A 57,671-nucleotide genomic window follows, 5' to 3' on the forward strand; every position below is an offset into this window, starting at 1 on the left:
CCGCCATCTGGCACAACCGCGCCACCGGCCAACCCATCACCCGATCACTGACCGCCTACGACCACTGACCGAGTTACGCATTACTCGTCTAGCCGTGGTGCCCCCGGAGGAAGGAGTTCACCGATGAAGAGCCGCTGGAGCAGGATGTGGCCGGCCGTGGTGATCGCCGCGGGCGCGGTGGCCGGCACGGCGACGGCGTCACAGGCCGCCACCCAGGGACCGTGTGACATCTACGCGGCGGGCGGAACGCCGTGTGTGGCCGCGCATTCCACCACCCGGGCGTTGTACGGCGCCTACAGCGGAGCGCTGTACCAGGTCCGGCGGGCCTCGGACAACACCACGCGGGACATCGGCGTGCAGAGCGCTGGCGGGGTGGCGGACGCGGCCGCGCAGGACGCGTTCTGCGCGGGGACCACCTGCCTGATCACGGTCATCTACGACCAGTCCGGCCGCAACAACCGGCTCACCCAGGCCCCGCCGGGCGGGTTCTCCGGCCCGGCCGCGGGCGGCTACGACAACCTCGCCAGTGCCACCGCCGCGCCGATCACCATCGGCGGGCAGAAGGCGTACGGCGTGTTCGTGGCGCCGGGTACCGGCTACCGCAACAACAACGCCACCGGGACCGCGACCGGCGACCAGCCCGAGGGTATGTACGCGATCTTCGACGGCACGCACTACAACGGTGGTTGCTGCTTCGACTACGGCAACGCCGAGCGCAACAGCCGGGACAACGGCAACGGCACGATGGAAGCGATCTACTTCGGCAACATCAAGGTGTGGGGCTACGGCGCCGGGAACGGGCCGTGGATCATGGCCGACCTGGAGAACGGCCTGTTCTCCGGCGTCAACCAGCGCTACAACGCCAACGACCCGAGCATCAGCCACCGGTACCTCACGGCGATCGTCAAGGGCGGCCCCAACCACTGGGCGATCCGGGGCGGCAACGCCCAGTCCGGCGGGGTGTCGACCTTCTACGACGGCGTGCGGCCCAACGTCTCCGGCTACAACCCGATGCGCAAGGAAGGCGCGATCATCCTCGGCACCGGCGGTGACAACAGCATCGGCTCCGCCGGCACGTTCTACGAAGGCGTGATGACGTCCGGGTACCCCTCGGACGCGACGGAGAACGCGGTGCAGGCCAACATCGTCGCGGCGGGCTACGGCACCGGCGGCAGCACCACCGGCACCGGCCCGGTGCACGCGGTCGGCGCGGGCAAGTGCCTGTCCGGCGCCGCCCAGGGCACTCAGCTGCAGATCGCCGGGTGCACCGGCCAGCCGAACCAGACCTGGACGCGCACCTCGGACGGCAGGCTGACGGCCACGATCGGCGGAGCGACCCTGTGCCTGGACGCCTCCGGCCAGGGCACCAGCGCGGGCACGAAGGTGGTGACCTGGGCCTGCAACGGGCAGGGCAACCAGCAGTGGACCGTCAACTCCAACGGCACGGTCACCGGTGTCCAATCCGGACTGTGCCTGGACGTCACCGGTGCCTCCACGGCCGAGGGCGCGCCGGTCGAGCTGTGGGCCTGCAACGGCGGCAGCAACCAGCAGTGGACGCTGGGCTGACCCCGTTCCGAGACGAATCGAGGCTTTCGATGACCACCCGTTCACCCCGGCGGCTCCGGGCCGCCGGCACCCTCCTCGCGGCGGCCGCGCTGTCGGCGACCGCACTGGTGCTGTCGCCCGGCGTCGCCGGGGCGGCGGGCACGCTCGGGGCCGCGGCGGCGCAGACCGGCCGGTACTTCGGCGCCGCCATCTCGACTGGCCACTTGGGCGAAGCGACGTACGTGAACACGTGGACCGCGGAGTTCAACGGTGTCACGCCGGAAAACGAGATGAAGTGGGACACGGTCGAGCCCAACCGCAACCAGTTCAATTTCGCGCCCGCGGACCGGATCGTGAGCCAGGCACGCGGCCAGGGGATGAAGATCCGCGGGCACACCCTGGTGTGGTACCAGCAGCTGGCGCCCTGGGTCGGCGGGCTGGACGCGGGCAACCTGCGTTCGGCCATGCTGAACCACATCGCCCAGGTGGCCGGGCACTGGAAGGGCCAGGTCATCGCCTGGGACGTGGTCAACGAGGCGTTCGAGGAGAACGGCACCCGCCGGCAGGCGACCTTCCAGCAGAAGCTCGGCGACGGCTACATCGAGGACGCCTTCCGCGCGGCCCGCACCGCCGACCCGGGCGCCAAGCTCTGCTACAACGACTACAACACCGACGGCATCAACGCGAAGAGCACCGGCATCTACAACATGGTGCGGGACTTCAAGAGCCGCGGCGTGCCGATCGACTGCGTGGGCTTCCAGAGCCACCTAGGCTCGAACGCCAACCTCGGCAGCTACCAGGCGAACCTGCAGCGCTTCGCCGACCTCGGCGTCGACGTGCAGATCACCGAGCTGGACGTCGGCGGCTCGGGATCCGGGCAGGCGAACGTCTACCGGCAGGTCACCCAGGCGTGCCTGGCGGTGTCCCGGTGCACGGGCATCACCGTCTGGGGCGTCACGGACAAGTACTCGTGGCGCTCGGGCGACACCCCGCTGCTGTTCGACGGCAACTACGGCAAGAAGCAGGCGTACACGGCGGTCCTCGACGCGCTCAACGGCGGCAACCCCGGTCCCGGCGGGAGTACCGGTCCGGTGCGCGCGGTGGCCTCGAACCGCTGCCTGGACGTGCCCGGCTCGTCGACCACCGCGGGGACCCAGGTGCAGATCTGGGACTGCAACAACGGGGCGAACCAGCAGTGGACCCGCGGCAGCGCGGGCGAGCTGAGCGTCTACTCCGGCGGGACGAAACGCTGCCTGGACACCGCGGGCGGCGGGACCGCGGCGGGCACGGCGGCGGTCATCGCGAACTGCACCGGCGGAACCGGTCAGAAGTGGACGTTCACCGGGAACGGGACGGTCAGCCACGGCCAGTCGGGGCTGTGCCTGGACGTCACCGGCGCGGCCACCGCCAACGGCACCAAGGTGATCGTCTGGACCTGCAACGGCGGCGGCAACCAGCGGTGGGCGGTGGGCTGACCCCGTACGCTGGGCCGGTGGACGAGCTGCCCGTGGTGACCGGACGCCTGGTCGTGCGCCGGTTCGAGGCCGGGGACGTGCGGGCGTTCGAGGCCTACCGCTCGGACCCCGAGGTGGCTCGCTACCAGTCGTGGGACGTGCCGGTGCCGGACGCCGCGGACCTCGTGGCGGAGTTCGCGGCGGCGCAGGAGGGGGCGCCCGGCTGGTTCCAGTACGCCGTGGCGCTCCGGGACGGCGGCGGCCTGATCGGGGACGTCGGTGTCTGCGTCCACGACAACCGGATGCAGGCCGAGCTGGGGTTCACCCTCGCCGGGGCCCACCAGGGGCGGGGGTATGCGACCGAGGCCGTGCGTGCGGTGCTGGCCCGCGTGCTCCGGAGCGGGATCCGCCGCGTCTCGGCGGAGTGCGACGCCCGGAACACCGCGTCGGCGCGGCTGCTGGAACGGCTCGGGTTCGTCCGGGAGGGGTTCCGCCGCCGGCACACCTGGCTCAAGGGCGAGTGGACCGACGACCTGCTGTTCGGGTTGCTCGCCGAGGACGGCGGGCCGGACCTCTTCGGGTGCCGGCCCGACCTGGTGGTGAGCGACCTGGCGGCGAGTGTCGCGTTCTACGCCGACGTGCTGGGGTTCCGGGTCGGCTGGCGGTGGTCGGAGGGGCAGGGCCGGTTCCTCGCCGACGCCGAGCCGACCGAGCCGGGAACCGCGCTCGTCGGGCGCGACCACGTGCAGCTGATGCTCACCCAGCTCGCGGGACCGCACCCGACCCGGCTGCACCTGGACATCCCGACGGCCGCGGGCGTGGACCGGCTGTTCCGGGAGTGGCGCGAGCGCGGGGCGGAGATCGCGGAGCCGCCGGCCGTCCGCCCGTGGGGGATGTACGAGATGCGGGTCCACGACCCGGACGGCACCGTGCTCCGGGTGAGCTCGCCACCGGCAAGCTGACGGCTACCGCGGCACCTTCCGGCACGCCCGGCCGGCAAACTGCCGCTCACCCGCGGCGGGCGTCGTCCAGGCGGCGGGCCTCCGCGGCCTGCTCGAACGGCGTGTCCCCGGCCGGGTGGCGGTCGCCGAGGGCCGCGAACAGCGCGGCCACCTTGGCCGAGTCGTGGTGGGCGGCCAGGCCGGCCAGCGCCGGGTCCGTGTCGGCCAGTACCTGGCGGAAGCGGAACTCCGCGAGCGGGCCGAGGCGGTCGTAGATCTCCAGGAACACCTTCTGGGCCCGGTCACGCGCCCAGTCCGCGGGCAGCAGCTCGGCCGGCAGGTCCGGGTCCGTCTCCGGGAACCGGCGCCAGTCCACGCGCAGCTCGGTGCGGGTGCGCAACGCCTGCGCCGGGCTGATCAGGCCCGCGTCCAGGCCGGTCAGCACCTCTTCGTAGCGCTCCACGAACTGCTCGTACTCCCGGGCCAGCGGCCCGAGGTCGAAGGCCGTGGCCGCCGCGGCCGGGCCGGGGACCTCGGTGGCGCGGAACACCGTCGCACTGCGCAGGTCCAGCTCGCGCAACGCCGCCAGTGCCGGCTCGGCGAGGTCGTGCGGGCTGATCCAGACTCCGTCGTACAGCGCGGCGAACCGCAGGACGCGCAGCCGTGACCGCAGCGCCGTGCGCAGGCCGCGGTCCTGCTCCGGCACCGAGAACGTGACCACCGTCCACTGCCCGTCCCACTCCGGGGCGGTCGTGCCGAAGGTCAGCATCCGGTGCGTGCGCTCGATGATCACCTCGGACGTCCGGGCGGGGATGCCGTAGGCGGTCGTGCGGCCGCTGCGGGACACCGTCAGCAGGCCGCGCGCGGCGAGCCGGCGGATCGCCGCCCGCGCGCTCGCCGGGCTGATGTCGAACTCGCCGAGCAGCTGGACCAGCGCGGCCGACGGGATGTGCTCGTCGCGCCAGTACCAGAAGTCGCCCAGCAGCGAGGTGAGCAGCAGCTGCGGCTCGGCTCCCTGCTGGGAGCGGGGCAGCGGGCCCGAGGGCGGCACTGTCATCGCGCTCCTGCCTCTCCCGGTGGCGGCCGGTCCGCCGCGGGGGTCCATGGTGGCAGTTCCGGGAGCGCGGCCGGAGCGAGGGGTTGAATCACGCGACACATCATGCGACGATCGGCGCCCAGATAGCAACCAATCGTTCTCCCAGGTTTCCGCGCCGCCCTCCTCAGGCGGCCCCCGCAGGAAGAAAACGACATGGGTTCCTCACTTCGTCAATGGCGTCGAAGCGCGCTCGCGGTGGCCGCCGCGGGCCTCGCGGTGGCCGGGTGCACGGTCGACGACGGCGCGGCGGCCGCCCCCTCCGCCGCGGCCCTCACCGCGGTCCCGGCGCTGCACGACCAGCTGCCCCAGGCGGTCAAGGACGCCGGCGTCCTCCGGTTCGCCGGGGACTCGCACCCGCCGTACCGCACCGTCGGCCCGGACGGGAAGACGGTCACCGGCATCGACCACGACTTCCAGCAGGCGCTCGGCCAGATCCTGGGCGTGCGCACGGAAACCACCATCGTCAGCGGGCTCCCGGCCGCGCTGCAGGGCATGCTCAGCGGCCGGTACGACGCCTTCAACGGCCCGGTCAAGGCCACCGCCGAACGCGAGAAGCAGTTCGACACCGTCACGTGGATGACCACCCGCACCGCCTACGTCGTCCCGTCCGGTTCCGCCGCGGGCATCAAGCAGGCCGCCGACCTGTGCGGCAAGCGCGTCGCGGTGGTCACCGCCAGCGTCGTCGAAGACCAGCTCGGCAAGCTGTCCGCGTTCTGTGAGCGCTCACAGAAGCCGGCCGTGCAGGTGGTCGGGCTCGACGACACGAACGCCACCCTGCTGGCCGCCAAGTCCGGCCGCGCCGAGGCCGCCGGGATGACCCAGGCCGCCGCGATCGACGTGACCACCCAGCAGAAGGGCCAATACGAATACGTGACGCAGACCGAGGAGCAGGGTGCCACGAAGGACAACCTGGCGCTCTACACGCCGAAGCCGGCGAAGCTCGGCCCGGTGCTGCAGAAGGCGTTCGAGGAGCTGTTCCGCAACGGCACCTACGCCCGGATCATGAAGCAGTGGGGCCTCGACGACGTCACGGTCCCGCAGCCGCTGTTCGACGTGGCGTCGGCGAAATGACCGCCGTGTCCACAGTGGAGGAGACGGCACCGGCCCGCGACGACGTCGCCGGCGCGCGCGGACGCTTCCGCCCGCTGCGCTGGCTGTTCGTGCTCGTGCTGGCGGTGGTGGCCGCGCAGCTGGCCGTCTTCCTGGTGGGCAACTCCCGGTTCCAGTGGGACGTCGTGGCGAAGTACCTCTTCGAGAAGAGCGTCCTGGCCGGTCTGGGCACCACGGTGCTGCTCGCCCTCGCCGCGATGGTGCTCGGCTCGCTGGCCGGCGGCGTGGTCGCGGCGATGCAGCTGAGCGGGTTCGCGCCCGCCCGGTGGGTGGCGACGCTGTGGGTCGGCCTGTTCCGCGGGATCCCGCCGCTGGTGCAGCTGATCTTCTGGTTCAACCTCGCCTACCTGCTGCCCAGGCTGTCGATCGGCGTCCCGTTCGGCCCGGTCTTCGGCACGTGGGACGCCAACACCGTAATCACACCGCTGACCGCCGCGGTGATCGGACTGTCGCTGGTCGAATCGGCGTACCTGGCGGAGATCTTCCGCGCCGGAGTCCTGTCCGTGGACCCCGGCCAGCGCGACGCGGCCCGCGCGATGGGCTACCCGCCGGGCCAGACGCTGCTGCGGATCGTGCTGCCGCAGGCGATGCGGGTGATCATCCCGCCCGCCGGCAGCCAGTTCATCAACGTGCTCAAGGGCACCGCGCTCGTGTCGGTCATCGCGATGTCGGACCTGCTGCACTCGGTGCAGGTGATCTACAACCGCACCTACGAGATCGTGCCGATGCTGGTGGTCGCCTGCTTCTGGTACCTCGTGGTGGTCACCGCGCTGACGGCCGGGCAGCGCCGGCTGGAGCGCCGGTTCTCCCGCGGCCACCGGAGTGCCCGGTGAGCGCGCCGGTGCTGCGGATCAGCGACGTCCGCAAGGAGTTCGGCGCGGTGACGGCGCTGGCGGGGGTCAGCCTCGACGTCCGCGAAGGGGAAACGGTCGTGGTGATCGGGCCGTCGGGGTCCGGCAAGTCGACCCTCGTCCGCTGCGCCCACCAGCTGGAGCCGATCGACGGCGGCGCGCTGTACCTCGACGGCGAGCTGCTGGGCCACCGGCGCACGCCGGGCGGGCTGCGGGCGCTCCCCGAGCGGCGGGTCGCCGCCCAGCGGCGGCGGATGAGCATGGTGTTCCAGCAGTTCAACCTGTTCCCGCAGTTCACCGTGCTGCGCAACGTGACCGACGCGGCCATCCGGGTGCACGGCCGCGATCGGTCCACAGTGGAGGCCGAGGCGCGGGAGCTGCTGGCGCGCATCGGCCTGGCCGGGCGCGAGGACCACTACCCGCGGCAGCTCTCGGGCGGCCAGCAGCAGCGGGTGGCGATCGCCCGCGCGGTGCTGGTCCGGCCGCGGATCATGCTGTTCGACGAACCCACCAGCGCGCTCGACCCCGAGCTGGTCGACGAGGTGCTGGCCGTGCTGCGGGACCTCGCCGCGGCGGGGACCACGATGGTCGTCGTCACCCACGAAATGGCGTTCGCCCGCGAAGCGGCCGACCGGTGCGTGTTCATGGAGGCGGGCCGGATCGTCGAAGAGGGCCCGCCGGACGAGCTGTTCACCCGGCCGCGGACCGACCGGCTGCGCGCCTTCCTGTCCCGCCATCTGTCCGAAACGGAAGGTGCTTCGTGATCACTGTCGGCGCGGTCGGCGACCTCATCCTGGACGAGCCCGACCCCGAGTTCTTCCTCGCCCCGGCCGCGCCGGTGCTGCGGGCGATGGACCTGGCGATCGGGCACGTCGAGGTGCCGCACTCGACCACTGCCGTCCAGCAGAGCACCGACGTCCCGGCGCCGCCCGCGGACCCCGAGGCGCTGAAGGCGGTGGCCGGGGCCGGCTTCGCGGTGGTCACCCTGGCGGGCAACCACGTCCTCGACGCCGGGGCAGGCGGGCTGGCCGACACGATCGCCTACTCCCGCGCCGCGGGCATGGTGCCGACGGGTGCCGGGTCGAACCTCGCCGAAGCCCGGCGCCCGGCGGTCGTCGAACGCGGTGGCCTGCGCATCGGCGTGCTGTCCTACAACTGCGTGGGCCCGCGCGAGTCCTGGGCCGGCTCCCGCAAGCCCGGCTGTGCCTACGTCCACGTCCTCACCCACTACGAGCTGGACCACGCCAGCCCGGGCGGGCCGCCGAAGATCTACACCTTCGCCGATCCGGACAGCCAGGAGGCGATGGCCGACGACGTGCGCCGCCTGCGGGCCGAGGCCGACGTCGTGCTGGTGGCGCTGCACAAGGGCGTCGGCCACACCCCGGTCGAGGTGGCGATGTACGAACGCCCGGTCGCCCGCGCGGCCGTCGACGCCGGCGCCGACGCCGTGTTCGCCCACCACGCGCACATCATGCGGGGCATCGAAGTCCACAGAGGACGGCCGATCTTCCACGGTCTCGGCAACTTCGCCACGGTCACCCACGCGCTGACCCCGGGCGCGGGCGTCGGCGCGGACGAGCTGCGCGCGTGGGCCGAGCGGCGGACGAAGCTCTACGGCTTCGCGCCGGACCCGGACATGCCGTTCTTCCCGTTCCACCCCGAAAGCCGCAACACCGTCATCGCCTTCTGCCGCTTCGACGGGACCGGGCTGCGCGAAGCCGGGTTCGTCCCGTGCCGGATCGACGACCGGGGCCGCCCGGTCCCGGTCGGCGGCACACCGGAAGGCGAGGCCGTCACGAAGTACGTCGAGGACATCACCCGCGGCGCCCGGCTGGGCGGCCGGTTCACCACCCGCGGCACCGAAGTGCTCGTCGATCTCACCGAGGGGGTTCCTTCATGACCGACCAGCCACTGGCCGGCCGCACCGTCATCGACCTGACCACCGCGCTCGCCGGGCCGTACGCGACGCTGCTGCTCGCCGGGCTCGGCGCCACCGTGATCAAGGTCGAAAACCCCGCCACCGGCGGGGATTCCTCCCGCAACAACGCACCCTACGTCGGGCGTGACGGGCTGAACCTCGCCCGGCGACACGACGACGACCTGTCGGTGTCGATGCTGCTGCGCGGCCGTAACAAGCTCAGCGTCACCCTCGACCTGAAGAACCCGCGCTCGCACGCGGTCTTCGCCGACCTCGTCCGCGACGCCGACGTGCTGGTGGAGAACTACAGCCCGGGCGTCACCGACCGGCTCGGCATCTCCTACGACCACGTGCGGGAGCTCAACCCGCGGCTGGTCTACACCTCGATCAGCGGGTTCGGCGCCCAGGGCGGCCCGGGTTCCGGCAAGGCGATGGACTCGATCATCCAGGCGCTCAGCGGCGTGATGATGACCGCGGGCGAGCCCGACGAGGGCCCGGTCCGGTTCGGGCTGCCGATCGGCGACCTGCTGGCGCCGCTGTTCGCCGTGGTCGGCACGGTGTCGGCGCTGCTGCAGGCCGAGCACACCGGCGAGGGCCAGCGCGTGGACGTGTCGATGCTCGGCGCGCTGACCTCACTGGTCGCCTGCGAGCCGTTCGACGCCTTCGACGCGGTCGGCCTGCCCCAGCGCACCGGCTCGATGGTGCCGCGGCTGGCGCCGTTCGGGATCCTGCCTGCTCTCGACGGTTACGTGGCCCTGTGCGCCCCGACCGACGCCTTCGCCCACGGCGTGCTGCGCGCGATCGGCCGTCCCGAACTGGCCGAGGACGACCGCTACCGCACGCGGGACCAGCGGGTCCGCGCCGCCGACGAGCTGCACGGCCTGATCCGCGAGTGGTGCCGGGTGCGGCCACTGGAAGAGATCCTCGCCGCGTTCACCGCCGAAGGCGTCCCCGCGGCGGAGGTGCGCGAGCCGCGCGAGGCGGTGCGGGACCCGCTGGTCCTGGCGCGCGAGGAGGTCGTGCCGCTGCGGCACCCGCGCCACGGCGCCGTGGCCGACCTGGCCGGCACCGGCGTGCCCATCCGGTTCTCCGCCGCCCGCGCCGCCCTCGACCGGCCGGCGCCCGGGCTGGGGGAGCACAACGAGCACGTCTACCGCGAGCTGCTCGGCTACACCGAGCAGCAGCTGGCGGACCTGGTCGCGGAGGCGGTCATTTGAGCACCGTGGGGTACGTCGGCGCCGACGTCCCGGTCGAGCTGATCACCGCGGCGGGCCTGCGGCCGCTGCGGCTGACCGGCAAGCCCGGAGAGGACAGCTCGCTCGGGGACCGCTACCTCGGCCGCGGGGTCGACCCGGTGGCCCGGTCGGTACTGACGCGCATCCTCACCGGGGCCTACGGCCCGTTGGAGGCCATCGTCGTCTCCCGTGACTGCGAAGCGTCGTTGCGCCTGTTCTACGCCCTGCGGGAGCTGCACCGGATCGAGCCGTCGCTGGGACTGCCGCCGCTGCGCCTGGTCGACGTGCTGCACCTGCCGCACCACACGACCACCCCGTACGTCCACGCGAAGATCGCGCAGCTGCGCGAGTGGCTGGGGCGCTGGCGGCCGATCGCCGACGACGACCTCGCCGCGGCCATCACCGTCCACGACACGCTGCGACGGTCGCTCGCTCGGGCCGCCGTGCTGCGCCGGGAGAACCGGCTGAGCGGCACCCGGTTCCTCGAACTCGTCGCCGCCACCACGGCGGTGCCGGTCGGCGAGGCCATCACCCTCGTCGAGCGCGTGCTGGCCGAGGACCTGCCCGCGGCCGAAGGGGTGCGGCTGTTCCTCACCGGCAGTTCCCACGACTCTCCGGAGGTGTACGAAACCCTGGAGCGCAACGGTTTCTTCGTCGCGGGGGAGGACCACGACTGGGGCGAGCTGCTCTTCGCCCGCACGTGCGCGGCGCCGACGGAACTGGCACTGGCCGAGCGGTACCAGTACAACGGCCCGTCGGCGCCCCGCGCGTCGATCGGGCAGCGCGCCGCGCACACCGCCGCGGCCGCCCGGGCCTGCGCTGCCGAGGTCCTGTTCTCCTACGCCCGCGTCCACGACGACGCTCCGCCGTGGGACTTCCCCGGGCAGCGGGCCGCGACGGGCCTGCCGGCGGTGCTGGCCGAACGGCAGCCGTACGGCGAGCTGACGGCCGAGGCGCTGGCGGCGCTCGTCCCGGTGCGGGCCGCGGCATGACGGCCCGGCTGGCGTCGGCGACCACCGCGACCACCCACCAGCGCGAGTGGTTCGCCCGCCTGCGTGCCGAAGGCGGCCCGCTGGCGCTGGTCAACGCGGACGCGCCGCAGGAGATCTTCCGCGCGATGGACATCCCGTACGTGGTCAACCAGTGGTGGGCCTCGATCGTCGCGGCGAAGCGCCAGACCCAGCGCTACCTCGGCCTGCTGCGCGAGCGCGGCTACCCGGACTACATCGAGCAGTACAGCGCCACCTCGCTGGCCTCGGCGTTCGAGGACGACCCGGACCAGGCGCCGTGGGGCGGGCTGCCGACCCCGTCGATCGTGCTCGGCGAGACGACCGGCGACGCGGCGCGGAAGATCTTCGACGTCTGGGGCACGCAACCCGGCGTCACCTACTACCCGCTGGAAAGCGCGGCGGAGAACGAGGTCCCGCCGCGGTGGTGGGAGCTGATGCCGCACCGCTGGGAGGAGGCCATCGGCAGCGACCGCCTCGACCTGCTGACCGGCGAGCTGACCGGGCTGATCCGGTTCCTCGAGCAGACCACCGGCCGGGTGTTCTCCGAGACGCGGTTCCGCGAGGTGCTGGACCTGGTCAACGAGCAGCAGGAGTGGAACCGCCGCACCCGCGACCTCATCGCGGCCGCCCGACCGTGCCCGATCGCGGTCACCGACGGCATCCCGAGCGTCATGGTGCCCCAGTGGCACCGCGGCACCGAGTGGGCGCGTGACGCCGCCCGCGCGTTCCACGACGAGGTGCGCGACCGGATCGACGCGGGCGTTGCGGTGTGCGCGGACGAGCGGCTGCGGCTGATGTGGATCGGCCGGGGGCTGTGGTTCGACCTCGGCTTCTACCAGCGGTTCCAGGAATCGCACGGCGCGGTGTTCGTGTGGTCGATGTACCTCGCCATCGCCGCGGACGGCTACCTCCGCTACGGCGACGACCCGCTGCGCGCGCTGGCCGCCCGCTTCGCCGCCTTCGGCGACCAGCTCTACACCCCGCCGTGGTCGGCCGAGTGGTACGTCAAGGAAGCACGCCACCACGGCGTCGACGGCGTCGTGCACCTCGTCTCCGACGACGCGCGCGGCAGCTACTTCACCACCCGTGCCCTGCGCGCGGCGGGCATCCCGGTCCTGGAACTGCCGGCGGACAACGTCGACGCCCGCACCGGCGACGGCCTGACCGCGCGGATGACCGAATGGCTCGACGAACTGACCTGACCATCCGAAAAGGAGTGACGTGCGATCTCCACTTCGCCGACGAAGCCGAAGTGCGATCCTCGCGACCGCGGCCCTCGGGCTGGCCGTCGCCGGGTGCACGGTCGGCACCGGTTCCCCGGGCCTGGCCACCGGGACAAACCTCCCGGTGGTGCCGTCCCTGCACGACGCGCTGCCGCAGGCGATCAAGGACGCCGGCGAGCTGCGGTTCGCCGGTGACTCCCACCCGCCCTACCGCACGATCGCCACGGACGGCACGGTCACCGGGATCGACGCCGACTTCCAGGCCGCGATCGGCCAGGTGCTCGGCGTCCGCACCCGGACCGTCGTCGTCGCCGGGCTCCCGGCCGCGCTGCAGGGCATGCAGGCCGGCCGGTACGACGCGTTCAACGGCCCGGTCAAGGCGACCGCCGAGCGCGAAAAGCAGTTCGACACGATCACCTGGATGACCACCCGCACCGCGTACGTGTTCCCCACCGATTCGACGGCCGGGATCGCGCGCGTCGAAGACCTCTGCGGAAAGCGCATCGCGGTGGTGACCGCGAGCGTCGTCGAAGACCAGCTGAACAAGCTGTCCCGGTTCTGCACGGACACCAAGCGGAAGGCCACGCAGACCGTCGGCCTCGACGACACGAACGCGACCCTGCTGGCCACCCGCTCGGGCCGCGCGGACGCCGCGGGGATGACCGAGGCCGCGGCGATCGACGTCACGCAGCGCCAAGGCGGGAACAAGTACGTCACCCAGACCGAGGCGCAGGGCGCCACCAAGGACGACCTGGCGTTGTACGTCCCCAAGTCGTCCGGACTGGGCCCGGTGCTGCAGAAGGTGTTCGAAGAGCTCTTCGAGAACGGCACGTACGTCGGGATCATGTCCCGCTGGGGGCTCACCCAGGTCTCGGTGCCGAAGCCGGTCTTCAACGCGGCCACCCCACGGTGAAAGGACTTCCGATGGCCTTCGTCAAACCCGCACTCGCCGCCGCCGCGACGGCTCTCGTCGCGGTGACCGCGGCGGTCGTCGTCCCCGGTGCTCCCGAGGCGGAAGTCGCGGCGCCGCCCGCGGCCGGGGTGTTCCACCCGGTCGTCCGCGAAGGCGCGGCCAGGACGGGGGACTACGCGGCCGAGTACACCGTCTACCGGCCCGCCGACCTCGACCGGGTGCGCGGCAGGCTGCCGGTCGTGGTGTTCGGCAACGGCGCCTGCCGGCACACCAGCAACGACGAGCTGCTCACCCTGGAGACGCTGCTGGCCGCGCACGGGTTCGTCGTCGTGGCCGTCGGCGGGTTCGACGAGCCCGCCCTCACCGAGAACGGCTCGCCGGTGCCGAAGGTGATCACCGACGCGATCACCTGGGCCGAGCGGGAGAACGGCCGTCCGGGCAGCGAGCTGCGGGCCCGGCTCGACCCGCGGCGGATCGGCGTCGCCGGGCACTCGTGCGGCGGCCTCGAAGCCCTCGTCGCCGGGGCGGACCCGCGGGTGAAGTCGGTGCTGTCGCTCGACAGCGGGTTCTTCGCCGACGGCACCCTCGGCTACGGCCGGGAGAACCTGCGGAACCTGCACACGCCGGTGCTGTTCGCCGACGGCGGCCCGAGCGACGTCGCCTACGCCAACAGCGGCGAGAACTACGACCTCGTCACCGTCCCGGCGGTCCGGGCGACCAACGCGGCCGCGGGCCACACCGGTTTCGTCTACGGCCAGCGTGACGGCAGCCCCGACCCGAGCGTCCGCGAGGAGGCCGTGCGGGTCCTGGTCGCCTGGTTCGACTTCACCCTCAACGGCAACCGCACCGCGCGGGGCTACTTCCTCGGCGCGGGCTGCGGCCTGTGCGCCACCCCGGGCTGGACCGTCACGAGCAAGAACTTCTGAGGAGCTGGTCATGAGCAGGAGAACCTGGGCCGGTCTGGCCGCGGCCACGGTGCTGGCGGCGGTCCCGGCGACCGCCGACGCGGCCTCGTCGTGCCCGGCGGCCGCGTGCACCGAAGGGCAGCTGGCCGACGGGACGCCGTACGCGTTCGCCAAGCCGGCCCGGTGGAACGGCGCGGTGCTGGTGGACCTCGACTTCGCCGCGGGCGGCCTGACGAGCCCGCTCACCGCGAGCCTGGTGGACCGCGGCTACGCCGTGGGCGGCACCACGCGCACGGTCAGCAGCTGGAACATCGCGCGGGCGATCGACAACCAGGCGGAGGCGCTCGGGAAGTTCGAAGCCGCGTTCGGGCCGGCGCGGTACGCGATCGCCGAAGGCCGGTCGATGGGCGGGATGGTCGCCGCCGGGGTCGCGCAGGTGTACCCCGGCCGGTTCGCCGCGGCGATCCCGATGTGCGGCGGCCTCGGCGGCGCCGTCGGGCAGTGGAACCAGAAGCTCGACACGGTGTTCACGCTGAAGACGCTGCTGTTCCGGGACTCGGCCCTGCCGGTGACCGGCATGCCGGCCGACGTCCCGGGAACGCAGCAGCAGTGGCTCTCGGCGATGGCCTCGGCCCAGGGGACGGCGGCCGGGAAGGCGCGCATCGCGCTCGCGGCGGCGATCGGCCAGCTGCCCGGCTGGGGCCTCGCTCCGGACGGCTCGCCGACGCCGGTGCCGGCCGCCCGCGACACCGACGGCGTCGAGCAGGGCATGTACCTCGCGCTGGCGGGCGGTCCGCTGCCGTACCTCGGGCAGGCGGTCAGCAGCCGCCGGACGATCGAGCAGCTGGCGGGCGGGAACCCGTCGTGGAACACGGGCGTGGACTACACGCGCCAGTTCGCGCTGGCGGCCCCGGAGCAGCGCGACGCCGTGCGGCGGCTGTACGCCCGCGCGGGCCTCGACCTGCGGGCCGACTTCGCCAGCCTCGCTGCGGCTCCGCGCGTCGCGGCCGACCCGGCGGCGGTCGCGTATCTGCGGCGGGGCATCGTGTTCACCGGCGAGCTGCGGATCCCGGTGCTGACGGTCAACGGCACCGGCGACCAGATCTCGACGGTGGCGCAGCAGTCGTCGTACGAGTCGCTGGCCCGCCGCACGGGCACCGCGTCCCTGCTCCGCCAGACGTACGTGCAGACGGCGGGCCACTGCACGTACACGACGGGCGAACAGCAGGCGGCGATCGACCGCATGCTGACCCGGCTGCGCACCGGCCACTGGCCGGACACCTCGCCCCGCACGATGAACGCCCTGTCCGCCGCCGCGGACGGCACACCGGGCCGCTACCTCGCCTACGTCCCGCCCCGCTTCAACCGCCCCTACCCGTGATCCCAAAGGCATCACCTGTGGTTGGAGGGGCATCACCCGTGATCGAGCGGGCATCACGTGTGATGGGAGGGGCATCAGCGTGATGCCCCTCCCGTCACGCGTGATGCCTTTCTGATCACGCGTGATGCCTCCCGGCGCTCGGGAGCGTGTGGAGGTGATCACCACCGGAAGGGGTGGACGAGTGGGCGGTTCGCACCTCTCGTCCGGGCCGGGACCGCTTTTAAAGTCACTCGCGACCCGAAGATCCCCCGACCGGAAGAGGCGCCATGGACGGGCTGATGCAGCCACGGCCGCTCACCATCGCCCACATCCTGGAGCGTGCCGAGCGGCTCTACGCGCACAAGGAAGTCGTCACGGCCGGCGGTGAGCGGCTGACCTACGCCGACGTGGCCCTCGGGACCCGGCGCCTGGCCACCGCGCTGGCCGCGCTCGGCGTCCCCGTCGGGGCGCGGGTCGCGACCTTCGCGAGCAACCACCGGCGTCACCTCGAGCTCTACCTGGCCGCTCCGGTGACCAAGCGGGTGCTGCACCCGATCAACATCCGGCTGCCGGCGGAGCACCTCGAGTACATCGTCGAGCACGCCGAGGACGACGTCGTGTTCGTCGACCGCGCGCTGCTGCCGCGGATCTGGCCGAGCGCCGCCCGGCTGCCGAAGGTGCGGTACTGGGTGGTGCTGCCCGACGACAGCGGCGAGCCCGTCCCGGACGATCCGCGCATCCGGCACTACGACGACCTGGTCGCCGCGGCGGAGCCCTTCGCGGGTTCGTTCGAGGACGGCTTCACCCTCGCCGACGAGCAGCTGGCGTCCGGGCTCTGCTACACCTCGGGCACGACCGGGCCGCCCAAGGGCGTGCTCTACAGCCACCGCTCGACGGTCCTGCACGGCCTGGGCACGCTGGCCGCGGGCCTCGTCGGCCTCTGCGAAAGCGACGTCGTGCTGCCGATCGTGCCGATGTTCCACGCCAACGCCTGGGGCCTGCCCTACGGCGCGATGCTGACCGGCGCGTCCCTGGTGCTGCCCGGCCCGTCGGCGGACCCGGACCACCTGCTGCGGCTGATGGCCGCCGAGCGCGTCACCGTCGCCGGGGCCGTGCCCACCGTGTGGACGACGATGGCGCCCCGCCTGCGCGAGCACGACCTGAGCGCCACCCGGTTCCTGCTCGGCGGCGGGTCGGCCGTGCCGCCGGCGCTGTCGGAGACCTTCCGCGCCGCGATCGGCGTGCCCATCACGCATTCGTGGGGGATGACGGAGGTCAGCCCGGTCGGCGCGATCGGCGGCACGCGCACCCAGCACCGGGACGCGTCCGCGGCGGACCAGGTGGCCGTGCGTGCCGCCCAGGGCCAGCCGCTGCCCCTGGTGAACGTGCGGATCGTCGACGTCGAAACCGGCGTGGAGCTGCCCCGCGACGGCGACGCGGTCGGTGAGCTGCAGGTCGCGGGCCCGTGGGTGGCGGGCGGCTACTACCGGGTCGACGCGGTCGAGAGCTTCACCGCCGACGGCTGGCTGCGCACGGGCGACCTGGCCACCATCGACCCCGACGGCTACCTGCGCCTGGTGGACCGCATGAAGGACCTGATCAAGTCCGGCGGCGAGTGGATTTCCTCGGTCGAGCTCGAAAGCGCCATCACCTCGCACCCGGACGTCACCGAGGCGGCGGTGATCGCCCGGCCGGACCCGCGCTGGATGGAACGCCCGGTGGCGTACGTGGTGCTGCGCGAGGGTGCGGAGGTCACGGCGGACGAGCTCGAGGCGCACATCACGCCGATGGTCGCGAAGTGGTGGCTGCCCGACGAGTTCGTGTTCGTGCCCGCGCTGCCGAAGACAGGCACGGGCAAGATCTCGAAGACGGCACTGAGGGACTCGGCCCGGGTGGGCTGACCTCTCAGGGCGTGGCGGCGCGGAGCTGGTGTAACCGCAGTCCGAGCTGCAGTTCCAGGTCGTTCTCGTGCCGCCAGTCCGAGCCGAGCACCGTCCCGGCCCGGTCCAAGCGCTTCAGCAGCGTGTTCACGTGCAAGTGCAGCGCGCGGGCCGTCGCGGCGACGTTGGCACGGTGGACGTAGTACGCGCCGAGCGTGCCGACCAGGTCGGTGCCGCGCCGCCGGTCGTACTCCAGGAGCGCGCCGATCGAGCCGGCCAGGAAGCGGTCGAGCTCGCCGGCCCGTTCCGGGTCGAACACCATGGCGTACAGGGCGTACTGCCGGGTGGTGGCGCCGCCGTCGGTGTGCCCGAGCGCGCGCATCACCGCGCCGCAGCGGCCCGCCAGTGCGTACGCCCGGGCCCAGTCGTGGCCGGCCGCCCGCTCGGCGACGACGATGACCGGACCGCCCAGCGTCCGGCGCAGTCGCGTGTGGACGTCCGCGACGGTCGCCTCGTCGTCGGCGGCGGGCAGGATCATCGTGGCCCGGCCGAGGTGCTCGCCGGCCAGCCCGGCGCGCTCCCGGGCGATGTCGTGCAGGTGCCGCGCGAGGTCGCCCGGCGCCACGGCGGCGGACTCCGCGACCAGGACCAGGTCCAGGCGGTCGACGTCGATGTTGCGCGCCCGGGCCCGCGCGCGCTGGGCCGGGCCGATGCCGGGACTGCCGACCATCAGCTCGGTCAGCAGCTCGCCGCTCAGCCGTTCGCCGGCCTCGGCGACGGCCTGCTCCTTGAGGATGAGCAGCCCGAGGATGTGCGTGGCGCGTTCGAGGGTCCGCAGGTCCGTGTCGTCGCCGGTGCCCGACGGCCTGCTCCACACCAGCGCGCCGAGGTAGCTGTCGCCCGCCTGGACGGCCGCCACGCTCCGGTCGGTCCCGTCGGTCCCGGCCGACGTCGCGCAGCGGCCGGTGCGGCGGGCGTCCTCGACGGCACCGGCCAGGTCCGTCCTCAGTGGACCGGCGGCGCGGTCGAGGAGCGTGACGCTGCCGCCGAGCTGGTCGGCGAGGTGCTGGGCGACGTCGCGGGGGGTGCCGCCGTCCAGCACGACACCGGTCAGGGCTTCGTGGATCGCCTGCGCGCGCTCGATTTTCCCGTACGCCACCCGCAGGTCCCGCAACGCCGTCTGGCTCGCTTCGTAGAGCCGGGCGTTGTCGAGGGCGACCGCGGCGTGGTCGGCGAAGGCGTTCAGCAGCGCGATCTCCTCGGCCTGGAACGACCGCTCGGACCGGTCCGCGGCGAACAGCGCGCCCACCGCTTCGCCGCGGATCACCAGCGGCACCCCGAGCAGCGCGACCAGTTCTTCGGTGACGACCAGGCGGTCGAAGTTCGGGTCGTGCTGGATGAGCGTCGAGGTGGCGTAGTCGCGCACCCAGTGCGGGCTCTTGGAGGCCAGCACCTTGCCGCCGAGGCCGACCGTGGCCGGGATGGCCGCGGCGAGGAACTCCGCGGAGATGGTGCCGTCCGACGCGCGCGCCGACAGCCTGCCGTCCGCGCCGACCAGCGACAGGTAGGTGAAGTCGGTGCCGATCAGGTCGTGCGCGTGGTGCACGATCGACTGCAGCACCTCGTCCAGCTCGCCGAGCGCGGTGAGCGACTTGACGGTCGCGTAGAGGGACGCCAGTTCGCGCTGCCGTCGCGGTTCCGCCGTACCGGTCACGGGGCGCCCTCCTCGGCATCGAGGGTGGGCGAAAGACCCACCGGTGCGGCGGGAGGAGTGGGTGGTCCACACCTCAGGTCGCAGGGTAGCGCCGCCCTACCATCACCGCCAGCACCTGCTGACCTCATCGACGAAGGCGGCACCCATGGCCATTCCGCTCACCCAACCCGAGGGGCAGTCCGGCACCGGCGTGCCCGCCACCCCGCGCCGGGCCTTCCGCAAACTGCTCGCGGCCGGGCTCATCGGCAGCTCGATCGAGTGGTACGACTTCTTCCTCTACGGCACCGCGGCGGCGCTGGTGTTCCCGAAGGTGTTCTTCCCGCACGCGTCGGCGCTGACCGGGACGCTGCTGGCCTTCAGCACGTTCTGGGCCGGGTTCGTGGCGCGGCCGGTCGGCGGCGTGCTGGCCGGGCACCTCGGGGACAAGTACGGCCGCAAGCCGGTGGTGGTCGCCTGCCTGGCGCTGATGGGGGCCGCGACCTTCCTGATCGGCTGCCTGCCGAGCGCGGCGAGCGTCGGCGCGCTGGCCCCGACGCTGCTGGTGATCCTGCGGTTCGTCCAGGGCCTCGCGGCCGGCGGCCAGTGGGGCGGCATCGTGCTGCTGCTGACCGAATCCGCCAGTCCCAAGCGGCGCGGTTTCGCCGGGACGTTCGGGCAGACGAGCGTGCCGGTCGCGGTGGTCCTGTCCAACCTGATCTTCGTCGCGGCCAGCGGCCTGATGCCGGACGCGGCCTTCCTGTCGTGGGGCTGGCGGATCCCGTTCCTGCTCAGCGTCGTGATGTTCGGCGTGGTGCTCTACATCCAGGCCAAGGTGGAGGACACGCCGGAGTTCCGCCGGCTGCAGGACGCGGTGGCGGGCCGGGAAGGCCCGGTGGTCCGGGCGCCGCTCGCGCAGGTGCTGCGCAGCAAGTGGGGGACCATCCTGCTCGGCTGCGGGCTGCTGTCGGCCACCAACAGCCTGTTCTACGTCAGCATTTCCGGGCTGCTGAGCTACGGCACCGGCACGCTCAAGCTGCAGCGCGACTCCCTGCTCGCGGTGGTGCTGCTCAGTTCCGCGGCGATGCTCGTGACGATTCCCTGGTCCGGCTACTTCTCGGACAAGGTGGGCCGGCGCCCGCTGATCCTGATCGGCGGGCTGGGCGTGGCGCTGTGGGCGTTCCCGTACTTCGGGCTCGTCGGCACCGCGTCGCTGCCGCTGATCTTCGTCGCGGTGGCGGTCGGGTTCGTGTTCCAGTGCCTCACCTACGGCCCGATCGCGAGCTTCCTCGGCGAGCTCTTCGCGCCCAACGTCCGCTACTCGGGCGCGTCGCTGTCCTACCAGCTGTCCGCGATCATCGTCAGCGGGGGGACGCCGTTCCTGATGACCGCACTGATCGCGGCGGCCGGGAGCACGTGGCCGGTCGCGCTCTACATCACGCTGATGGGGTTGATCACCTTCGCCAGCGCGTGGTTCCTGCCCGAGACGAACCCCGCGGAGGTCCGGGCGGATCCGGACGCCGTCCCCGGCGCGCACCTGCACGAGGTGGCCGGACGATGAAGAAGACACTCGCGGTCTCGGCCGCCTTGCTGCTGGTGTTTCCCGCGCCTGCCGACGCGTCCCCTGCCGCGGTGGACTGCGCCGGGCTGGCCGGGCTGCGGATTCCCGCGTCGGTGATGAGCCTGCCGACGTCGGGCGGGCTGGTCACGGCGGCGTCCGTCGTGGAGCCCGGGGACTACTGCCGGGTGGACGCGGACCTCCACCCGGTCGACCCGGCGGCGCCGTCGATCAAGCTGCGCGTGGCGCTGCCCCGCGCGTGGAACCACAAGGCGCTGATGTTCGGCGGCGGCGGGTTCAACGGCACGATCCCGGACGTGACGGCGAACGTGCCGTTCGGCCCCGCCGACCGGCCGGCCCCGCTGGCCAGGGGGTACGCGACCTTCGCGAGCGACTCCGGTCACCAGCAGAACCCGGCGTCCCCGCCTTCGCTGGACGGGTCGTTCGGCGTGAACGACGAAGCACTGCACAACTTCGCCGCGGGCGACGCGCTGAAGAAGACCCGCGACGCGAGCCTGTTCCTGATCCGGCGCGCGTACGCGGCGGCGCCGGCCGAAGTGTTCTTCGCCGGCGGGTCGACCGGCGGCCGCGAGGCGCTCGTGGTCGCCCAGCGCTGGCCGACGGCGTTCGACGGGGTGATTTCCGCGTTCCCGGCGTGGAACAACCTCGCGGAGATCCTGGACCTGGGCTACCTGACGCAGGTGCTGGCACGCCCGGGCGCGTTCCCGCCGCCGGTCAAGCAAGGGCTCCTCTACGACAGCGTGATCAAGGCGTGCGACGGCCGGGACGGCGTGACCGACGGAGTGGTCTCGGACCCGGGCTGCCGCTTCGACCCGCGCGCGCTGCGCTGCCCGGGCGGCGCCGACACCGGGCCGGCGTGTCTTTCGGACGCGCAGATCGGGGCGGTGACGGCGATGTCGTCGCCGTTCCGGTGGCCGTACCGGATCGCCAGCGGGGAGAAGCAGTACCCGGGCTTCCCGTTCCTGTCGGGTGCGGACATGCGCACGCCGTTCCTCGGCTTCGGCACCACACCACCGGCCGACCCGATGCCGGTGACGAGCGGGTACGGGATGCAGTACTGGGACCAGTGGGTGAAGTACTTCCTGACCAGGGATCCCGGGCGCAGCGGGCTGGACATCGACCCGCGGAACCCGGGCAAGTGGCTGGACCGGATCAGCGCGCTGTCGGCGATCGAGGACCGCAACAACGCGGACCTGCGCCCGTTCGCCCGGGCGGGAGGAAAGCTGATCCTGTTCCACGGCGCGGCGGACGAGCTGGTTTCACCGTATTCGACGAGTGACTACTACTCGCGGGTGCGCGCGGAGGTGGGCCCCCGGGCGACGGACGGGTTCCTGCGGTACTACGTCATCCCGGGAGCGAACCACGCGAACTTCGGGACACCGGCGTTCGCGGCGAGCTGGGATTCGCTGACGGCGCTGGAGCAGTGGGTCGACGCGGGACGGGCGCCGGTGGGGCAGACGGTGGTCGATCCGGCTCATCAGCGTTCACGGCCGTTGTGCGAGTACCCGGACTGGCCGCGGTACCGGTCGGGTGATCCGAGCGCCGCTGCGAGTTTCGTCTGTGCCCGTTGAGAAGTAGGCCTGGACAAAGGGCGTCCCGCCGGCCGTGAGAAGCCGGCGGGACGCGACTTTCGGCCGAACCTGCTGTACCGCGGGGCCGCGCGCTGCCGTTCTTGTCTGCGGGGTGAGCGGCCTGGCTCGGTTTTTGGCGGGCTCGCCCGCTGGGCAGGGGGCGGCTCACGGTCGACCGATGGGCCGGTCCGAGCGGCGTGTCCGCGTTCGGCCTACCGTGCAGGCGTGGGAAGTCCGCCGGCACGAGCGGCCGAGTGGCCGCGCAGGTGGCCGGATCCGCCCGGCCCCCGCGCAAACGTCCGCTGTGCGGCGAACCCGGGCGGATCCCGGTACCGCTGAAGCGTGCCCGGACAGAGGCGTCCCGCCGGCCGTGAAAGGCCGGCGGGACGCGGTCCCCTCGGTCAGCCGATCGCCATCGTGAAGATGTGCATGGCCGCCGTGCCCATGTTGGCTCCGTCGCTCACGTCCGGCAGCGTCACGTACTTCACCGTCTTGCCCGGCTGCAGGGGGATCGGGGCGTAGTACAAGCTCACCCTCTGATCCAGCCGCCCGTTGCTGTTGTTGAGGTACGGCAACGTCGTCAGGATGTCGCCACCGGTCGCCGCGTTGGACCACCAGTCGGCGAAACTCACCGAATGGGACTCGGTCGTTCCGTCCGTGTACGTCACCGTTGCCGTTCCGCTCGGGCTGCCGTAGTCGCCCGCCCCGATCAGGCCCAGTGTGGTGCCCGAGCCGGAGATCGCGATCGTCTGGCCGCCCGCCGAACTGCCCGCGACCACGTTGTCCGGGCTGCCCGGCCGGGCGTCCGGCCAGGTGAACGTCAGCCCGTCGTGGGTGAACGTCGCTCCCGGGGTCAGGCTCGGCGTCGCCGCCGCCAGTGCCTGTGCGGAGAAGCTGGCGTTGCCGCCGTCGAAGTTGCCCGCGCCCGGGGTCGCGTCGTCGCTGATGCCCACGTTGTTGTACGCCGCCGGCAGTGAGGCGTACGGCGGGTGGGGCAGCAGGACCGTCGCCGCGTCCACCGACGTGCCGCGGCCGTTGGCCGAGGTGAACGTGGCCTGGGCCGAGACGTCGAACTTGCCCGGCTGCGCCGAGGCAGGCACGCCGATCTCCCACGTCGTGCTCACCGTCTGCCCGGCCGGCACCGTGGCGAACGTCGACGGCGAAGTGGCCTTCGCGGTCCAGCCGGCGGGCACACCCAGCGTCAACGCCACATCGCGCAGCGGCCGTGCGCCGGCCGGGTTCGGCAGCGTGGTCGTGGCGGTGTACGTCGTCCCCGCCTGCACCTGGGACGGTGCGGTGAGGGTGAACGGTTGCTCGACCACCACCGGCGTGGTGCCGGTGACGCCGTCGACCGTGACGCTGATCGTCGCGACCCCGGGCGCCACCATGGTCACCCGGCCGGTCCGGCTCACCTGGGCCACCCGCGGATCGCTGCTGCGGTAACCGATCCGGGCCCGCGAAAGGTCGACGAACGACTGGTCGTCGTGCACCGCCTCGACGATGTGGTCGGCGGGCACGTGCCGGTCCGCCTGGGCGGTGTCGTCGGCGATCCACGGGTTCTTCGCGGTCAGGTCGAGCTGCGCGCCCGGCGCGAAGACGACCTGGCCGGGCTGCACGGTCACGTACCGCGTCTTGGGCTTGAGGGCCCCGGTGACGGCCACCGCGGCGGTGCCGGCGAGGTGGCCGGAGTCGGCACCCACCCCGAACCGGTACTGACCCGGGTACACCACCTCACGGCGCTTTCCCTCGTCCCAGAAGGAAAGGTCGGCGATCCGCACCGGGATGACCAGGTGCTGGGTCTGGCCGGGGGCGAGCACCTTCGTCTTCTCGAAGCCGGCCAGCCGCTGCCGCGGCAGCTCCACGCCGGGCACGGTGAACGCCGTCGACGCGTACAGCTGGGCGACGTCCGCGCCGGGCGTGCCACCGGTGTTCGTCACGTCCACGTGCACCGTCACCTGTCCGTTGGCATCGACGGCCTTCGTGTCCGCGTGCACGCGGGAGTAGGCGAACTTCGCGTAGGAGAGGCCGTAGCCGAACGGGTACGCCGGCGTGCCGGTGAAGTACTGGTACGTGCGGCCGAGCCCGCCGGTCTGCGACGGCGTCAGCCCGTAGTTCTTCATGTCCGGCAGCTGCGCGTCGTCGGCGTACCAGGTGAAGTTCAGGTGCCCGCTGGGGTTCTGCTTGCCGAACAGCACGTCGGCGAGCGCGGTGCCCTGGCTTTCGCCGTTGTAGGAGCTGAACACGACACCTGGGATGCCCGCGGCGTGGCCGAGGGACACCGCGCCGCCCGCCTGGACCGCCAGGGCGGTCCGTGGGTTGCCGGCCGCCTTGACCTGGTCGATCAGCGAGTCGTAGTTGCCCGGCATGGCGATCGTCGTGCGGTCGCGGCCCTCGGTGGCCACGCTCCCGTCGGTCCCGGCGAACACCACGACCAGATCGGCCGTCTTGAGCGCGGCCAGGGTCGCCGCCGAGCAGCTCGCCGGCGCGGTGGTGCCGGTGGAGGTGCCGCACGCGTCGAAGGTGACCGTGGCGCCCGGGCTGGCCGCCTTGACCGCGGACGTGATGCCCTGCACCGCGTTCACCTGCAGCGCGGGCTCGCCGGAGTACCCGCCGAGGGTGACCTTGTTCGCGAGGTCGCCGACGATGACGACGGTGCCGAGCTTCGCCGGGTCGGCGGGCAGCAGCGGCGCGGCGGTCCCGGCGACCGGGTCGTTCCGCAGCAGCACCAGCGAGTTCGCGGCGACCTTCGCGGCCAGCGCCTGGTGCTCGGCGCTCTGGATCACGTCCTTGGTGATCTTCGTGTAGGCCACCCGCTCCGGCGGGTCGAACTCGCCGGTCTGCATGCGGGTGGTGAACACGTGCACGAGGGCGTTGTCGAGCACGCCCTCGGACAGCACGCCGGCCTTGATGGCCTCCTCGATGTTGGCCACGGTGGCTTCGGAGCCGGTGCAGTTGAGCTGCGTGCCCGCGCGCAGGGCGTACGCCTGGCCGCCCGCGGCACCGGAAACCTTCTGTCCGGTGGCGGTGTTCGTCCACTGCGTCGCCGCGCCGGCGGTGCTGGTGGTCCAGCCCGGCGGCGCCCAGTTGTGGCTGCCCGGCGCGTACACGTCGCCGACCGCGCCGCAGTCGGAGGTGACGTAGCCGTCGAAGCCGTAGGTGCGCTGGGCGATCGCGTTCGCCGTGTAGGTGTCGGCGGGCGACGGCGTGCCGTTGATCGCGTTGTACGACGTCATCAGGCCGGAGACGTGGGCGTCCTGGATCAGGTGCCGGAACTGCCTGGTGTAGTAGTCGCGGATGTTGGTCTCGGTGGTGTCCGAGGAGTCCGCGTGCCGGTCGTTCTCGACGTCGTTGAGCGCGTAGTGCTTGGCCGTGGCGGCGACCTTGAGGTACGGCGTCGTGGGCCGGCCGGACGCGGTCTGGCCCTGGTAGCCGTTGACGAACGCGCCGGCCATCTTCGCAACCAGGTAGGGGTCTTCGCCGAAGCCTTCGTCGGTGCGGCCCCACCGCGGGTCGCGGTCGAGGTTCACCGTCGGCGCCCAGTAGGTCAGGGAGCCGTAGTTGTTCTTGTCCGGGCCGATGTTGTTCTGCGCGACACCCCACAGCGACTTGTCGAGCATGCCGCGGGCCTCGTCGGAGATGGCCGTGGTCTCCTGCCGGATCAGCTCCGGGTCCCAGGACATCGTGCTCGCGAGGTTCGTCGGGAAGCTGGTGGCGTGCACGCCGCCGGTGACCGTGCCCGCGTTGGTGTTCGCGCCGAGGGTGTTGAGGCCGTGCTGGCCCTCGCTCCAGTAGGTGTACTGCTGGACGCCGAGGCGCGGGATGGCCGGCGCGCTGTTGGTGCGCAGCTGCAGCACCTTCTCGGGCAGCGTCATGCGGGCGACGAGGTCGGCGGCCCGCTCGGCGAAGCTGTAGTGCGTGTCGCGGTAGACCGGCAGCGTGGCCGGCCCGTCCGGGGCCGCCGAAGCGACCGGGACGAGCGTGGCCGCCGTGATGGTCGCGGCGAGCAGGGGAGCGGCGGTCAGCCGTGACCGCCGCCGGCCGGGGAAGCGCAGGGACATCGGATCTCCGTTGCAGAAGGTCGATGGGCTGGGGGCTCCGGCCGAGCCAGGAGGACTGGCGCGCCGCCGGCCGAGGGGGCCGCCGGTGCACAGGCTGGCCCGTCACCATCGTTCGCAAGGGCCCCCGGTTCTGGCAAGCGATTCACGACCGGCCCGGTATCACCGCTGGCCCGAGCCCGGCGGCGGCTGAAAGTTTCACCGGCGGTGCCGGCCGCGCAGAATGGACGGCGAGGGTTGCGCGGGCGGTTTCAGCGATGGGTCCAGTACAGGACACCGGGAAGCACGACCAGCAGGGCCACGGCGAGCCAGTAGGGCGCCGCGGTCAGTTTTGGTGCGCGGAAGGCGAACAGGGCGTTCAGGCCGAAGACCACCAGCCCGGCGGACAACACCGACACCAGGCCGAGCCCGATCACGAAGCCCGCGCCGTCGTCGACCACCGTGGGGTCGACCGGGACCCACCCGAGCTCACCGGCCAGGACCTGCGCCCCGAGCATCCCGAACGCGACCGGGTAGGCGGCCGGGACGGCGAGCAGCAGGTTGAGCGGAACGCCGATCAGCCAGACGTGGTGCGGGCGGAGCTCGCGGCGGGGCATCCGATCATCATGCCGGATTTCGCCGGACGCCGTCAGCCCGCGCCGGCGGCTACCGCGCACAACCTCCGCCGCCGCCGGACGTCCCCAAGAGGTGCTCACCGAAGCGATCCGGGAGGACGCGCCGCCGCTCCTGGCCGCCGCGCGTTCTCCCGCACGCCGGTGCCGGTGGCTGCTCGCGCTCGCCGTGGTGGCCCTGCCGGCCGGGATGGCGGCCGCGATGCTCACCACGGCCGTGGCGCAGAGCCCGACCATCGACGAGCCGGTCTACATCGGCACGGCGATCTTTTCGCTGGAGCACCACAGCCTGCGGTACAACCCGGAACACCCGCCGCTGGGCAAGCTGATCATCGCGACCGGACTGGCCTTCACGGACGCGCACGTGGACGCCGGGTTCACCGGCGACCAGACGCAGCTCGGCCGGCACGTGCTGTACGAATCCGGCCACGACCCCGGCCGGCTGCTGCCGGCGGCCCGGCTGCCGGTGATCGTGCTGACGCTGCTGTTCGGGCTGGTCGTCTTCGCCTTCGCCCGCGACCTGACCGGCTCGGCCGGCGGCGTGGTGGCTCTGGCCCTGTATGCGCTTTCCCCCGACGTGATCGCGCACGGCTCGCTGGCCACCCTGGACGTGCCGATGGCCGGTTTCCTGGTGACGTCGTGCTGGTTGCTGTGGCGCGCCCGTCACCATCCCGGCCGTTACCTGCCCCTCGCGGGACTCGCGCTGGGTGCCGCCGTGGCCACGAAGATGAGCGCGCTGGCCGCGGTTCCGGTGGTGCTGGCACTGGCCGGGCTTTCGGTCCGGCACACCCGCCGCGCTGACAGTCCACATCGGACTCTGCGGCGCGTCGGCACCGGCGTCGCGGCGGCTCTCGGTGTCGCGCTGATCGCGGTCGCCGTCGTCTGGATCTCCTACCTGGTCGTCGATCCGCGGCTGCGCTGGGTGCCACCGGCGGGCCTGCCGCCCGCCGATGGCCTGCGCGCGCTGACCGGCCTGCTGCCGCTGCCGCGGCCGTACCTCGACGGCCTGCGCGTGCAGTTCGGCTTCGAAGACCAGGTGTGGACCACGTTCCTGTTCGGCAGCGTGCACGTCGGGGCGCTGTGGTACTACCTCCCGGCCGCGCTGCTGGTGAAGACGCCGCTGGGCGCACTCGTCCTCTGGCCGGCCGGTACCGGCACGATGGTCGCCGTTCGCCGGCTGCGCCCGGCGGCCCCCTACGTCGTGGTGCCCGCGGCGGTGCTGCTGGCCGCGGCCATGACCGGCAGCCGCGACCTCGGCGTCCGGTACGCGGTGTTCCTGCCGATGTTCCTGGCCGTCGCGGCGGCCGGCGTGGTCACCCTGCGCCGCCGGTGGACGTCCGTCGCCGTGGTGGTGCTGGTCGCCTTCACCGCGGTCAGTTCGCTGCGGACGTTCCCGTACTACCTGCCGTACGCCAACGAAGCGTTCGGCGGCCCGGCGCAGACCCACCGGCAGCTGCACGACTCGAACGTCGACTGGGGTCAGGACCTGGGCCGGCTGGGCGAGGTGCTGAAGGAGCGGTACCCGGGCGAGCGGGTGTGGCTGGTCTACAAGGGCAGCGGAGTGCCCGCCGCCTACGGCATCGACGCCGCGGACCCCTTGGCGGTGCCGCCGGAGACGGTCCACGGGCTGCTCGTGGTGTCGGATTCCGCGATCGCCAAGGCGGACGACCGGCTGTCGGCGCTGCTGCGCACGAGCACGCCGATCGACGACGTCGGCCACTCCATCACGATCCACCGCCGCCCGTGAGCCGTCATCAGCCGACGAAGCCGCCCATTCCGAAACTCGCCGCTCGGCTTGGTGAGCGCCACACGGGGCCGTGATCGCATTCCGGGTGGTTCGAAAGTTTCGACGGTCCGGCCACGGCGCTCCCGCCGGTCCGAAAGTCGATCGAAACTTTTTGCCTGCTCCTTCCTCGGCGTGCTCTGCTGCTGACAGCGGGGGAAATTCACCGAAGGAGACCACGGAATGGCGGAAAGTTCGTCGGACCTGCGCCGCAGGCGCTGGTGGCGGTCGACGACCACTCGAGTGCTGGCGGGCGTGGCGACGGTGGCCGCGACCGCAACCGTTCTGGTGACGGCGCCCGGCGCGGACGCCGCGGCCAGCACGCTGGGCGCCGCGGCCGCGCAGTCCGGCCGCTACTTCGGCACGGCGATCGCCGCCGGCCGGCTGAACGACTCGGCCTACACCACGATCGCGGCGCGCGAGTTCAACATGGTGACGCCCGAAAACGAGATGAAGCCGGACGCGACCGAGCCCAACCAGAACCAGTTCAACTTCTCGTCGGGTGACCAGATCTACAACTGGGCGGTCAGCCACGGCGCGAAGGTCCGCGGGCACACGCTCGCCTGGCACGCGCAGCAACCCGGCTGGATGCAGAACATGGGCGGCAGCAACCTGCGCAACGCCATGATCAACCACATCCAGAAGGTGATGGCCCACTACCAGGGCAAACTCGCGTACTGGGACGTCGTCAACGAAGCGTTCAACGAGGACGGCAGCCGCCGGTCGTCGAACCTGCAGAGCACCGGCAACGACTGGATCGAGGTCGCGTTCCGGACCGCCCGCGCGGCCGACCCGTCGACCAAGCTCTGCTACAACGACTACAACATCGACAACTGGAGCTACGGCAAGACCCAGGGCGTCTACCGGATGGTCCAGGACTTCAAGTCCCGCGGCGTGCCGATCGACTGCGTCGGCCTGCAGGCCCACTTCACCGGCGGCAGCTCGGTGCCGGGCAACTTCCAGCAGACGATCTCCAGCTTCGCGGCGCTCGGCGTCGACGTGGCGCTCACCGAGGTCGACGTCACGAACGCGAACACCTCGCAGTACTCGGCGCTGACCCAGGCGTGCGTGAACGTCGCGCGCTGCGTCGGCATCACCGTGTGGGGCGTGCGGGACAGCGATTCCTGGCGGTCCAGCGAAAGCCCGCTGCTGTTCGACGGCGGCGGCAACAAGAAGGCCGCCTACAGCTCGGTGCTGAACGCGCTCAACGCCGCCGGTCCCGGCACCACGACGACACCGACCACACCCACGACGCCGACGACCACGCCGACGGACACCACGACCCCGACGACCACGCCCACGAACCCGGGCGGCGGCAGCTGCACGGCGACGCTTTCGGCCGGGCAGTCCTGGGGAGACCGGTACAACCTGAACGTCTCGGTCAGCGGCTCGTCTTCGTGGACGGTCACGATGAACGTCCCGAGCCCCGCCCGGATCAGCGCCACCTGGAACATCAACGCCAGCTGGCCCAGCAGCCAGGTGCTGATCGCGAAACCGAACGGCAACGGCAACAACTGGGGCGTCACCATCATGACGAACGGGAACTGGAACTGGCCCAGCGTCAGCTGCAGCACTTCCTGACCCGTGCCGGACGACCCGCCCGCGAAGCCGAAGCTCCGCGGGCGGGTCATTCGCGTCGCAGGTGGTCGTGGGCCATCAGCGCCAGGCGGCAGCACAGCCGGTGGCGATCGTCCTCCAGGGACGCGCCGGTGAGCTGCTCCAGCTTGCGCAGCCGGTTGAGGACCGTGTTGCGGTGGCAGTACAGCAGTTCGCCCGCGCGGGTGGCGGAGCGGTCCGCGCGGAACCACGCCCGCAGCGTGTCCAGCAGGACGTGGCGCTCGTCGTCTTCGAGGTCCAGCACCCGGCCGAGGGCACGGGCCGCCAGCCGGTGGGCCAGCCGCGGGCTGGCGACGACCAGTGCCTCGGGCAGCCGGTCGTCGAGCGCGGCGAGTCCGGGCGCGTCCGCGGGCTGCGTGTGCAGCGCGATTTCCGCGAGCTGGTAGGCGATGCCGATCTCGGCCAGGCCGTCGACCTCGCCGGACAGGCCCGCGCGGTGCCGTAGGTGCGGCGCCAGCAGGCCGGTCAGCCGGTCGGGGGTGAGCCCGCCCAGCTCCACCAGCCACACCACCCGGTCCCGGTACGGCGCCACGACCACCCGCACGCCCAGCGCCGCCAGTTCGGGCGCCGGCACCACGTCCTCGGCCGCCAGGTCGCACACCACCAGGACCACCACGTACCGGCCGTGCCCGGGCAGTCCCAGGCCCGCCTCGGCTTCGGCGGCCACGGCCGGGTCCGCGCCCCGGCCTTCGACGAGCACCCGGACCAGGCCCTCCCGGCGCCGGTTCGCCCGCGTCTGCAGCTGGATCTCCCGCGACCGGTACCCCTCGACCATCGCCGTCGAGACGCGGTCGGTCGCCTGCCACAGCACCATCACGCTGTCGACGAACCCGGTCAGCTCGTCCGGTGACCGGCGGCGGGCCACGGTCAGCAGCATCTCCCACAGCAGCTCGGTGCCCAGCCGGAACAGGTGCAGCACCGCCTCCAGCGGCACGCCCTGCTCGGCGCGGCGGCGGCCGGTCGCCAGCGGAGCGGCGATCCAGTCGGCCCGCGTGCCGAACCCCTCGGTCATCAGGACCAGCGCACTGCGGGCGTTGTCCATGAACGACTGCCGCATGTCCGCGGGCGCGACCCGGCCGCCGCCCGCGTAGAAGGTCTTCTCCTCGACCGCACCCCGCGCGGTCAGCCGGTCGGCGAAGGACGGCAGCTCGGTGAGGACGACGGCGGCCACCTCGCGGATGACCCTCGTGGACGCGTGCGGATGCCCCGGCATCGCCCGACCATAGCGCCGCGGGCTGGGCCGGTGCCGCGAACTCGGTGTGCACGGCGCACAGCGGGCCCGGATCCGGGGCAAACCGTCAGCTGTCGGTCAGCGGCCGTTGCCAGCCTCCTGCCGTAGCCCCGAAATCCACCGTGGGAGGTAACCCGTGAGCCCAGCCGACGACATCGAGCGCACCCTGGCCCAGCTGATCGCGAAGGTGGCAGGCACCGACCCGGTCGCGCTGTCCGCCGGCCGCCCGCTGACCGGGCTTTCGCTGCGCGACGAACTGGACATCGACTCGCTGGCCATGGTCGAGCTGACCGACGAGATCGAGATCAGCTACGGCCTGACCATCCCCGAGGACAACCTCCCCGCGCTGCGGACCTTCGGTGACGTCGCCGCCTACCTGCGCGCGGCGGCGTGAACCGCCCGGACGTCGAAGTCGTCGTCACCGGCGTCGGCGCCACCACCCCGCTGGGCGGGGACGTGGCCACCACCTGGCGGGGACTGCTCGACGGCCGCACCGGAGTGTCCACACTGGACGTCGAATGGGCGCGGAAGTTCCCGGTGCGCATCGCCGCGCGGCTGGCCGTCGAACCCGACGGGGAACTGGAGCACGTCGAGCTCAAGCGGATGGACCGCGCCGAACAACTGGCCGTGCTCGCGGCCCGGCAGGCGTGCCGGGACGCGGTGCTGACCGACGGCACGGTGGACCCGGTGCGCTGCGGCGTGGTGGTCGGCACCGGCATCGGCGGTGCGACGACCCTGGTCGCCCAGCACGACGCCCTGCGGGACCGGGGGTTGCGGGCGGTGTCGCCGCAGCTGATCCCGATGGTCATGCCCAACGGGCCTGCCGCGCTGGTCGGCCTCGCGCTGAAGGCGCGGGCCGGGGTGCACGCCCCGATGTCGGCCTGCGCGTCCGGGGCCGAGGCGATCGCCTGGGCGTGGCGGATGATCGTGGCGGGGGAGGCCGACGTCGTGGTCGCGGGCGGCACCGACGCCTGCATCACGCCCGCGATCATGGCCGGGTTCGCCAGGGCCCGCTCGATGAGCACTCGCAACGCCAGCCCCGGGACGGCGTCGCGCCCGTTCGACGCCGGCCGGGACGGTTTCGTGCTGGGGGAGGGCGCCGGCGTCCTCGTGCTGGAGCGCGCGGACTTCGCCGCGGCGCGCGGCGCGAAGGCCTACGGCAGGCTCGCCGGCGCGGGGATGAGCAATGACGCCCACCACATCACCGCGCCGGACCCCGACGGCACCGGGCAGGCCGCCGCGATCACCGCCGCGCTGCGCCGCGCCGGCCTGGCGGCCGGGGACATCGGCCACGTCAACGCGCACGCGACGGCGACGCCGCTGGGCGACCTGACCGAGAGCGGCACGATCCGGCGCGTCCTCGGCGACGGCCCGGTGGTCACCGCGCCGAAGGGGGCGCTGGGCCACCTGCTCGGCGGTTCCGGTGCAGTGGAAGCGATCGCGACCGTGTTGTCGGTCCGGGAGGGCCTGGTCCCGCCCACCGCCAACCTCGACGCGCTCGACGACCGGATCGGCCTCGACGTCGTGGCGGGCGAACCCCGCCGGCTCACGCTCACCGCGGCGCTCAGCAACTCCTTCGGCTTCGGCGGGCACAACGTGACACTGGCGTTCACCGGTGTCTAGAAAGGACGGTCCCATGCACGTGGCGATCGGCGGCGTGGCCGCCCACCTGCCACCCACCCTGGTCGCCGACGACGAGATCGAGGCCCGCATCGCCCGCGAGAGCCCCGGCTTCCGGCCGCGGCCGGGCGCGATCGGCAAGCTCAGCGGGATCCGGACCCGGCACCGGGCCGCACCCGGCGAGCCGGCTTCCGACCTCGCCGTGGCCGCGGCCGCGAAACTGCTGTCCGGCAGCGGGCTCGGTGCGCACGAGCTGGACCTGCTGGTGTTCGCCTCCGCCTCCCAGGACCTCGTCGAACCGGCCACCGCGCACGTGGTCGCGGCCAAGCTCGGCGCGTCCTGCCCGGTGTTCGACGTCAAGAACGCCTGCAACAGCTTCCTCAACGGGATGCAGGTCGCCGAAGCGCTCATCCGCTCCGGGCAGTACCGCCGGGTGCTGGTCTGCACCGGCGAGACCGGCTCGCGGGTGGTCCGGTGGCGGGTGGCGGACCGCGCGCAGTTCGTCGACTCGCTCGCCGGCTACACCCTGTCCGACGCCGGGGCCGCGATGCTGCTGGAGGCCTCACCGGTGCCCGGCATCTTCCACCGGGAGTTCTCGGCGGACTCGTCGTGCTGGGACGTCTCGTCGATCCCCGGGCACGGGGGCGCGAACTCGCGGAACCCGGTCACCGACGGCTACCTGCGCGGCGACGGCCGGACCCTGATGGAGTCCGTCGTGCGCGGGATCCGGCCGCAGCTGGACGCGGCGCTGGCGAGCACCGGCCTGAGCCGGGAGGACTTCGCGCTCTTCTGCGTGCACCAGGTCGGCGTGCCGCACCTGCGGGTGTTCCTCGACAGCAGCGGGGTGCCGGAGGACAAGCTCGTCGTGACGATCGCCGACCACGGCAACGTCGCTTCGTGCAGCCTGCCGCTGCAGCTGAGCCTGGCCATCGAGTCCGGCCGGTGCGGCCCCGGCGACAAGGTCGCGTTCATCGGGCTGGCCGGCGGGGTCAGCGTCGGCACCGTGTTCGCGGAGCTGCCGTCGTGACCCGGCTGTGGGTGGTCATCCCCGCGTACAACGAGGAAAAGTGGATCGAGGGGCCGCTGCGGTCGCTCGCCGCCCAGCGCTTCCGCGACTTCACCGTGCTGGTGGTGGACAACGCGAGCACGGACGCGACGGCCGACGTCGTCCGCTCCTTCGCCGCCGCGCACCCGAAGCTGGACGTGCGGGTGATCGGCGAACCGCAGAAGGGCACCGGTGCCGCCTGCGACACCGGGATGCGCCGGGCGATCGAGAACGGGGCCACCCACCTGGCCCGGACCGACGCGGACTGCCTCGTCGCTCCACAGTGGACGGAGGCGGTCATGCGCGGCTTCGCGGCCGGGCTGGAGCTGATCGGCGGCCGGTTCAAGGCGCGCACCGACGACTTCGCCGTGCCGTGGACCGAGCGGGCCGTACTGGCGTTCCTGGTGGCCTTCGGCGGGTACCTCGCCCGGTTCCGGCGCGCCAACCGGGGCCCGGCTTACCTGGGGCCGTACCTGCTGTGCGCGGGCGGCAACACCGCCATCACCGCGAGCCTGTACCTGCGGTGCGGCGGCTACCCCCGCTCGTGCATCGAAGACGACCACGAGGACCGCACGCTGGTCAACCGGGTCCGGTGCGTCACCCGCGCCTACGGGCGGCGCCGGGACATGGTCGTGTACTGGTCGCAGCGACGGACCAAGGCGTGGGGCATCCGCAACACCTTCGCCTGGTACACCAGCCACGGCTACCGCGGCGAAACCGTGGACGTCCGATGAGGGCGGGCGCGCACGAGCTGCGGCTGCAACTGGCGGCGCACCCGCTCGCCTACCCCGTGGTCCGCGTCCTGGGCCGGCTCGGGCCCGCCGTGCGGGTGCCCGGGCTCGGGGTCGTGGTGAACGAGGCTTCGGCGGCGCGGGAGGTGCTGACCGACACCGCGACCTTCCGCAGCGGCGGCGGCACCGAAGCGGACCTGTGGACCCCGGTCTTCGGCCCGTCGATGCTGGTCAACATGGACGGGCCCGAACACCGGGCGATGCGGCGCAAGCTCGCCGAGTTCTTCACCCCGGCCTACGTCCGCCTGCTGATCGACACCGCGTGCACCGAGCCGCTGGCCCGGGTGGCCGAGGCGCTGTGCGCCGGCCGCCCGGTGGACGTCGTGCGCACGACGAAGATCGTCGCCGGGGCGGTGACCAGCGCACTGGTCGGGTTCACCGTGACCGGGTCCACCGCCGAGCGGGAGGCGGCCTACCTGCGGATGACCGGCCAGGCCACCGCCATCATCGGCCTGGTCAAGCTGGGCAGGCTCAGCCTTGGCGCGGCGCAGGTCGCCCGGGCCCGCGCGATCGTCGCCGAGATCGGCACCAGCACGTCGCTGGCCTGGGAGAAGGGCGACGAAACGACCGCGGTCGGCCGGATGCGCAGCTTCGGGCTGACCGAAGCCGAGGCACGGGGGCTCGCGTCGGCGTTCCTGATCGCGGGCACCGAGACGATCACCAGCCTGCTGCCCCGGATGGTCGCGGTGCTCCACGACCACGGCGAGCTGGCCGGCGTCGCCGCCGCGTGCCGCGCGGGCGACACCGGGCCGGTGGACGCCGCGATCCACGAGACGGCCCGCCTGATCACCCCGGCGCCGATCATCCTGCGCAACGCCGTCCGGCCCGGGCGGATCGCCGGGGTCGCGGTGCGCGCGGGGGACCGGGTCGTCTTGTCGACACTCAACTGCGCCCGGGCCCCCGGCGGGTTCGACCTCGCCCGCACGCACCCGCCGGAGCTGCGGCGGCTGTGGTTCGGGGCCGGCCCGCACTTCTGCCTCGGCTACCCGCTGGCGATGGCCGAGGTCCACGCACTCCTCGGCACCCTGGCCGGCGGCGGCGAGCTGCGGATCACCGCCCGCCGGGCCGCCCCGGGAGTGCTCTTCCCCGCTTACCGGAGCCTGGAGGTCAGCCGCGCATGACCGATCTCGTGACCCGCTTCCTGGACACCGCCGCCGACCGGCCCGGCGAGCCGGCCGTGATCGACCCGGACGGCCGCACCACGACCTTCGGCGAACTGCGCCGCCTCACCCTCGAGGTCGACGCCGGCCTGCGGGCCGAAGGGCTCGCGCCCGGCGACGGCGTGCTGTTCGCCGTCCGCAACTCCGCCACCGCGATCGGCCTGTTCCTCGGGGCGCTGCGGGCCGGCGCGGTGCTCGTCTCCGCGGACACCGCCGTCGGCCCGGCCCTGGTGTCGGCGCGGCTGCGGGCCTCCCGGCCGCGCTGGCTGATCGCCGAATCGCTGTTCTACCCGGCCAGCGTGCTGGGCCCGGTCCGCGCCTACTGCCGCCGCCGCGGCTGGGGAGTCCCGGACCTGCGGCAGCCGATCGGCGACCCCGGCATCCGGCACGTCCACCTCGGCCGCCGCCTGCCCGGGGTCCCGCGCTCGGCCCGCCCGCTGGCGAGCCTGCTCGGCCGGGCGCCGTCCGCGGCCCCGGACCGGGACCCCGCCGCGCCCGCATTGGTCGTGTTCACCTCGGGCACGACGGAACAGCCGAAGGGGGTCGTGCACTCGCTGCGGTCGCTCACCGCGGCGGTGACGATGCTGGGCACGCACCTGCCGTTCGCGCCCGGGGACGTGATGCACGCCGACGGCATCATGGCCGGTCTGCCCGCGTTGCTGGGCGGCGCCCGGCTGTCCCTGCCGAAGCCGTCCGCCCCGCCGGAGCGCTTCGCGCGGGACCTCGCGGACCGCCGGGTCACCCACGCCTACGGGGTGCCGGTGCACCTGGCCGAGGTGTTCGGCGTCCTGCCGGAGTGGCCCGCCCACGTCCGGCACCTGGTGATGGGCTCCGCGCCGGCGGCCCCCGCGGTGCTGCGGCAGGCGCTGGCCGCGGTCCCCGGCGGGCAGGTGCTCTCGATCTACGCGATGACCGAGGCGATCCCGCTGGCGGTCGCCCGCGCCGAGGACAAGCTGGCGCACGTCGAGCGCGGCTGCCCGGGCGACCTGCTCGGGACGCCGTCGCCCGGGGTGCGCGCCCGGATCGCCGCCGACGGCGAGCTGCTGGTGTCCGCGCCGAACGCCTGCCTCGGCCACCTGGGCGGGCCGCCGCTGACCGAGCTGGCCACCGGTGACCTCGCCCGGCTGGACGACGACGGCCGGATCGTCATGACGGGCCGGAAGAAGGACATGCTCATCCGCGGCTCGTACAACATCTACCCGGGGCTCTACGAGCCGTCGATCGCGCTGCTGGCCGGGGTCAGGGAGGCGGCGATGGTCGGCACGCCCGACCCGGTCACCCAGGACGAGACCGTGGTGCTCGCGGTGGTGGCCGACAGCACCGAGGTGGACCCGGCCCGGCTCGTGCGGCGGCTGCGGCGTCAGCTGCCGGAGCTGATCGACGCCGAGGCCGTCCCGGACCGGATCGTCGTCCTGCCGGAGCTGCCGCGCTCGGGCCGGTCCCGCAAGCTCGACCGGGGCCGCCTGCGCGAGCTGGTCACCGCGAGCAAGCCGTGAGGCTCGCGGTGACCGGCGCGACCGGCTTCGTCGGCGGCGCGGTCTGCCGGGCCGCCGTGGCGGCGGGCTGGCAGGTGACGGCGTTCGGCAGGCGGGCCACGGCGGACGCCGGACGGCTCGCCGGGGCCGCGTACCGGTCGTGGGACATCGGGGCGGCCAAGCTCGCCGACCCGCCCGCCGTCGACGCGGTGGTGCACTGCGCGGCGTCGGCGACCGACACCGGCGTGGCCAGGGAGGTCTGGCGGACCAACCTGCTCGGCACCCACCACGTGCTGGCCTCGTTCCCGGGGCGCCGGATCGTGCACGTCAGCAGCGGCAGCGTGTACGACCCGTTCCGGCCGACGGTGTGCGCGAAGGAGCACGAAGCCCCGGTGGAGCGCTACCTCAACGCCTACGCGGCCGCCAAGGCCGCCGCCGAGCAGCTCGTGCTGGCCGTCGCCCGCGACGCGGTCGTGCTGCGGCCCCACGCCGTCTACGGCGCCGGGGACACCACCCTGCTGCCGCGGCTGCTGGAGAACGTGCGCTTCGGTCGGCTGCCGGTGCCGGGCACCGGGAAGGTGCTGGTCAGCATGACCCACGTGGACAGCCTGGCGCGGGCCTGCCTGCTCGCGGCGACGGCCGAACCGGCGTGGCCGAGCGTGTTCAACATCGCCGACCGCGCCCCGGTGACCGTCGACTGGGCCCTGCGCGGCCTGCTGGCCTCGGCGGGCGTGCCGGTGCGGCCGGCCTACGTCCCGGCCTGGCTGCTTTCCCCGCCGGCCCGCGCGTTCCCGCGCGGGCGGCTGAACCGGTACGTGATCAGCCAGTTCGCGGTGGAACGCACCCTGGACACCACGGCGGCGATCGAGCGGCTCGGCTTCGAGCCGGCCCCCACGGCCTTCCCGCCGCCCTGAGACGTGACGGGTGCGGCGCTGGGGTTCCGCCGCACCCGCCGCGCGTCACGACCCTAAAGAGGCGCACCGAACGGAACCGGCACCCGGCAAGAGCGTGGCCGGGGGCGCGTTGAACAGCGTTTTCCCCGCGGGTGGAACCCTGATCGGCCGGGTGGCACCGGCAATTTTGCCGGTGCCTTCGCGCTAAGATTTCATCAAGACGCGTAAAGCTTTCCCCGACGCGCCGCCGCCGGCCCCGTCCGGCCACAGTGGATCGGTAGGGTCCGCCTCGTGACGGCCGAGGCGAGGGGGAGTGCGTGAGTCAGGCGCAGAGTACGAGGCCGGCCGGGCGTGACGTGGTGCGCCTCGGGCTCGTGGTCGGTGCGCTGGGCGTGGTCTTCGGGGACATCGGGACGAGCCCGATCTACACGCTGCAGACGGTGTTCAACCCGGCCGACCCGCACCCGGTGCCGGTGAGTGCGGCCAACGTGTTCGGCGTGGTGTCGCTGATCTTCTGGTCGGTGATGATCATCGTGACCGTCACCTACGTGCTGCTGGCGATGCGCGCGGACAACGACGGCGAGGGCGGCATCATGGCCCTGATCACCCTGCTGCGGCGCTGGGGCGCGCAACGCGGCAAGCGCGCGGCCGTCGTACTGGCCGGGCTCGGCATCTTCGGCGCCGCGCTGTTCTTCGGCGACAGCATGATCACCCCGGCGATCTCCGTGCTGTCGGCGGTCGAGGGGCTCAAGGTCGTCTCGGACGGCCTCGAGGACTGGGTCGTCCCGATCACCGCGGTGATCATCATCGGGTTGTTCCTGGTGCAGCGGCGGGGGACAGCCGCGGTCGGGCGGGTGTTCGGGCCGGTGATGATCGCCTGGTTCGCCACGATCGGCGGGTTCGGCGTGGTCGGCATCGCCGGGCACCCCGACATCCTCAAGGCGCTCTCGCCGACCTACGCCATCGGGTTCATGGCCGGGCACTTCGACATCGCGTTCTTCGCGCTGGCGGCGGTGGTGCTGTCGGTCACCGGCGCCGAAGCCCTCTACGCCGACATGGGGCACTTCGGCCGCCGCGCGATCACCCGCGGCTGGCTCCTGCTGGTGCTGCCGGCGTGCGTGCTGAGCTACCTCGGCCAGGGCGCGCTGATCCTGGAGAACCCGGCGAACGTCGCGAGCCCGTTCTTCCTGCTGGTGCCGTCGTGGGCGCGGTTGCCGCTGGTGGTGCTGGCCACGGCGGCGACGGTGATCGCGTCCCAGGCGGTGATCACCGGGGCGTATTCGGTCGCCGCGCAGGCCGCTCAGCTGGGGTACCTGCCGCGGCTGCGGATCGCGCACACCTCGGAGACCGAGCGGGGCCAGATCTACGTGCCGTGGATCAACTGGCTGCTGATGGTTTCGGTGCTGACGCTGGTGTTCGCCTTCCGCAGCTCGGCGGCGCTGGCGTTCGCGTTCGGCATGGCGGTGACCGGGACGATCACCATCACGACGCTGCTGTTCTTCTACATCGCCCGCTCGCGGTGGGGGACGCCGGCGTGGCTGATCGGCCTCGGCGCGTCCGTGCTGCTCCTGGTGGACCTGCTGTTCGTCGCGGCCAACCTGACCAAGCTGGTGCACGGGGCGTGGCTGCCGCTGCTGATCGGCCTGACGGCGTTCACCATCATGACGACCTGGCAGCGCGGCCGTCGGATCGTCACCGCCGAGCGCGAACGCCGGGAGGGCTCGCTGCCGGAGTTCATCGACGAACTCCGGGACGCCCCGGTGCAGCAGGTGCCCGGCACGGCGGTGTTCCTCAACCGGGGCGGGCGGACCGCACCGCTGGCGCTGCGGGCCAACGCCGAGCACAACCACGTGCGGCACGAGCAGGTGGTGATCATGTCGCTGGAGACCGAGCCGGTGCCGCGGGTCCCGGCCGGGCAGCGGGTGACCGTCGAGGACCTGGGGCACACCGACGACGGGATCGTCTTCGTCACCGCCCGCTACGGCTACATGGACAGCCCGGACGTCCCGGGTGCGCTCGCCCTGCTCGACCCGGCTCAGACCGAAGGACGGCTGCAGCTCGACGAGGCGTCCTACTTCCTCTCCAAGATCGAGCTGCAGCGCGGCCCGGAACCGACGATGGCCGGCTGGCGCAAGCGGCTGTTCATCGCCACCTCCTACATCACCGCGGACGCGGCGGAGTACTTCGGCCTGCCCCGGGACCGCACGGTGATCATGGGGTCCCGCGTCGACGTCTGAGCGGTCACCGGACCGCCGCCGCGGCCACCGGGCGGACCGCGACATCGCGGTAAACGCCCGCGAAGGCGTCCACTGTGGATTCGAGGTCGTGCGCGGCGATCAGGTCGAGGCTGGCCCGTCCCATCGCCGCCCGGGCCGGCTCGTCGGCCAGCACGGCGGTGAGCTGCGCGGCGAGCGCCGCGGGGTCGCCGGGCGGGTAGAGGCGGCCGTTGCGCCCGGGCCGGACCAGGTGCGGCAGCGCCATCGCGTCCGCGGCGACGACCGGCTTGCCCGCGGCCATCGCCTCCATGGTCACCAGGCTCTGCAGCTCGGCGGTGCCCGGCATGCAGAACACGGCGCACCGCCGGTAGGCCCGCACCAGCTCCGCGTCCGGGACGAACCCGTGGAAGGCGACCCGGTCGGCGATCCCCAGCCGGTCGGCCAGCGCCTCCAGGCGGGCGCGTTCGCTGCCGTCGCCGACGAGCTCGACCCGCACGTGCGGCGGCAGCAGGACGGCGGCTTCGAGCAGCTCGTGCACGTTCTTCTCGGCGTCCAGCCGTCCCACGAACAGCACCGCGGGCGGGCCGGCGGGCGGCTCGGGCGGGCCGGCGTAGTGCGCGCGGTCGACCCCGCAGGAGATGGCCAGCACGGGCCGGTGCAGGCCGTGGCGTTCCAGCAGCCCGGCCGCGCGGGGCGTCGGCGTGGTGCAGACCGTCGCCCGGTCGAAGACCCGCACGAGGTCGCGCCACGCCAGCCGGGCCAGCGGGCGGTGGGTCCAGCGCGGCAGCGGGCCGTAGCCGAGCAGGTTCTCCGGCATGAAGTGGTTGGTGGCGACCACCGGGACGCCGGCCGCGGTGGCGGCGCGGACCGCGCTGCGGCCGACCAGGAAGTGCGCCTGGGTGTGCACGACGTCGGGGTCGATCGCGGCGAGCAGCGCCGGCACGGCTCTGGCCGTGCGCCACGGCGGGCAGATCCGGAACGTCGGGTGGAACGGCGTGCGCGTCGAACCGATCCGGTGGACGGTCACCCCGGCCGCCGTTTCGGTGACCGGCTCCGCGGTCGGCGACGGGCAGACGACGTGCACCTCGTGCCCGCGCCCGGCCAGCCCGGCCGCCAGCCGGGCGGCGAAGTTCGCCGCACCGTTGACGTCCGGCGGGTAGGTGTCCGCGGTGATGGCGATCCGCAGCGGTCCCGCCCGCCGCGGCCGCCGGACGGGCGCGGCGGGGGCCGGCAGCGTCCGGGCGAGCAGCACGAGCCCGGCCACCGCGACCAGCCCCGGCACGGCCAGGCCGGCCAGCTGGCCCGGAGTCATTTCTCCGTAGGCGAAGACGCCGATGAGGACCGCGCTGAGCGGGTCGCCGATGGTGGTCGCGCCGGCCACCACCGGCGCGGGCCCGCCGGCGTAGGCCTGGTGCAGCAGCCACGCCCCGGCGAGCGTCGCCGCCACGGCTTCGGCGACCGCGAAGACGGTCACGCCACTCAGCGGCCCGACGGCCGCGGCGCGGACGAGCGCCGAGGTGAACCCGAAGAGCACGGCCGCGCCGAGCGCGGCCAGCAGCGCCCGGGCCCGGCCGAGGGCGGCCCGGCTTGCCGCGGCCAGCCCGGCTGCGGCGAGCAGAGCCCACTGCGCGGTGCCGAGGCCGGGAGCGGGCAGGGCGGCGGTCGTGGCCGTGGCGGCGAGCGCGACGAACCCCGCCGGCCCGGCGACGCTCATGGCCAGTGCGGCGAAGACGCGCCGGGTGAGCGGGGTGCGGGCGAGCAGGGCGGTGAGCACCAGGGTGAGCACGCCGACCGGCTGCACCACCGCGAGAGGCGCCATGGTGAGCGCGAGGACGTGCAGCCCGGCGCCCAGGCCGGCGAGCCCGATCCCGGCGTACCAGCCGGGGGTGCGCAGGACCGCCCGGATCCCGGCCGGGACCGCGGTCGCGTGGCGGACGGCGTTGTGCTGCAGGTGGACGGTGCCGGCGAAGCAGCAGGCACCGGCGGCGGCGAGGCCGATGGCGGGGATCAGCATGGTTTCCTTCCGGAGCGCAGGATGGCGACGGCCGGCTCGCCCAGGAGGACGAGGTAGCCGGCGAAGACGAGCCGTTCGGTGAGGCCCTGGAACAGCGGGCCGTCGAAGGCGCGGGACGGTGCCAGCAGCACCGGCAGCTGGCTGAGCAGGAACACCACGAGCGCGGCCCACGCCCAGTCGGTGTGCCGCCGCAGCCGGGCGGCGAGGCCGCGGTGCGCCGGGTGGGCCGCGGCGCCGCGGGCCAGCAGCCCGGCCGCGGCCGGCAGGCTGACGAACAGCACCAGGCCCGCGAAGCGGTGGACTTCGGCGGAGAACGTCATCGGGGCGCCGGTGGGGGAGGTCGGGAAGATCGCGCAGAGCGTGAGCCCGCCACCCCAGCAGGCCGCGAGCGCGACGACGGGCGGGGTCACCGGCAGCCCGGCGCGGGCCAGGCCGGTCAGCAGGAAGCCGGTACCGGCGGCCAGCGCCAGCACGCAGACGGCGAACCCGCCGGCCCCGGACAGCGCGTAGTCGCTGATCACCTGCCGCACCGGATCGACCTCGGCGGCCTGGCTGAAGTGCAGGACGAGCACGGTGACGACGGAAAGCCCGAAGCACCCGAGAGCGGCGACGGCCCACGGCCCGGCGGGGCGGTGGCCCGCGGGTGCGGGCCGGATCGTTTCGACGGAGGACACGACTCCGAAGATCGGGTTCGCGGATGAAAGAAGGTTAAGAACCACCGCCGAGCCGGTTAAGAAACCCGGCCGGCCGGGAGTCGTGCGCGTGGTTCGGCGCCGCGGGGGACGGCCGCGGAGGTGCCTATCGGTGTCGAAGGCTTCGGGCCGGTCGTGCCCGCGGTCAGGCGTCGGTGCGCGGGGATGCCCGTCTCGGCGACGGGCCGGTCAGGAAGCGTGGCCGGCCGGCAGCCGCACCCGGAGCTCCGCGCCGCCGCCGGAGGCCGTGCCCACCACCACGCTGCCCGCGTGCGTGCGCACGATCTGCGCCACGATCGCCAGCCCGAGCCCCGAGCCGGGCATCGACCGGGCGGCGGTGGCCCGGTAGAAGCGCTCGAAGACCTTCGGCCGGTCCTGCTCGCTGATGCCCGGTCCTTCGTCGGTGACCGTCAGCTCGGCCTGTCCGTCCGTTGTGGACAGCCGGACCCGGACGGTGCCACCGGGCGGGCTCCACTTCGCCGCGTTGTCCAGCAGGTTCAGCACGATGCGGGACAGCCCGCCCGGCTGGCCGGTCAGGCTCGCGGGCGTGGCGGAGACGGCGAACACCACCTGGGGCCAGCGCGCGCGGGCGCGGATGACCGCGCCGTGGACGACGTCGGCCAGGTCCAGCGGGCCGAACGGCTCGGGGTCGGTGTTCTCCGCGGCCAGCTCGACCAGCTCGGTGGTGAGGGTGGTCAGCTCTTCGGCCTGGATGCCGAGGTCCCGCAGCAGGCGGGCGCGGTCGTCCGGGGCGAGCACCTTGCCCGATCCCTGTTGCGCGTCGGCGTAGCGGAGGAGTTCGACGTTGGTGCGCAGGCTGGTCAGCGGCGTCCGCAGCTCGTGCCCGGCGTCCTGGACGAGCTGCTGCTGGGCGGCTTTCGACGCGGCGAGCGCGGTCAGCAGGTGGTTGACCGCGGTGGCGAGCCGGGCGATCTCGTCGCGGCCGGTCACCGGGATCGAGCTGTCCAGGTCCTGGGTCTCGGCCACCGTCTCGACGGCCCCGGTGAGCCGGTGGACCGGGCGCAGGCCGGTCCGGGCGACACCCCAGCCGACCACGCCGGCGAGCGCGGCGCCGGCGAGCCCGATCCAGGTGAGCAGCACGCGGAGGTCGTCGAGGGTCCCTTCGATGCCGATCACCCGGCTGCCGACCTGGATCGCGCCGCCGTCCCGGGGCGCGGTGTGCACGCGGTAGACCGTCTCGTCGTCCGGCCCGGCGTCGTCGAGGTCCTCGCCGGTCCCGCTCTCCGCGACCGCGGTGGCGGACGAGCCGACCGGTCCCAGCCACGCGGCGCCCGCGGTGGCGGCCACGACGTCCCCGCGGCTGTCGAGGAACCGGACGACGACGGGCGGCGGCGGGCCGACTTGGGCGAGCAGCTGCGCGGCATCATCCGGGACGTCGCCGTCCGACCAGTTGTCCGGTAGTTCGTCGACGCTGTGCAGGAGCCGCAGGGCGTCCTCGGGGGTCACCGCCCGCGCGGCCTCGGCCGTCTGGGCGCGCACCTGGCGGTCCAGGTGGTCGTACATCCGGCCGTGCATCAGCCACCACCCGGCGAGCGACACGACGACGACGGCGAGCGCGACGCCGAGCGCGGAGAGGACCGCGACCCGGGCGCGGAGGGTGAGCTTGCGCCGTTCCCTCACAGGGGGTCCTCGCGCAGGACGTACCCGACGCCGCGGACGGTGTGCAGCAGCCGGCCGCCGCCGTCGGCCTCAAGTTTCCGGCGCAGGTAGCCGAGGTAGACGTCGAGGCTGTTGGAGCTGCTGCCGAAGTCGAAGCCCCAGACGTGTTCGAACAGCACGGACCGGGTCAGCACCTGCCGAGGGTGGCGCAGGAACAGCTCGAGGATGGCGAACTCGGTCCGCGTCAGCCGCACCGGACGGCCGGCGCGCACGACTTCCCGCGTGGCGGGGTTGAGGGCGAGATCCCGGAACCGCAGATCGCCGGGAGGCTCCGGGACGGCTTCGTACCGCGCCCGGCGCAGCAGGGCCCGCACCCGCGCGAGCAGTTCCTGCAGCGAGAAGGGCTTGGCGAGGTAGTCATCGGCCCCGGCATCGAGCCCGGCGACCCGCGCGGTGACGTCCCCGCGCGCGGTGAGCATCAGAACGGGCACGAGGTTCCCATCGGCCCGCAATCGTCGGCAGGTTTCCAGCCCGTCGAGCACGGGCATGGTGACGTCGAGGATGACGCCATCGGGCTCCCGAGCCCGGATGACATCGAGGGCGGCTTGGCCATCGTGGGCGACCGCGACGGCGTAGCCCTCGAACCGCAGGGTCCGCGAGAGCGAGTCGCACACGGCAGCTTCGTCATCGGCGATCACGATCAGCACCCTCCCGATTCTCCGAGGAGCCGGGCGGAAACGGCCAGGGCGGGTGCTAAGAAACGACTAAGAAGCCGGGCCGGCGGTGGCGGCGAGTTGCTCGGCGGGGGTCCGTGGCCGATCCTCGCGTGCCGTTCGCGATTCGGCGGGCCGTGTTGGCGCGGGTGCCGGTGGCGAGCGCGTTTTCGACGGGGTGCCGCCGGCGAGCGCGCCGGCCGGCGGTTCGGCGGGCTGTCTCCGAGCGGGCCCCGGTGGCGGGCGCGTCCCCCGACGACGCGCCCGCCACCCGTGGCGCAGGATCGGACCCTCCGGCCGGTTCCGGGTGGCCGGGCTTTCCCGGTGAAGGGCGCGACCCCCAACGACGCGCCCGCCACCGGGTTGCCCCGGCATTCCCCCTCTTTCGCCGTGGCCCTAGGGTTCCCGACGCCGTCCTCGTTTCGTCCTCGCGCCGGCCTTTTCCGCCTCACCTGCGCGTTTCGGAGCCCGGCGGCCTTGACCAGCGGGGGGTTGCGATGAGGTTCCGGATTCTCGGGACGCTGGAAGTGCAGGCGGACGGGAGCCGGATCACCCTGCCGAGCCCGCGGCAGCAGCGGGCCCTCGCCGTCCTGTTGCTCAACGCGAACGCCGTCGTCCCGGTGGAGCGGATGATCGACGCGCTCTGGGAGGACGAGCCGCCCGCGACCGCGGTGAAGCAGGTGCGCAACTGCGTTTCCGCGTTGCGGGGGCGGCTCGGGGAACTCGGCGAGGCCATCGTCACCGACGGGCCCGGGTACCGGCTGCAGGCCGGCGCCAGCGAGCTCGACGTCCTCCGCTTCCGGCGGCACGTCGCCGCCGCGCGGGCGCTCGCCGGCCAAGCCAAGCTCGTGGACGCCGTCGAAGAAATCCGGGCCGCGCTCCTGCTGTGGCGGGGTCCCGCGCTCGACGGGCTGCGGACCACCACGCTCGCCGGCCGGGCCGTGCTGCTCGACGAACAGCGGGCCGAGGCCGTCGAACTCGGGGCCGAATGGCGGCTCCGGCTCGGCGAAACGGGGGAAGTCGTCCGCGAGCTCACCGAGTTCTGCGGCGAACACCCGACGCGCGAGCTGTCCCACCTGCTCCTGATGCGCGCCCTCGCGAAGGAAGGCCGCTACGCCGAAGCCTCGACGTTGTTCCACGGCCTGCGCCGCCGGCTGGCCGACGAGCTCGGCGTCGACCCGAACCCCGACCTGCGGCGGCTGCACGAGCAGATCCTCGCCGAAGCCACGCCCAGCGCCGCGGACCCCGAGCCGGAAGCCCCGCCGCACCACCGGTTCGACCGGGCGGTCGGCGAACTCGCCGAAGCCGTCACGTGGCAGTGGCGCGCCGAAGCCGAACTGCGAGCGCTGCACCGGCCGCAGCCGATCCGGCTGCGCTGGTCGGCGGCCCCGCGCCGGGGGAAGCCGGCGCGGCGGGGCGATCTCGACAACATCGCCGGGACGTTCACCGCGCTGCCCGTGCCGCAGCTGGTGGTGCTCGGCGATCCCGGCTCCGGCAAGTCCGTGCTCGCCCTGATGCTGACGCTGGAACTGCTCCGCACCCGCACGCCGGACGCCCCGGTCCCGGTGCTGCTGTCCCTGGCGTCGTGGGACCCGCGGCGGGAGCACCTCGACTCCTGGCTCGCGGCCCGCCTCGCCGACAACCACCCGGCGCTGCTCACCGCGCGCGAGTACGGGACCGACGCTCCGACCCGGCTCGTCCTCGGCGGCCACGTCGTCCCGGTTCTCGACGGCCTCGACGAGATGCCGGCCGACCTGCGCGTCGCCGCGCTCGACGCGCTGGACCAGACCATGGGGGCCGGGCGCTCGCTGGTCCTCACCTGCCGCTCCGCCGAATACGAGCAGGTGACGCGGGAGTCCGGCACCGTGCTCGCGGCGGCCACCGTGGTGCGGCTGGAACCCGTCGCCCGCCAGGAGGCGATCACCTACCTGGCCGCGCGGCACGGCGAGGACCGCTGGCTGCCCGTCGCCGACCGGCTGCGCCGCGAGCCGGACGCGGCGCTGGCCCGGGTGCTGCGGACGCCGCTCATGGTCGACCTGGCCCGGATCGGCTACGGCCGTCCGCCCGCCGATCCCGCGGACCTGCTCGCCACCGGGGACGCTGCCGCATTGGAAGGGCAGTTGCTCGACTCCTTCGTCCCCACCGCCTACGCGCAGGTGCCGCAGCCGCCGGGGCGCAACCCGAAGACCAGCCCGTCCGGGCGCTACACCGCGGAGCAGGCGACCCGCTGGCTGGGCTTCCTGGCCCGGCACCTCGAGCGGACGCGCAGCCGCGACCTGGCCTGGTGGCAGCTGTACCGGGCGGTGCCCGCGGGCACCCGGTCGGGCCTGGTCGGCGTGCTGGTCGCGCTGTTCTTCGTCGTCACCGGCTGGGTCGACGACGGACCGGTGCTGGCGGCGATCTACGGCCTGTCCTTCGGCGGCGCCGCCTACGTGACGCACCGGTTCGGCCGTCCGCCGGAACCGCTGCGCACCGAACTGCGCTTCGCCGGCGCGGCCCGGAAGTTCGCCGGCCGCTTCGCGATCGGGGCCGCCGTCGGCGTCCTGCTCGGCCTGGGCTGGTCGCTGGCCGCGGGCCTGGTCGTCCTGCTGGCGGTGGTGTTCGGCCTGGTGTTCGCGGTGCACGTGTGGCTGGCGAAACCGGTCGACGCCAGCCGCGTGGCGAGCCCGCGGACGATCCTGCGCAACGAGCGGACCGGCGCGATCGCGTTGGCGCTGTCGTTCCTGGTGTCACTCGGGCTGTTCGACGGGATGGCGTTCGCGTTCACCGCGAACACGCGGTTCCTGCCGGTGTTCGGCGGTCGCTACGACCTCGCGCTGGCCATCGCGGGCGGCCTGGCGGGAGCGCTGTTCGGGTTCTCCATGGCCCGCGGGGTGGCGGCGGTGAGCTACGGCGTGGCGGGGGCGGTGGCGGGCGGCCAGGTGTTCCCGCCGGCGACGAACCCGGTGGCGCCGTTCGTGGTGGGCGTGTGCTTCGGGATCGGCATCGCGCTGGCGGTCCTGGTGACGCGGGCGTGGGGCAACTACTTCGTCCACCACCTGTGGCTGGCGGCGACCGGCCGCCTGCCGTGGCGGCTGGTGCACTTCCTCGACGACGCCCACCGGCGCGGGGTGCTGCGGCAGGCCGGGGGCGTCTACCAGTTCCGGCACGCGCGGGTGCAGGAGCGGCTCGCCGAAGTCACCGGCGGCCGGCTCGAGGGCTGACCCCGCCCGGCGGGGCGGCCCTACCCGGCCTCGGTGCCGACCTCCGAGACGTGGGCACTGACGATCCGCCAGCCGGCGGGCATCCGCACCCACGTCTGGCTCTGCCGGCCCACGACCGGACGGCCGGGGTAGCGGAACAGGGTGGTCACCACGGCGGTGCCGGTGCCGAAGGTGGTGATCTCGGTGCCGTAGGTGACCCGGCCGCCGAGGGGTCCCTGGGTGGCGCGCCAAGCGCGCAGCTCGTCGATGCCCCGCTGGCGGTCGGCGACGCCGAAGCGGACGGTCGCCGGGCTGGCCCAGAACGACTCGTTCAGCACGGCGTGGTCGCCGGCCACCAGCGCGGCTTCGTAGCGGGCGAAGGCCGCCGCCACTTCGGCGCGCACGGCCGGATCGTCGACGACGGGGCCGGTGGCCCCGAGTTCGGCGAACCCGTTGGTGGTGCTCATGAAGCGGAGGCCGCGGGCTTCGCGTCGATCAGGTCCGTGCCGGGCGGCGGCAGCTCGGCGTCGGCCGCCGGGTCGCGGTGGAACACCGCGAACACCGCACAGACCACGGCGAAGAACAGGTAGCCCAGCGCGACCTGGCCGCCGCCGGCGTTCCAGCCGACCTGCTCGGCGTGGATCAGCCCGACGAACGACAGCACCGCACCGGCCGCCGCGTAGCCGGCGGCCCACCAGAACTGCTTGTCGATGAGGAACGCGGTGATCGCGCCGAGGACCAGCCCGGCCAGGATGGCGCCGTCGCCGAGCAGGTGCAGGCCCTGGTAGACCACGCCCGCGCTCTCCAGCGCGGGTTCCCCGACCTTCGCCGCGCTGGTGCCCGCCGCCGACAGCACGTTGTCCATCTGGCCGGTCGCCCAGGACGCGACGTTGGGGATGATGGCCATGACCACCGCCACCGCGTGCGGCCGCGGGACGACCCGGAACGCCTGCGCGCCGATCAGCAGGCCGATGTACAGCAGGATCGGCACGATCGCCGGCACCGGCAGCAGCGCGCTGAGCAGCCCGAACAGGCCGCCGAAGCACATGAGCGCGATGACGACGCCGGTCAGCATCGAGTACGCCGTGCGGCCGCCGACCTCCTTCCATCCCGGGTGTCCGATGTAGACGGCGGGCGGGAACGGCGAGCCGAGCGCCGAACCGACGATCGCGCCGATGCCGTCGGCCAGCAGCACGCTGCGCAGGTTGAAGCTGTCGCCCGCGGCCGCGGCGCTCTCCACGTTGGTCATGCCCTCGGTGAAGTTGTAGATGCCCAACGGGATGGCGGTGGCCAGCAACGGGCCGATCTCGGCCAGTCCGTGCCCCAGCAGGTCGAACTGGAACGACGGCAGGCCGGTGACGATGTCGCGAGCGGCCGCGGACACGTCCGCGGGGTGCATGTAGCCGCCGATCCAGCCGACGGCGGTGCCCACCACCAGCGCGGCCAGGCCGATCGGGATGCCGAACGGCAGCTTCACCCCGGCGAAGAAACCGATGAGCAGCAACGCGAACACCGGCAGCGCGATCCACGCGGCCGCCCACATCTGGCCGGCCGGGCGCATCGAGATGAAGGCGATGGAGATGCCGGCGAGCGTGCCGAGCATCGCCGCCTGCGGCGTGAACCGCCGGATGTAGGGGCCGACGAACGCGCCGGCCAGCACGATCAGCCCGATGATGAACGACCACGCGAGACCCGCCTGCCACGCCTTGATCGGGTCGTTGGTGCGCAGGTACACCGGCAGCATGATCACGAACGTCACGATGAACATGTGCGGCACGCTGGGCCCGTAGGGCATGGCGGTGACGTCGGTGCGGTTCTCCTTTCGGGCCAGGCGCCTGCCGAGCCAGGTGTAGTAGACGTTGCCGATCAGCAGCTGGATGCCCAGTGCCGGCAGGATCACCCCGTACACGTCGCCCGAAGAGATCTTCGCGACGCCCAGGCAGAGGCCGGAGAGCACCAGGACGTTCACCAGGACGTTGAAGCCGAGCCCGAAGAACGCGTTGAGGTCACCGCTGACCCACAAGGGCAGTTCGCCATCGGAGCCGGAGCGGCTGCGGGTGCGCGTGAAGAGGGACATGACCGGGACCTTTCCGCGGGAGTCAACGGGCCGGGGTGGCGAGAACGGAAAGCGCGGCGAGGTAGGCGGCCGAGGGGGCGACCCAGCCGAAGATGCCGCCCTGCGCGGAGATCATGGCCAGACCGGCGTCCTGGAACTCGGGGAAGTACGAGCCGACGCAGTCCGACAGCACCAGGCATTCGTAGCCGCGGTCGTTGGCCTCGCGGACGGTGGTGTGCACGCAGACCTCGGTCGTCACGCCGGTCACCACCAGGGAAGTGATGCCGGCCGCGGACAGCATCGCGCCGAGTTCGGTCCGGTAGAACGCGCCCTTGCCCGGCTTGTCGATCACCGGTTCGCCGTCGGCGGGCGCGAGTTCGTCGATGATGCCGTGCCCGTGTTCACCCCGGATGAGGATCCGGCCTCCCGGGCCGAGATCGCCGATGCGCATCGACGGGCGGCCGCGCCGGAGTTTGGCGGGCGGGCAGTCGGACAGGTCCGGCAGGTGGCCCTCGCGGGTGTGGATCACCATGACGCCGGCGGCCCGCGTCGCGGCGAGGGTTCGCCGGAGCGGAGGGATGACACCGCGCAGCAGGCTCACGTCGTTGCCGAGGGTTTCGCCGAACCCGCCCGGTTCGACGAAGTCCCGCTGCATGTCGATCACCAGGAGCGCGGTCGTGGCCGGCTCGAACCGGAACGCCGTGGGATCGGCGTCGACCTCGAGTGGAGTGGTCATCGGGTGTGGGGCCCTTCCTCTTCGGTCAGTCGTCGGTGGTGGTCGCCCCGATCACGGCGTCGGACGTGGCCACGGCGCCGAACACGCCGCCCTGCATGGTCACCATCTTCAGCGCGGCCGCGTGGTTGCCCGGGTCGGTCGCGCCGGTGCAGTCGGACAGGATCAGGCACTCCAGACCGCGGTCGTTGGCCTCGCGCATCGTGGTGTGCACGCACACGTCGGTCGTGATGCCGGTCAGGATCAGGTGGCTGATCCCGTTGGCGCGCAACACCAGATCCAGGTTGGTGGCGTAGAACGCGCCCTTGCCCGGCTTGTCGACCACGACCTCGCCGGGTGCCGGCGAGACCTCGTCGACGATCTCCCAGCCCGGTTCGCCGCGGACCAGGATGCGCCCGGCCGGCCCGGCGCTGCCGATCTCCGCGCCGATCCGGGCCGACCGCCACCGCTTGTTGGGCGGCAGGTCGGTCAGGTCCGGCAGGTGACCTTCCCGGGTGTGGATCACCAGCATGCCGAGATTCCGGGCGTGGGCAAGGAGTTTCTGCGTGCCGGGGAGACCGGCTCGGGTGAGTTCGAGGTCGTAGCCCATCCGCTCGACGTAGCCGCCGGGTCCGCAGAAGTCGGTCTGCCAGTCGATGCACAGCAGAGCGACCTTGTCGACCGGCACCGCCGTGTCGTAAGGCCAGGGGTAGGGATCTGCTTGAACCGGTCCTATCCGCGCGGTCATGGATGTCGATTGTCGGCTGGTTCGTTTCCGGCGGGACCGTAGTGAGTTACGTCTCAGTTACCAGATTCGGGTCGCGAGGGGTCTGGGTGTCGTGTAAAAGTTTGCCCTTTATCTTCCGCACGCCGAAAACCGCGGACATCGCCAGCAGGCTCATCACGGCGAACACCGCAGGCAGGCCGAAGAACTGGGCGAGCACGCCGCCCGCGAGCGCACCGAGCGGCTTGGTCCCGTACGCCACCAGCCGGTGCGAACTGTTGATCCGTCCCAGCAGCCGGTCGGGCGTGATGCGCTGGCGCAGGGAAACCGTCGTGACGTTGGAGACGATCAACCCCACCCCGCCGGCGAAGAACGCGATGCCGATGATCACGGGGTCGGTCGTCACCGCCGGGACGCCCAGTGACGCCGCGCCGAGGAAGAAGGTGACGCCGATCGTGCGGGCCGTTCCCAGCAGGCGTTCGGCCGGCTCGGCGAAGAACGAACCGGCCAGGCAGCCGGCCGCGACCAGGCTGAGCAGCCAGCCGTACTCCGATTCCGACAGTCCCATCGCCGAGGCCGGGCCCACGGCGTACAGCACGAGGACGGCCTGGGTCGCGCTGCTGGCGAAGTTGAACACGCCGGTCATCACGGTGAACGTGCGCAGCAGGCCCGTGTGCCACACGAACCGCAGTCCCTCGGCGATTTCGGCGCGCAGCACCGGCCGCCGGTCCGGGGCCGCCACCTTGAACGAGCCGCGGACGAGCAGGAGGACGGCGATCGCGGCCGCCCAGAGGGCGATCGGGGTGGCCAGCGAAAGGGCGGCCGCCGTGGTGACGAGCAGGCCGGCCGCCGGTGGGCCGGCGAGCTCCAGCGCTGTCGTCTCGGCCGCGTACAGCCGGCCGTTGGCCCGCGGCAGCTGGTCGCGCCCGACCAGTTGCGGCACGATCGCCTGCGAAGCGGTGTCGTAGCAGGTTTCCGCGATGCCGGCGCCGAGCGCGGCGACGTACAGCAGCCAGAGGGAACCGGCGTCGAGCAGCACGGCCGCGAGCAGCCCGGCGAGCAGAGCGGCGCGGACGGTGTTCGCCAGCAGCATCAGCGACCGGCGGTCGCGGCGGTCGGCGATCGCGCCCGCCGGCAGGGCGAAGACCAGCCACGGCAGGGTGAAGGCCAGCGTCAGTCCCGCGACCAGCGCCGGCGAGCGCGTGTAGCCGATCGCCAGCAGCGGGAGCGCGAACTTGAGGATCCCGTCGGCGAGGTTCGACAGGGCCGCCGACGTCCACAGCCGCCAGTACCCGCCACCCAGTGTCGTCCGCATTGATGGAGAATTTCACATCGATTGAGAAAAGTCCATCGATCGGCATGGTGTACTAACCTGCGCCCATGGCTGATCCCGGAGCTGCTCCCTCGCCGATGCCGCGGCGCGAGGCCACGGTGAGCGAGGCGAAGGCACTGGCCCACCCGCTGCGGCTGCGCATCCTGCGGCTCTGCTGGCAGGGGGAGCTGACCAACAAGCAGCTGGCCGACCGGCTGGGCCGCGACCCGGGGACCGTCCTCTACCACGTGCGGCAGCTGCTCGAGGCGGGCCTGCTCGAACCGGCCCCGGTCCGCGCCGGCGACAGCGGAGCCCTGGAGAAGCCCTACCGCGCCAAGGCCCGCTCGTGGTGGCTGAACGACCCACCGAACACCGAGGTGGACGCGGCTTTGGCGCCGATCGAGGCGGTGCAGGACGAGTTGCGCGCGGCGGGTCCGGATGCGGTGCGGATCTTCCTGCGTTTCGCGGTGCATTTGTCGGCGGAGGATGCGGCGGAGCTGGAGCGGGGGATCGTGGCGCTGGTCGAGCGGTATGTGTCGACCGATGAGGAGCGGGTGGCCGAGCCTGCTCACGGCGGGATGATCGTGCTGCACCGCCTGGCCGAGTAGCTGGAGGAGCTGCCGATCACCGAGGTGGACGCGGCTTTGGCGCCGATCGAGGCGGTGCAGGACGAGTTGCGGGCGGCGGGTCCGGATGCGGTGCGGATCTTCCTGCGTTTCGCGGTGCATTTGTCGGCGGAGGATGCGGCGGAGCTGGAGCGGGGGATCATGGCGCTGGTCGAGCGGTATGTGTCGACCGATGAGGAGCGGGTGGCCGAGCCTGCTCACGGCGGGATGATCGTGCTGCACCGCCTGGCCGAGTAGCGGCTACCCGCCGGCGACCGCGAGGTCCTCCGCCGGTGCCCACAGCGGTACCCCGTCCACCCGTTCCGGGTTCAGCCAGCGCTCGCGCGTCCCGACCTCCTCCGCCACCGCCAGGAACGCCCGCACGCTCTCCGGCTGCCCGCCCTCCCGCCAGGCCAGCGACCACGGGTACACCGGCTGCAGCTCCCGCGGCCGGTGCACCGGGATGCCGAGGTCGTCGTAGCGCCGGGCGTAGCTGTCGAACTCGAGCAGGTAGGCGCTGTCCCGGGCGCGGGTGAGCGCCGCGTGGCAGGTGTCGAACGTGCCCGGGTTGCCCAGCCAGTGCAGCGTCAGCCCGGTGTGCTGCTCCAGCGAGCTCAGGTACCGGCCGTGCACGTTGTACAGCGCCGTTCCGGGTGCGTCCGCGAACACCTCGAGCGGGCGCTCGTGCACCGAGACCACCGGGCGGCGCGGGTCGCCGGGGCGGCCGACCAGGCGGAACGGCTCCAGCCGCAGCAGCCGGTGCCGCCAGCCCGCCGGGTGGGCCGCCTTCAGCGCGCTCGTGACGCGGATGATCGCGACGTCGAGCTCGTCGGCGAGCAGCGCCGCGAGCTGGCGTGCGCTGTCCAGCTGGCTCTGGACCAGCCGGAAGCCGGGGTGGGCGGCCAGGAACGCGTCCGCCACCACGCGGCTGGTGTCCAGCTCGAAGATGTGGGCGATCCGCAGGTGGTGCGGGGCCGGTTCGCGCAGCATCTGGTCCGCGGTGGCCAGCAGCTGCCGGGCCAGGTGCAGGAACCGCTCGCCGCGCGGGGTCAGGGCCACGTGGCGGCTGTCGCGGACGAACAGGGTGGCGCCGACGTCGGTTTCGAGCCTGCGGATCTGCTTGGACAGCGCCGGCTGGCTGATGAAGAGCTTGGCCGCCGCCCGGCCGAAGTGCAGTTCGTCGGCGACGGTGACGAAGTACCGCACCAGCCGGAGGTCGAGGTCCACGCGACGATGCCACCACGGCTATCGATCCGGACGCAACAGGTCTTGGACGGCGGCCACGCCCATCGGGTTGGCTTCGGGGACCACCGCGACCAACTGGAGGATCCGATGGCCGGCACCCCCGTCGTGTTCATCCACGGGCTGTGGCTGCACGCCACCTCGTGGACCCCGTGGATCGAGCACTTCCGGGCGGCCGGGTACGACCCCGTCGCGCCCGGCTGGCCGCACGAACCCGAAACCGTCGAACTGGCCAGAGCGAACCCCGACGCCGTCGCGAACCTCGGCATCGACGACGCGACCGAACACTTCGCCGCCGTCGTCGCCGGCCTCGACCGGCCGCCGGTGCTCGTCGGCCACTCCTTCGGCGGCCTGATCACCGAAAAGCTGCTGGGACAGGGGATCGGCCTGGCCGGTGTCGCCATCGACCCCGCGCAGATCAAGGGCGTGCTGCCGCTGCCGCTGGCGCAGCTGCGCTCGGCCCTGCCTGCCCTGGGCAACCCCGCGAACCTGCACCGCTCGGTCTCGCTGACCGAGAAGGAATTCCGGTTCGGCTTCGGCAACGCCCTGACCGACGAGGAGTCCGCGGAGCTGTTCCGGCGCTGGACGATCCCGTCGCCGGCCCGGCCGCTGTTCCAGGCCGCCGCCGCGAACTTCGTGCTGCACTCCCAGGCCGCGGTCGACACCGCCCGTGCGGACCGCGGCCCGCTCCTGCTCATCTCGGGGACGGCCGACCACACCGTCCCGGACGTCGTCACGCGCTCGACCTTCAAGCAGTACCGGGATTCCGCCGCCGTCACCGAGCTCAGGCAGTTCGAGGGCCGCGGCCACTCGCTCACCATCGACAGCGGCTGGCGCGAGGTCGCCGACGCCGTGCTGGCCTGGCTGCGCGAGCAGGGGATCTAGTGGACCTGGGGCTGGACGGCGCGGTCGCCGTCGTCACCGGGGCCAGCCGGGGCATCGGCCTGGCCGTCGCCGAGGTCCTCGTCGCCGAGGGCGCCCGCGTCGTGGCCGGCGCCCGCGTCCCGGGCCCCGGCCTGGAGGCGCTCGCCGCGGCGGGCAAGGCGCACGCGCTCGCGGTCGACCTCGGCACGGCGGACGGGCCGGAACGGCTGGCCGAACTGGCGGTGGCCGAGTACGGCCGGATCGACGTGCTGGTCAACAACGTCGGCGCGGTCACCCCGCGGCCGAACGGCTTCCTGCTGGTCACCGACGACGACTGGACGCGGTCGGTGACGCTGAACCTGATCAGCGCGGTCCGGGCCAGCCGGGCCGTGCTGCCCACCATGATCACCGCCGGGCGGGGGAGCATCGTCACCATCGCCTCGGTCAACGCGGTCCTGCCCGACCCGGGCGTCATCGACTACAGCGCGGCGAAAGCGGCGCTGGTCAACTTCACGAAGTCGCTGTCGAAGGAGTTCGGGCCCCGCGGCATCCGGGTCAACGCGATCAACCCGGGCCCGGTCGCGACGGACCTGTGGCTCGGGGCAGGCGGCGTGGCCGAAACGCTCGCCGCGACGACGGGCGCGAACCCGGAGTCGGTCGCCGAGGAGGCGGCCGGGCACGCCGTCACCGGCCGCTTCACGCGGCCGGCGGAGGTGGCGAACCTGGTGGCGTTCCTGGCCGGCGACCGGGTGGCCGGCAACATCACCGGGGCCACCTTCGCCATCGACGGCGGCTACGCCACGGAAGTCCACTGACGGCCCCGCACCGTCCGAACCGGACAATGCGGGCTCATCCGTCCGGCGCGCGTAGCGGCCGCGAGCGCGGGGTATTCCCTCCTGACCGTTCAGAAGGGAATACCGCCATGGGAATCCTCGTCGCCCTGCTCGTGATCTGGGCCGTGCTGGTCGTGCTCGGGGCTGTCGTCAAGGGGCTGTTCTGGTTGATCATCGTGGGCGCGGTGCTGTTCGTCGCGACGGCGGTGATCGGGTTCGTCAAGCGCGAAGCGCTCGGCCGCCGGCACTAGGGGGTGCCGCGGGCCGCTTCCGCGGGGGAGCGGTCTCCGGCGTCTTCGCCGCGTTCGGGGCGGCCGGTCACCG

47 protein-coding genes are annotated in these 57,671 nt (G+C 73.0%); 32 read left to right on the forward strand and 15 right to left on the reverse strand.

Going from position 1 to position 57,671, the window contains the following annotated elements:
• The first annotated feature begins 123 nt into the window (after positions 1-123).
• From ABZX11_RS43100 to ABZX11_RS43110, 3 genes are read left to right on the forward strand one after another with little or no spacing between them, the layout of a single operon-like run.
• On the forward strand, positions 124-1,566 hold the full coding sequence (locus ABZX11_RS43100; protein WP_354924351.1) for an arabinofuranosidase catalytic domain-containing protein: 1,443 nt from the start codon (positions 124-126) through the stop codon (positions 1,564-1,566).
• A 29-nt stretch (positions 1,567-1,595) separates the two neighbouring features.
• The gene (locus ABZX11_RS43105; RefSeq protein ID WP_354924353.1) at positions 1,596-3,020 is read left to right on the forward strand and encodes an endo-1,4-beta-xylanase; all 1,425 of its coding nucleotides are present in this window, start codon (positions 1,596-1,598) and stop codon (positions 3,018-3,020) included.
• A 17-nt stretch (positions 3,021-3,037) separates the two neighbouring features.
• Positions 3,038-3,961, forward strand: coding sequence for a GNAT family N-acetyltransferase (locus ABZX11_RS43110; protein WP_354924355.1), 924 nt, complete (start codon positions 3,038-3,040; stop codon positions 3,959-3,961).
• A 46-nt stretch (positions 3,962-4,007) separates the two neighbouring features.
• Here ABZX11_RS43110 and ABZX11_RS43115 read toward each other — a convergent pair whose 3' ends face one another.
• The gene (locus ABZX11_RS43115; RefSeq protein WP_176176645.1) at positions 4,008-4,997 is read right to left on the reverse strand and encodes a PaaX family transcriptional regulator C-terminal domain-containing protein; all 990 of its coding nucleotides are present in this window, start codon (positions 4,995-4,997) and stop codon (positions 4,008-4,010) included.
• Positions 4,998-5,189: 192 nt separating this feature from the next.
• Between ABZX11_RS43115 and ABZX11_RS43120 the strand changes: the two genes are divergently transcribed.
• The 11 genes from ABZX11_RS43120 (at position 5,190) to ABZX11_RS43170 (ending at position 17,462) form a co-directional block, all read left to right on the forward strand.
• Entirely contained in the window at positions 5,190-6,107 is a 918-nt protein-coding gene (locus tag ABZX11_RS43120) for a transporter substrate-binding domain-containing protein (protein WP_176176646.1), read from the forward strand.
• Positions 6,104-6,979 (forward strand): amino acid ABC transporter permease, encoded by an 876-nt coding sequence (locus ABZX11_RS43125; protein WP_354924357.1) that lies wholly within the window; start codon positions 6,104-6,106, stop codon positions 6,977-6,979. Before ABZX11_RS43120 ends, ABZX11_RS43125 begins: the two co-directional genes overlap by 4 nt.
• Positions 6,976-7,761 carry an amino acid ABC transporter ATP-binding protein gene (locus ABZX11_RS43130; RefSeq protein ID WP_303247009.1) on the forward strand — a complete coding sequence of 262 codons (786 nt, stop codon included), beginning with the start codon at positions 6,976-6,978 and terminating at the stop codon, positions 7,759-7,761. The genes ABZX11_RS43125 and ABZX11_RS43130 overlap by 4 nt, the downstream gene beginning before the upstream one ends.
• Complete coding sequence (locus ABZX11_RS43135; protein WP_354924360.1) at positions 7,758-8,897, forward strand: CapA family protein; 1,140 nt, start codon at positions 7,758-7,760, stop codon at positions 8,895-8,897. Before ABZX11_RS43130 ends, ABZX11_RS43135 begins: the two co-directional genes overlap by 4 nt.
• Positions 8,894-10,132, forward strand: a complete 1,239-nt coding sequence (locus ABZX11_RS43140; protein ID WP_176176649.1) for a CoA transferase — start codon at positions 8,894-8,896, stop codon at positions 10,130-10,132. Before ABZX11_RS43135 ends, ABZX11_RS43140 begins: the two co-directional genes overlap by 4 nt.
• Before the next feature lie 5 nt (positions 10,133-10,137).
• On the forward strand, positions 10,138-11,142 hold the full coding sequence (locus tag ABZX11_RS43145) for a 2-hydroxyacyl-CoA dehydratase family protein (protein ID WP_354924417.1): 1,005 nt from the start codon (positions 10,138-10,140) through the stop codon (positions 11,140-11,142).
• On the forward strand, positions 11,139-12,362 hold the full coding sequence (locus tag ABZX11_RS43150; protein ID WP_354924362.1) for a 2-hydroxyacyl-CoA dehydratase family protein: 1,224 nt from the start codon (positions 11,139-11,141) through the stop codon (positions 12,360-12,362). Before ABZX11_RS43145 ends, ABZX11_RS43150 begins: the two co-directional genes overlap by 4 nt.
• Before the next feature lie 19 nt (positions 12,363-12,381).
• Positions 12,382-13,296 (forward strand): transporter substrate-binding domain-containing protein, encoded by a 915-nt coding sequence (locus ABZX11_RS43155; protein ID WP_254897288.1) that lies wholly within the window; start codon positions 12,382-12,384, stop codon positions 13,294-13,296.
• Between the two features lie 11 nt (positions 13,297-13,307).
• Entirely contained in the window at positions 13,308-14,222 is a 915-nt protein-coding gene (locus tag ABZX11_RS43160) for a hypothetical protein (RefSeq protein ID WP_354924364.1), read from the forward strand.
• 10 nt (positions 14,223-14,232) lie between these two features.
• Complete coding sequence (locus ABZX11_RS43165; RefSeq protein WP_354924366.1) at positions 14,233-15,582, forward strand: DUF6351 family protein; 1,350 nt, start codon at positions 14,233-14,235, stop codon at positions 15,580-15,582.
• Between the two features lie 266 nt (positions 15,583-15,848).
• Entirely contained in the window at positions 15,849-17,462 is a 1,614-nt protein-coding gene (locus ABZX11_RS43170; RefSeq protein WP_176176653.1) for a long-chain fatty acid--CoA ligase, read from the forward strand.
• Positions 17,463-17,466: 4 nt separating this feature from the next.
• Here ABZX11_RS43170 and ABZX11_RS43175 read toward each other — a convergent pair whose 3' ends face one another.
• Complete coding sequence (locus ABZX11_RS43175; protein ID WP_176176654.1) at positions 17,467-19,155, reverse strand: GAF domain-containing protein; 1,689 nt, start codon at positions 19,153-19,155, stop codon at positions 17,467-17,469.
• Positions 19,156-19,300: 145 nt separating this feature from the next.
• Between ABZX11_RS43175 and ABZX11_RS43180 the strand changes: the two genes are divergently transcribed.
• Both ABZX11_RS43180 and ABZX11_RS43185 read left to right on the forward strand, forming a co-directional pair.
• Positions 19,301-20,692, forward strand: coding sequence for an MFS transporter (locus tag ABZX11_RS43180; protein ID WP_354924368.1), 1,392 nt, complete (start codon positions 19,301-19,303; stop codon positions 20,690-20,692).
• Positions 20,689-22,281, forward strand: a complete 1,593-nt coding sequence (locus tag ABZX11_RS43185; protein ID WP_354924370.1) for a tannase/feruloyl esterase family alpha/beta hydrolase — start codon at positions 20,689-20,691, stop codon at positions 22,279-22,281. Before ABZX11_RS43180 ends, ABZX11_RS43185 begins: the two co-directional genes overlap by 4 nt.
• Before the next feature lie 401 nt (positions 22,282-22,682).
• Here ABZX11_RS43185 and ABZX11_RS43190 read toward each other — a convergent pair whose 3' ends face one another.
• The gene (locus tag ABZX11_RS43190) at positions 22,683-26,339 is read right to left on the reverse strand and encodes a glycoside hydrolase family 3 C-terminal domain-containing protein (RefSeq protein WP_354924372.1); all 3,657 of its coding nucleotides are present in this window, start codon (positions 26,337-26,339) and stop codon (positions 22,683-22,685) included.
• Positions 26,340-26,587: 248 nt separating this feature from the next.
• A complete protein-coding gene (locus ABZX11_RS43195; protein WP_354924374.1) occupies positions 26,588-26,932 on the reverse strand; it encodes a hypothetical protein in 345 nt (114 codons plus the stop codon).
• Between the two features lie 91 nt (positions 26,933-27,023).
• Here ABZX11_RS43195 and ABZX11_RS43200 point away from each other — a divergent pair, with 91 nt between their 5' ends.
• Both ABZX11_RS43200 and ABZX11_RS43205 read left to right on the forward strand, forming a co-directional pair.
• Positions 27,024-28,694: a glycosyltransferase family 39 protein gene (locus ABZX11_RS43200; protein ID WP_354924376.1), complete on the forward strand. Its 1,671-nt coding sequence runs from the start codon at positions 27,024-27,026 to the stop codon at positions 28,692-28,694.
• Positions 28,695-28,913: 219 nt separating this feature from the next.
• Entirely contained in the window at positions 28,914-30,311 is a 1,398-nt protein-coding gene (locus tag ABZX11_RS43205) for an endo-1,4-beta-xylanase (protein ID WP_176176660.1), read from the forward strand.
• Positions 30,312-30,357: 46 nt separating this feature from the next.
• On the opposite strand, the gene ABZX11_RS43210 is transcribed toward ABZX11_RS43205, so the two are convergent.
• Complete coding sequence (locus tag ABZX11_RS43210; protein ID WP_354924378.1) at positions 30,358-31,560, reverse strand: helix-turn-helix domain-containing protein; 1,203 nt, start codon at positions 31,558-31,560, stop codon at positions 30,358-30,360.
• Between the two features lie 154 nt (positions 31,561-31,714).
• Between ABZX11_RS43210 and ABZX11_RS43215 the strand changes: the two genes are divergently transcribed.
• From ABZX11_RS43215 to ABZX11_RS43250, 8 genes are all read left to right on the forward strand, one after another.
• Positions 31,715-31,972 (forward strand): acyl carrier protein, encoded by a 258-nt coding sequence (locus ABZX11_RS43215; RefSeq protein WP_176176661.1) that lies wholly within the window; start codon positions 31,715-31,717, stop codon positions 31,970-31,972.
• Entirely contained in the window at positions 31,969-33,201 is a 1,233-nt protein-coding gene (locus ABZX11_RS43220; protein ID WP_354924380.1) for a beta-ketoacyl-[acyl-carrier-protein] synthase family protein, read from the forward strand. Before ABZX11_RS43215 ends, ABZX11_RS43220 begins: the two co-directional genes overlap by 4 nt.
• A gap of 13 nt (positions 33,202-33,214) precedes the next feature.
• Positions 33,215-34,225: a ketoacyl-ACP synthase III gene (locus tag ABZX11_RS43225; RefSeq protein WP_354924382.1), complete on the forward strand. Its 1,011-nt coding sequence runs from the start codon at positions 33,215-33,217 to the stop codon at positions 34,223-34,225.
• Positions 34,222-34,977, forward strand: a complete 756-nt coding sequence (locus tag ABZX11_RS43230; RefSeq protein ID WP_354924384.1) for a glycosyltransferase family 2 protein — start codon at positions 34,222-34,224, stop codon at positions 34,975-34,977. Before ABZX11_RS43225 ends, ABZX11_RS43230 begins: the two co-directional genes overlap by 4 nt.
• On the forward strand, positions 34,974-36,155 hold the full coding sequence (locus ABZX11_RS43235; RefSeq protein ID WP_354924386.1) for a cytochrome P450: 1,182 nt from the start codon (positions 34,974-34,976) through the stop codon (positions 36,153-36,155). The genes ABZX11_RS43230 and ABZX11_RS43235 overlap by 4 nt, the downstream gene beginning before the upstream one ends.
• Positions 36,152-37,690, forward strand: a complete 1,539-nt coding sequence (locus ABZX11_RS43240) for a class I adenylate-forming enzyme family protein (protein ID WP_354924388.1) — start codon at positions 36,152-36,154, stop codon at positions 37,688-37,690. Before ABZX11_RS43235 ends, ABZX11_RS43240 begins: the two co-directional genes overlap by 4 nt.
• Entirely contained in the window at positions 37,687-38,583 is an 897-nt protein-coding gene (locus tag ABZX11_RS43245) for an NAD(P)-dependent oxidoreductase (protein ID WP_354924390.1), read from the forward strand. The genes ABZX11_RS43240 and ABZX11_RS43245 overlap by 4 nt, the downstream gene beginning before the upstream one ends.
• A gap of 296 nt (positions 38,584-38,879) precedes the next feature.
• Positions 38,880-40,799 carry a potassium transporter Kup gene (locus ABZX11_RS43250; RefSeq protein ID WP_354924392.1) on the forward strand — a complete coding sequence of 640 codons (1,920 nt, stop codon included), beginning with the start codon at positions 38,880-38,882 and terminating at the stop codon, positions 40,797-40,799.
• 4 nt (positions 40,800-40,803) lie between these two features.
• Here the strand turns inward: ABZX11_RS43250 and ABZX11_RS43255 are convergent, their stop codons facing one another.
• From ABZX11_RS43255 to ABZX11_RS43270, 4 genes are all read right to left on the reverse strand, one after another.
• Positions 40,804-42,792, reverse strand: coding sequence for a glycosyltransferase (locus ABZX11_RS43255; protein ID WP_354924394.1), 1,989 nt, complete (start codon positions 42,790-42,792; stop codon positions 40,804-40,806).
• A complete protein-coding gene (locus tag ABZX11_RS43260; RefSeq protein ID WP_354924396.1) occupies positions 42,786-43,466 on the reverse strand; it encodes a DUF998 domain-containing protein in 681 nt (226 codons plus the stop codon). Before ABZX11_RS43260 ends, ABZX11_RS43255 begins: the two co-directional genes overlap by 7 nt.
• 207 nt (positions 43,467-43,673) lie before the next feature.
• The gene (locus ABZX11_RS43265; protein ID WP_354924398.1) at positions 43,674-45,125 is read right to left on the reverse strand and encodes a HAMP domain-containing sensor histidine kinase; all 1,452 of its coding nucleotides are present in this window, start codon (positions 45,123-45,125) and stop codon (positions 43,674-43,676) included.
• Positions 45,122-45,811, reverse strand: a complete 690-nt coding sequence (locus ABZX11_RS43270) for a response regulator transcription factor (protein ID WP_354924400.1) — start codon at positions 45,809-45,811, stop codon at positions 45,122-45,124. Before ABZX11_RS43270 ends, ABZX11_RS43265 begins: the two co-directional genes overlap by 4 nt.
• A 503-nt stretch (positions 45,812-46,314) precedes the next feature.
• Here ABZX11_RS43270 and ABZX11_RS43275 point away from each other — a divergent pair.
• Positions 46,315-49,020: a BTAD domain-containing putative transcriptional regulator gene (locus ABZX11_RS43275; protein WP_354924402.1), complete on the forward strand. Its 2,706-nt coding sequence runs from the start codon at positions 46,315-46,317 to the stop codon at positions 49,018-49,020.
• A gap of 20 nt (positions 49,021-49,040) precedes the next feature.
• Here ABZX11_RS43275 and hpxZ read toward each other — a convergent pair whose 3' ends face one another.
• Genes hpxZ through ABZX11_RS43300 form a run of 5 tightly spaced genes read right to left on the reverse strand, consistent with a single transcriptional unit; the run spans position 49,041 to position 53,806 of the window.
• A complete protein-coding gene (hpxZ, locus tag ABZX11_RS43280) occupies positions 49,041-49,466 on the reverse strand; it encodes an oxalurate catabolism protein HpxZ (protein ID WP_354924404.1) in 426 nt (141 codons plus the stop codon).
• A complete protein-coding gene (locus tag ABZX11_RS43285; RefSeq protein ID WP_176176675.1) occupies positions 49,463-51,076 on the reverse strand; it encodes a regulator in 1,614 nt (537 codons plus the stop codon). The genes hpxZ and ABZX11_RS43285 overlap by 4 nt, the downstream gene beginning before the upstream one ends.
• 22 nt (positions 51,077-51,098) lie before the next feature.
• A complete protein-coding gene (locus ABZX11_RS43290; protein ID WP_354924406.1) occupies positions 51,099-51,791 on the reverse strand; it encodes an isochorismatase family cysteine hydrolase in 693 nt (230 codons plus the stop codon).
• A gap of 25 nt (positions 51,792-51,816) precedes the next feature.
• The gene (locus tag ABZX11_RS43295; protein ID WP_176176677.1) at positions 51,817-52,515 is read right to left on the reverse strand and encodes an isochorismatase family cysteine hydrolase; all 699 of its coding nucleotides are present in this window, start codon (positions 52,513-52,515) and stop codon (positions 51,817-51,819) included.
• Between the two features lie 46 nt (positions 52,516-52,561).
• A complete protein-coding gene (locus ABZX11_RS43300) occupies positions 52,562-53,806 on the reverse strand; it encodes an MFS transporter (RefSeq protein WP_354924408.1) in 1,245 nt (414 codons plus the stop codon).
• A 65-nt stretch (positions 53,807-53,871) separates the two neighbouring features.
• Here ABZX11_RS43300 and ABZX11_RS43305 point away from each other — a divergent pair, with 65 nt between their 5' ends.
• Together ABZX11_RS43305 and ABZX11_RS43310 are read left to right on the forward strand one after the other, a co-directional pair.
• Positions 53,872-54,411 (forward strand): winged helix-turn-helix domain-containing protein, encoded by a 540-nt coding sequence (locus ABZX11_RS43305; RefSeq protein ID WP_176176679.1) that lies wholly within the window; start codon positions 53,872-53,874, stop codon positions 54,409-54,411.
• A 36-nt stretch (positions 54,412-54,447) separates the two neighbouring features.
• Positions 54,448-54,666: a hypothetical protein gene (locus ABZX11_RS43310; RefSeq protein WP_354924410.1), complete on the forward strand. Its 219-nt coding sequence runs from the start codon at positions 54,448-54,450 to the stop codon at positions 54,664-54,666.
• 3 nt (positions 54,667-54,669) lie between these two features.
• On the opposite strand, the gene ABZX11_RS43315 is transcribed toward ABZX11_RS43310, so the two are convergent.
• Positions 54,670-55,635 (reverse strand): LysR family transcriptional regulator, encoded by a 966-nt coding sequence (locus tag ABZX11_RS43315; RefSeq protein WP_354924412.1) that lies wholly within the window; start codon positions 55,633-55,635, stop codon positions 54,670-54,672.
• 105 nt (positions 55,636-55,740) lie between these two features.
• On the opposite strand from ABZX11_RS43315, the gene ABZX11_RS43320 reads away from it, so the two are divergent.
• The 3 genes from ABZX11_RS43320 to ABZX11_RS43330 all read left to right on the forward strand — a co-directional run bounded on the left by ABZX11_RS43320 (position 55,741) and on the right by ABZX11_RS43330 (position 57,598).
• Entirely contained in the window at positions 55,741-56,535 is a 795-nt protein-coding gene (locus ABZX11_RS43320; protein ID WP_176176682.1) for an alpha/beta fold hydrolase, read from the forward strand.
• Entirely contained in the window at positions 56,535-57,329 is a 795-nt protein-coding gene (locus ABZX11_RS43325; protein ID WP_354924414.1) for an SDR family oxidoreductase, read from the forward strand. Before ABZX11_RS43320 ends, ABZX11_RS43325 begins: the two co-directional genes overlap by 1 nt.
• Positions 57,330-57,436: 107 nt before the next feature.
• Entirely contained in the window at positions 57,437-57,598 is a 162-nt protein-coding gene (locus ABZX11_RS43330) for a hypothetical protein (protein WP_176176684.1), read from the forward strand.
• Positions 57,599-57,671: the final 73 nt, after the last annotated feature.

Origin of the sequence: Amycolatopsis sp. NPDC004169, assembly GCF_040610315.1 — a bacterium.
GTDB lineage: Bacteria > Actinomycetota > Actinomycetes > Mycobacteriales > Pseudonocardiaceae > Amycolatopsis.

What these genes read in the sequence shown, in the direction of transcription:
- ABZX11_RS43100 (WP_354924351.1), top strand. Translation starts at nt 124, where the DNA reads ATGAAGAGCCGCTGGAGCAGGATGTGGCCGGCCGTGGTGATCGCCGCG.
- ABZX11_RS43240 (WP_354924388.1), top strand. Translation starts at nt 36,152, where the DNA reads ATGACCGATCTCGTGACCCGCTTCCTGGACACCGCCGCCGACCGGCCC.
- ABZX11_RS43170 (WP_176176653.1), top strand. Translation starts at nt 15,849, where the DNA reads ATGGACGGGCTGATGCAGCCACGGCCGCTCACCATCGCCCACATCCTG.
- ABZX11_RS43195 (WP_354924374.1), bottom strand. Translation starts at nt 26,932, where the DNA reads ATGCCCCGCCGCGAGCTCCGCCCGCACCACGTCTGGCTGATCGGCGTT.
- ABZX11_RS43205 (WP_176176660.1), top strand. Translation starts at nt 28,914, where the DNA reads ATGGCGGAAAGTTCGTCGGACCTGCGCCGCAGGCGCTGGTGGCGGTCG.
- ABZX11_RS43235 (WP_354924386.1), top strand. Translation starts at nt 34,974, where the DNA reads ATGAGGGCGGGCGCGCACGAGCTGCGGCTGCAACTGGCGGCGCACCCG.
- ABZX11_RS43320 (WP_176176682.1), top strand. Translation starts at nt 55,741, where the DNA reads ATGGCCGGCACCCCCGTCGTGTTCATCCACGGGCTGTGGCTGCACGCC.
- ABZX11_RS43255 (WP_354924394.1), bottom strand. Translation starts at nt 42,792, where the DNA reads ATGCTGATCCCCGCCATCGGCCTCGCCGCCGCCGGTGCCTGCTGCTTC.
- ABZX11_RS43305 (WP_176176679.1), top strand. Translation starts at nt 53,872, where the DNA reads ATGGCTGATCCCGGAGCTGCTCCCTCGCCGATGCCGCGGCGCGAGGCC.
- ABZX11_RS43105 (WP_354924353.1), top strand. Translation starts at nt 1,596, where the DNA reads ATGACCACCCGTTCACCCCGGCGGCTCCGGGCCGCCGGCACCCTCCTC.
- ABZX11_RS43120 (WP_176176646.1), top strand. Translation starts at nt 5,190, where the DNA reads ATGGGTTCCTCACTTCGTCAATGGCGTCGAAGCGCGCTCGCGGTGGCC.
- ABZX11_RS43185 (WP_354924370.1), top strand. Translation starts at nt 20,689, where the DNA reads ATGAAGAAGACACTCGCGGTCTCGGCCGCCTTGCTGCTGGTGTTTCCC.
- ABZX11_RS43115 (WP_176176645.1), bottom strand. Translation starts at nt 4,997, where the DNA reads ATGACAGTGCCGCCCTCGGGCCCGCTGCCCCGCTCCCAGCAGGGAGCC.
- ABZX11_RS43125 (WP_354924357.1), top strand. Translation starts at nt 6,104, where the DNA reads ATGACCGCCGTGTCCACAGTGGAGGAGACGGCACCGGCCCGCGACGAC.
- ABZX11_RS43160 (WP_354924364.1), top strand. Translation starts at nt 13,308, where the DNA reads ATGGCCTTCGTCAAACCCGCACTCGCCGCCGCCGCGACGGCTCTCGTC.
- ABZX11_RS43290 (WP_354924406.1), bottom strand. Translation starts at nt 51,791, where the DNA reads ATGACCACTCCACTCGAGGTCGACGCCGATCCCACGGCGTTCCGGTTC.
- ABZX11_RS43275 (WP_354924402.1), top strand. Translation starts at nt 46,315, where the DNA reads ATGAGGTTCCGGATTCTCGGGACGCTGGAAGTGCAGGCGGACGGGAGC.
- ABZX11_RS43210 (WP_354924378.1), bottom strand. Translation starts at nt 31,560, where the DNA reads ATGCCGGGGCATCCGCACGCGTCCACGAGGGTCATCCGCGAGGTGGCC.
- ABZX11_RS43225 (WP_354924382.1), top strand. Translation starts at nt 33,215, where the DNA reads ATGCACGTGGCGATCGGCGGCGTGGCCGCCCACCTGCCACCCACCCTG.
- ABZX11_RS43300 (WP_354924408.1), bottom strand. Translation starts at nt 53,806, where the DNA reads ATGCGGACGACACTGGGTGGCGGGTACTGGCGGCTGTGGACGTCGGCG.
- ABZX11_RS43140 (WP_176176649.1), top strand. Translation starts at nt 8,894, where the DNA reads ATGACCGACCAGCCACTGGCCGGCCGCACCGTCATCGACCTGACCACC.
- ABZX11_RS43165 (WP_354924366.1), top strand. Translation starts at nt 14,233, where the DNA reads ATGAGCAGGAGAACCTGGGCCGGTCTGGCCGCGGCCACGGTGCTGGCG.
- ABZX11_RS43150 (WP_354924362.1), top strand. Translation starts at nt 11,139, where the DNA reads ATGACGGCCCGGCTGGCGTCGGCGACCACCGCGACCACCCACCAGCGC.
- ABZX11_RS43330 (WP_176176684.1), top strand. Translation starts at nt 57,437, where the DNA reads ATGGGAATCCTCGTCGCCCTGCTCGTGATCTGGGCCGTGCTGGTCGTG.
- ABZX11_RS43285 (WP_176176675.1), bottom strand. Translation starts at nt 51,076, where the DNA reads ATGTCCCTCTTCACGCGCACCCGCAGCCGCTCCGGCTCCGATGGCGAA.
- ABZX11_RS43180 (WP_354924368.1), top strand. Translation starts at nt 19,301, where the DNA reads ATGGCCATTCCGCTCACCCAACCCGAGGGGCAGTCCGGCACCGGCGTG.
- ABZX11_RS43295 (WP_176176677.1), bottom strand. Translation starts at nt 52,515, where the DNA reads ATGACCGCGCGGATAGGACCGGTTCAAGCAGATCCCTACCCCTGGCCT.
- hpxZ (WP_354924404.1), bottom strand. Translation starts at nt 49,466, where the DNA reads ATGAGCACCACCAACGGGTTCGCCGAACTCGGGGCCACCGGCCCCGTC.
- ABZX11_RS43190 (WP_354924372.1), bottom strand. Translation starts at nt 26,339, where the DNA reads ATGTCCCTGCGCTTCCCCGGCCGGCGGCGGTCACGGCTGACCGCCGCT.